Here is a 57,671-nt window from a genome sequence, read left to right on the forward strand (position 1 = left end):
AGCTGTGCGCGGCCGCTCATGCCCGTCACCGTATCGGGCCTCCGGCGCCCCGAACGAACGGGCATACACCAACGTCACCAACACCAGGGCCATCGGTACGAGCATCGCCCCCCGATAGCTCCAGGCATCGCCGAGCGCCCCCACCAGCGGAGAGCCGATCAAAAAGCCCACATAGTTGAAAATGTTCAGCCGCGCGACGGCCGCGTCCGAAGCCTCCGGCCCGTGCTTCTCGAAGGCGACCCGCCCGGCCGCGGCGAACGTCTGCGGCACGATCACACACAGCCCCAGCCCCAGCAGCGTGAAGCCGGCCATCCCCGCCCAAGGCCCGCTCGCCGCGGCCACCACCGCGAACCCGCCCGCCGCCACCACCGTCCCGCACCGCACCACCGCGACCGCCCCGAAGCGCCGCACCCCCAGGTCCCCCACCACCCGCCCGAGCAGCGTGGTGACCATATAGACGTTGTACGGAACCGTGGCCAGCTGCTCCGAGCTCCCCAGGACGTCGTGCAGATACTTGGCGCTCCAGTTGGAGACGGTCGAGTCCCCGATATACGTGATGGCCATCACCAGACACAGCGGCAACAGCAGCCGCATCGCCAGCGGCACGGCGACCGCCCCGCCCGTCCCGGCCCCCGCGGCCCCCGGCGCCGTCCGCTCCCGGTCCACGAACCACCGGCCCACTACCAGGGCCAGTGGCAACAGCACCGCCACCACCGGCCCGTACAGCAGCGCCAGCGACAGCTTCCAGTGCGCCCCGGCCCAGGCCAGCGAGGCCCCCACGATGCCGCCCAGGCTGAACGCCGCGTGGAACCCGAGCATGATGCTGCGCCCGTACGCCCGCTGCAGACTCACCCCGAGCATGTTCATCGAGGCGTCCAGGGCCCCCACCGACAGCCCGAAGACCGCCAGCGCCACCGCCACCTGAGCCGTCGTTCCGACCGACCCGACACCCACCAGCGCCAGGCACACCACGGGCTGCACACACCGCAGCACCCGGCCGGCCGGCACCCGCTTCACCAGCTGCTCGGTGACGACACTGCCGACGCCCGCCAGCACGGGCACCGCCGCCAGGAACGCCGGCAGCAGCGCGTCCGATATGCGGTACCGCTCCTGGATCGCGGGTATCCGGGTCACGAGGAGGGCGAAGACCGCGCCCTGGACGAAGAAGCTGAGGGCGAGCGAGAGCCGTCCGTGCCGCAGCTGCGCATCTGGTACCCGAGGGGCCGTCATGGCCGCTCAGCCTAGAACTCCCCCCTACCACTGGGTAGATGGATCACCACACCAATTCGGCGGGCGCCTGCCGGCCGGTTGCCGGCCGGTTGCCGGCCGGGGGCTACCGCAACAGCTCGGGCAGCTCCGCCATCCGGCCGAACAGCCCGCTGACCGCGCCGGCCTCGGTCAGCTTCTCCGCCGGCGTCATCGCGGTGAACCCATAGACGTCCATCCCCGCCGCGACCGCGGCCCGCACGCCCAGCGGGCTGTCCTCGACGACCGCACACCGCTCCGGCGCCACGCCCCTCTCCCGCGCCGCGTGCACAAAGAGGTCCGGGGCCGGCTTCCCCCGCCCCACGTCCTGGGCGCTGAAGACCCGCCCCGCCGGAAACCACCGGTCCAGCCCCGTCGTGCGGTGCCCCACCCGGATCCGCTCGTGACTGCCGGAGGAGGCGACACAGTACGGAACGCCGTCCGCGTCCAGCTTCTCCAGCACCTCGGTCACCCCGGTCACCGGCCGCAGCTCCCGCTCGAACGCCTCGAAGACCCGGCCGTGGAAGACCTCGTCGAAGTCCGCGGGCAGCCGCCGGCCCGTCCGCTCCAGGACCAGCTCGTGAATGCGGTGCATCGCCGACCCCATGAAGTCGCGTATCGACTCCTCGTACGACGTGGGATGCCCCAGCTCGGTCAGATAGCCGGCCAGGATGGTGTTGGAGAGGGGTTCGCTGTCGACGAGCACACCGTCGTTGTCGAAGATGACCAACTCGTATCGCATGCCCTGAGCTTAGGCACACCGCTGCCCCGGGACGGTTTCTGTTCCGGAACGCAGAAAAGCCCCGCACCATACGGTGCGGGGCTTTCCCACAATGATTGTTCGGCGGCGTCCTACTCTCCCACAGGGTCCCCCCTGCAGTACCATCGGCGCTGAAAGGCTTAGCTTCCGGGTTCGAAATGTAACCGGGCGTTTCCCTAACGCTATGACCACCGAAACACTATGAAGTTAACCAACCCGGCAATAAAACAGGTCGTTACTTCAGAACCTACACAGTGGACGCGAGCAACTGAGGACAAGCCCTCGGCCTATTAGTACCAGTCAACTCCACCCGTTGCCGGGCTTCCATATCTGGCCTATCAACCCAGTCGTCTACTGGGAGCCTTAACCCCTCAAAGGGGGTGGGAGTCCTCATCTCGAAGCAGGCTTCCCGCTTAGATGCTTTCAGCGGTTATCCTTTCCGAACGTAGCCAACCAGCCATGCCCTTGGCAGGACAACTGGCACACCAGAGGTTCGTCCGTCCCGGTCCTCTCGTACTAGGGACAGCCCTTCTCAAGACTCCTACGCGCACAGCGGATAGGGACCGAACTGTCTCACGACGTTCTAAACCCAGCTCGCGTACCGCTTTAATGGGCGAACAGCCCAACCCTTGGGACCGACTCCAGCCCCAGGATGCGACGAGCCGACATCGAGGTGCCAAACCATCCCGTCGATATGGACTCTTGGGGAAGATCAGCCTGTTATCCCCGGGGTACCTTTTATCCGTTGAGCGACGGCGCTTCCACAAGCCACCGCCGGATCACTAGTCCCTACTTTCGTACCTGCTCGACCCGTCAGTCTCACAGTCAAGCTCCCTTGTGCACTTACACTCAACACCTGATTACCAACCAGGCTGAGGGAACCTTTGGGCGCCTCCGTTACTCTTTAGGAGGCAACCGCCCCAGTTAAACTACCCACCAGACACTGTCCCTGATCCGGATCACGGACCCAGGTTAGACATCCAGCACGACCAGAGTGGTATTTCAACAATGACTCCACAACCACTGGCGTGGCCGCTTCAAAGTCTCCCACCTATCCTACACAAGCCGAACCGAACACCAATATCAAGCTATAGTAAAGGTCCCGGGGTCTTTCCGTCCTGCTGCGCGAAACGAGCATCTTTACTCGTAATGCAATTTCACCGGGCCTATGGTTGAGACAGTCGAGAAGTCGTTACGCCATTCGTGCAGGTCGGAACTTACCCGACAAGGAATTTCGCTACCTTAGGATGGTTATAGTTACCACCGCCGTTTACTGGCGCTTAAGTTCTCAGCTTCGCCAACCCGAAGGTTGACTAACCGGTCCCCTTAACGTTCCAGCACCGGGCAGGCGTCAGTCCGTATACATCGCCTTACGGCTTCGCACGGACCTGTGTTTTTAGTAAACAGTCGCTTCTCGCTGGTCTCTGCGGCCACCACCAGCTCACACTGCAAGAGTGATCACCAGCAATGGCCCCCCTTCTCCCGAAGTTACGGGGGCATTTTGCCGAGTTCCTTAACCATAGTTCACCCGAACGCCTCGGTATTCTCTACCTGACCACCTGAGTCGGTTTAGGGTACGGGCCGCCATGAAACTCGCTAGAGGCTTTTCTCGACAGCATAGGATCATCCACTTCACCACAATCGGCTCGGCATCAGGTCTCAGCCTTAACGTGTGACGGATTTACCTACCACACGGCCTACACCCTTACCCCGGGACAACCACCGCCCGGGCTGGACTACCTTCCTGCGTCACCCCATCGCTTACCTACTACCACCTTGGATCGGCGGCTCCACCACGTCCCTTTGTCCGAAGACTCCAGGCCGGCTTCACGGCCTTAGCATTAATGGATTCGATACTGGGCGTTTCAAAGCGGGTACCGGAATATCAACCGGTTGTCCATCGACTACGCCTGTCGGCCTCGCCTTAGGTCCCGACTTACCCTGGGCAGATCAGCTTGACCCAGGAACCCTTAGTCAATCGGCGCACACGTTTCCCACGTGTGTATCGCTACTCATGCCTGCATTCTCACTCGTGAACCGTCCACAACTCGTTTCCACGGCTGCTTCACCCGGCACACGACGCTCCCCTACCCATCACGATCCCCGTTGGGGGTAATATCGCAATGACACGACTTCGGCGGTGTGCTTGAGCCCCGCTACATTGTCGGCGCGGAATCACTTGACCAGTGAGCTATTACGCACTCTTTCAAGGGTGGCTGCTTCTAAGCCAACCTCCTGGTTGTCTCTGCGACTCCACATCCTTTCCCACTTAGCACACGCTTAGGGGCCTTAGTCGATGCTCTGGGCTGTTTCCCTCTCGACCATGGAGCTTATCCCCCACAGTCTCACTGCCGCGCTCTCACTTACCGGCATTCGGAGTTTGGCTAAGGTCAGTAACCCGGTAGGGCCCATCGCCTATCCAGTGCTCTACCTCCGGCAAGAAACACACGACGCTGCACCTAAATGCATTTCGGGGAGAACCAGCTATCACGGAGTTTGATTGGCCTTTCACCCCTAACCACAGGTCATCCCCCAGGTTTTCAACCCTGGTGGGTTCGGTCCTCCACGAAGTCTTACCTCCGCTTCAACCTGCCCATGGCTAGATCACTCCGCTTCGGGTCTTGGGCACGCTACTCAACGCCCTATTCGGACTCGCTTTCGCTACGGCTTCCCCACACGGGTTAACCTCGCAACATACCGCAAACTCGCAGGCTCATTCTTCAAAAGGCACGCAGTCACGACGCACCGAGCAAGCTCGATGCGCGACGCTCCCACGGCTTGTAGGCACACGGTTTCAGGTACTATTTCACTCCGCTCCCGCGGTACTTTTCACCATTCCCTCACGGTACTATCCGCTATCGGTCACCAGGGAATATTTAGGCTTAACGGGTGGTCCCGCCAGATTCACACGGGATTTCTCGGGCCCCGTGCTACTTGGGTGGTTCTCAAACGAGCCGCTAATGTTTCAGCTACGGGGGTCTTACCCTCTACGCCGGACCTTTCGCATGTCCTTCGCCTACATCAACGGTTTCTGACTCGTCTCACAGCCGGCAGACTGCAAAAGAGAACTCCCACAACCCCAACCACGCAACCCCTGCCGGGTATCACACGTGACTGGTTTGGCCTCATCCGGTTTCGCTCGCCACTACTCCCGGAATCACGGTTGTTTTCTCTTCCTGCGGGTACTGAGATGTTTCACTTCCCCGCGTTCCCTCCACACTGCCTATGTGTTCAGCAGCGGGTGACAGCCCATGACGACTGCCGGGTTTCCCCATTCGGACACCCCCGGATCAAAGCTCGGTTGACAGCTCCCCGGGGCCTATCGTGGCCTCCCACGTCCTTCATCGGTTCCTGGTGCCAAGGCATCCACCGTGCGCCCTTAAAAACTTGGCCACAGATGCTCGCGTCCACTGTGCAGTTCTCAAGCAACGACCAGCCACCCACCACCCCAACCCGAAGGCTGAGTTCACTGGGGCCGGCATCGCGAAGGTCCAGACCGTAGTCCGTACCCTCAGATACCCAACAGCGCGCCCGGCCCACTCAACCCCCAGATGCTTTCCACGCCGAAGCAGTACTAACTTCCAGAGAATCAAGTGTGCCGAATAGTCAACGTTCCACCCATGAGCAACCAGCATCAGACATTCGCCGATGTACTGGCCTCTGACCCGGACAAGTCCGAGTAAGAAGTGCTCCTTAGAAAGGAGGTGATCCAGCCGCACCTTCCGGTACGGCTACCTTGTTACGACTTCGTCCCAATCGCCAGTCCCACCTTCGACGATTCCCTCCCACAAGGGGTTGGGCCACCGGCTTCGGGTGTTACCGACTTTCGTGACGTGACGGGCGGTGTGTACAAGGCCCGGGAACGTATTCACCGCAGCAATGCTGATCTGCGATTACTAGCAACTCCGACTTCATGGGGTCGAGTTGCAGACCCCAATCCGAACTGAGACCGGCTTTTTGAGATTCGCTCCACCTCGCGGTATCGCAGCTCATTGTACCGGCCATTGTAGCACGTGTGCAGCCCAAGACATAAGGGGCATGATGACTTGACGTCGTCCCCACCTTCCTCCGAGTTGACCCCGGCAGTCTCCTGTGAGTCCCCATCACCCCGAAGGGCATGCTGGCAACACAGAACAAGGGTTGCGCTCGTTGCGGGACTTAACCCAACATCTCACGACACGAGCTGACGACAGCCATGCACCACCTGTACACCGACCACAAGGGGGCGCCTGTCTCCAGACGTTTCCGGTGTATGTCAAGCCTTGGTAAGGTTCTTCGCGTTGCGTCGAATTAAGCCACATGCTCCGCTGCTTGTGCGGGCCCCCGTCAATTCCTTTGAGTTTTAGCCTTGCGGCCGTACTCCCCAGGCGGGGAACTTAATGCGTTAGCTGCGGCACGGACGACGTGGAATGTCGCCCACACCTAGTTCCCAACGTTTACGGCGTGGACTACCAGGGTATCTAATCCTGTTCGCTCCCCACGCTTTCGCTCCTCAGCGTCAGTATCGGCCCAGAGATCCGCCTTCGCCACCGGTGTTCCTCCTGATATCTGCGCATTTCACCGCTACACCAGGAATTCCGATCTCCCCTACCGAACTCTAGCCTGCCCGTATCGAATGCAGACCCGGGGTTAAGCCCCGGGCTTTCACATCCGACGTGACAAGCCGCCTACGAGCTCTTTACGCCCAATAATTCCGGACAACGCTTGCGCCCTACGTATTACCGCGGCTGCTGGCACGTAGTTAGCCGGCGCTTCTTCTGCAGGTACCGTCACTCTCGCTTCTTCCCTGCTGAAAGAGGTTTACAACCCGAAGGCCGTCATCCCTCACGCGGCGTCGCTGCATCAGGCTTTCGCCCATTGTGCAATATTCCCCACTGCTGCCTCCCGTAGGAGTCTGGGCCGTGTCTCAGTCCCAGTGTGGCCGGTCGCCCTCTCAGGCCGGCTACCCGTCGTCGCCTTGGTAGGCCATCACCCCACCAACAAGCTGATAGGCCGCGGGCTCATCCTTCACCGCCGGAGCTTTCCACACGGAGGTCATGCGACCCCGTGTCGTATCCGGTATTAGACCCCGTTTCCAGGGCTTGTCCCAGAGTGAAGGGCAGATTGCCCACGTGTTACTCACCCGTTCGCCACTAATCCCCTCCCGAAGGAGGTTCATCGTTCGACTTGCATGTGTTAAGCACGCCGCCAGCGTTCGTCCTGAGCCAGGATCAAACTCTCCGTGAATGTTTACCCGTAATCGGGTCAACACACACGAGAGCGGAACGACCAGACGGAATAGGTCCGGTCGTTCACAGCGTCCTCGCTGTGTGTGCCATCCGCACCGCATGGTGCCGATGGACTTTCAAAGGAACCTCATCCACCGAGGTGGACGGGGTATCAACATATCTGGCGTTGACTTTTGGCACGCTGTTGAGTTCTCAAGGAACGGACGCTTCCTTTGTGCCTTATCGGTTCTGATTGACTCAGTACCGGGCTCTCCGAGCGCTTCCCTTCGGTCTTGCGTTTCCGACTCTATCAGATCCTTGCGGGCCCGATTTTCGCCGGTGCGTTTCCGCCTTTCGGCTTCTTCGCGTTTCCAACCTTACCAGATCCGTTTCCGTGTCCGGCGCCCTGTTGGAGCGGGCTCGGCCGTCCGGCTTTCGCTTTTCGACCTTTCCGACTCTACCAGACCCGATTTCGTTCCGTTTCCGGTCCGAATTCGTTTCCGATTCCCCGTCGGAGGGGTTGCCGTGGTGCGGCTATTTGAGCTGCCGCGCCTTTCGGCGTGATCACTACTTTAGCGGAATTCCTCGCTGACGCATAATCACGTCACGGTTCGAATTTCGGCATGCCGAAATAGGTCCCGTTGAGGGGCCGTGCAGTAGTGGTGTGCCGCGAAGCGGCGGGATGGCTGCCGCAGAAACCGTTCCGGCTCTGTGGCAACTCGGAGAACACTACGGATGGGCCAGGACCGTGTCAACTCGCGTCAGTCAAGGTCACTCAGACGTCCGTCGGCGTCCGGCTGGGCGTCCTCGACGCGGCGCAGCAGACGGGTCAACACCTGCCCGAGGATCTGACGCTCCCCGCCGTTGAGGTCCTGGAGGAGGTCCTCTTCGAAGACCGATGCCAGGCGCATCGCCTCGAGCCACTTCTCGCGACCCTCGTCGGTCAGCTCGACGATGACGCGGACGCGGTTGGCCTCGTCGCGCTCCCGGGTGACCAGACCCTCGTTCGCCATGCGGTCGATGCGGTGGGTCATGGCGGCCGGCGTGAGGCCTAGGCGCTTGGCCAGTTCGCCGGGGCCCAGTTGATAGGGGGCTCCGGAGACGACGAGGGCCTTGAGGACCTCCCACTCGGCATTGCTCAGGCCCAGGGTGGCGGTCTGCCGCCCGTAGGCGACGTTCATCCGCCGGTTGAGGCGCTGGAGTGCGGAGACGACCTGCTCCACCTGGGGGTCGAGGTCCTGGAACTCGCGCTGGTAGGCCGCGATCTGTTCCTCGAGGCTCGGCTCGGCAGCGTCGGCGGCCGCATCGGAGGGCTCAGACATGCGGCGCAGTATGACATGGAAGTCATTGGCGTTGAAGTTCTTCGGCGTGTACTCTTTAGCTTCGAACTTTAGAGTTGAAGTCTTCAGGGTGTGACTGTCTGGTCTCGCCCCGTCGCCTGTCGCAGCTCGCCGGTTCGTCCTTCTTATCCGTCTGATGACATGACCTAGGTAGGTGAGTGTGACCACCGCGATGGGCGCCGCGTTGCGCCGGATCCAGCTCGGGAACGCGCTGAGCGCGTTCGGCAACGGCTTCACCGTTCCGTATCTGTACGTCTATGTGGCGAAGGTGCGGGATCTCGGCGCGAGTACGGCCGGGGTGGTGCTGGCGATGCTGGCGGTGGCCGCTCTCGTCGTTCTGCCGCTGACCGGCCGGGCCATCGACCGGCGCGGGCCGCTGCCGGTGGCCGTCGTCGGGACGGTCTCGGCCGCCGCCGGTGCCCTGGGGCTGGGGCTGTCCGCCACCGAACCGCTGGTCGTCGCGTCGGCCATCGCGCTCGGTGCCGGCATCGCGGTCATCCAGCCGGCGCTCGCGACGATGATCGTGTGGTGCTCGACGACGCTGACCCGCTCGCGCGCGTTCGCCACCCAGTTCTTCCTGAACAACCTGGGCCTGGGCGTCGGCGGACTGGTCGGCGGGCTGCTGGTCGACGAGTCGCACCCCGAGAGCTTCGTGCGGCTGTTCGCGATAGAGGCCGTGATGTTCCTGGTGCTCGGCGCGGCGGTGGCGAGCGTGCGGCTGCCGCGCACGCCGAAGGTGGAGGACACCGTCCCCACCGAGGAGCGGGCGAAGGGCGCCTGGCGGGCGATGTTCGCCGACCGGCGGATGATGTGGCTGTGCGTGCTCGGCTTCGTGCTGTTCTTCGCCTGCTACGGGCAGTTCGAGTCGGGGCTCGCGGCCTATGCCACCGAGGTCACCCGGATCGCGCCGGCGAGCCTGGGTATCGCGCTGGCGGCCAATACGGCGGCGATCGTGGCGGCGCAGTTCGTGGTGCTCAAGCTCGTCGAGCGGCGGCGGCGCAGCCGGGTCATGGCGCTGGTCGGGATGGTCTGGACGGTGGCGTGGATAGCCGCCGGTCTGTCCGGGCTGGTGCACGGCTCACAGGTGGTGGCCACCGCGCTGCTGATCTCGACCTACGCGCTGTTCGGTATCGGTGAGTCGATGCTGTCGCCGACGCTGGCCCCGCTGGTCGCCGATCTGGCCCCGGCCTCCCTGATCGGCCAGTACAACTCGGCGTTCGCCCTGGTCAAGCAGCTGGCGCTGGCGCTGGGGCCGGCGGTGGGTGCCCTGATGGTGGGGCACGGAATGTATGCGTCGTACATCGTGATGCTGGTGGTGTGTGCGCTGGGGATCAGCGCGCTGTCGCTGTGGCTGGGCCGGATGCTGCGGCCGGGGCAGGACAATCCGCACCGTGCGGTGGCGGCCGTGCCGGCACCCCGTGCGGAGGTGCCGGGGGCGGCGGAGACCACCGGTTCGGTGCCCGCGGCCGTGTGAGACCGGCGAGGGGCGGGGCGGGGCGCCGAGGTGCCCGGCCCCGCCTTTCGCGTATCCGAGGTGCTGATCCCCGGTCCGGGGGCGGGGATCAGCCGGCCGCCGGGCGCTGCGGCCGGGCGTGCGCCTGCGCGTGTACCTGGCCGTGCGGCAGGGCGAATTCGCACCAGACGGCCTTGCCGCCGCCCGGGGTGCGGCGGGAGCCCCAGGACGAGGCGATGGTCGCGATGATGGAGATGCCCCGGCCGGCCTCGTCGACCGGCTCGGCGCGGCGGCGGCGTGGCAGGTGGTCGTCCCCGTCGGTGACCTCGACGATCAGCCGGCGATCCGTGCGCCGCAGACGCAGCCGCATGGGCGGGGTGCCGTGCTGGAGGGAGTTGGCGACGAGTTCGCTGGCGGCCAGTACGCCGAGGTCGTGCAGCTCGGGGGAGAAACGCCAGGAGGCGAGGACCCCGGAGGCGAAGGCGCGGGCCCGCGGGGCCGCTTCGACGCCGCCGTGCAGTTCGAGGGCGGCGTTGTGGAACAGCTCGGCGTCGTGGCCGGTCCGCTCCGGGTGCTGGAGGACGAGGATGGCGACGTCGTCGTCGTGCGCGGCCGTGATGCCCAGGGAGCGCAGCAGGCGGTCGCAGACGATGTCGGGGGCGCCGGCCGCACCGGCGAAGGCGCGCTCCAGGGCCTCCACCCCCTCGTCGATGTCCTTGTCCCGGCGCTCGACCAGGCCGTCGGTGTAGAGGACGGCGCTGCCGCCGGGACCGAGGGGGACGGAGCCCGAGGTGTGCAGCCAGCCGCCGGTGCCCAGCGGCGGGCCGGTGGGCTCGGCGGCGCGGCGGACCGTGCCGTCGGCGTCGCGGACGAGGATGGGCAGATGGCCGGCCGAGGAGTAGACGAGCCGGCCCTCGTTCGGGTCGTGGACGGCGTAGACGCAGGTGGCGATCTGGCTGGCGTCGATCTCGGCGGCCAGGCCGTCGAGCAGCTGGATGACCTCGTGCGGCGGGAGGTCGAGGCGGGCGTAGGCGCGGACCGCGGTGCGCAGCTGACCCATGACGGCCGCGGCGCGCACCCCGCGGCCCATGACGTCGCCGATGACCAGGGCGGTGCGGCCGGCGCCGAGGGTGATGACGTCGTACCAGTCGCCGCCGACCGCGGCCTCCGTGCCGCCGGGCTGGTAGGTGGCGGCCACCCGCAGGTCGTCGGGCTGCTCCAGTTCCTGGGGCAGGAGGGAGCGCTGGAGGGTGACCGCGGCCTCACGCTGGCGGGCCTCGCTGGCGCGCAGCCGCTCGGCGGACTCGATCTGGTCGGTGACCTCGGCCCCGAAGACCAGGACGCCGTTGCGCGGCGCGACACAGGCGACCTCGGGGTCGGGCGCCGGGCCGCTCGCCGCGACCTCGACCGGGGCGCAGGTGAAGGTGTAGTAGGCGTCGCGGGAGCGGTCGCCGCCCGTGCCGGCGGGGACCTTGCGGGACTTGACCGTCCGCGGCCGGCCGCTGCGCAGGACCTGGTCCATCAGGGGCAGCAGGCCCAGTTCGTCCAGCTCGGGGAGGGCCTCGCGGGCGGGGTGGCCGGCCGGGCGGGCGCCGAAGACGTGGGCGTAGGCGCCGTTGACGTAGGCGAGGCGGTGCTCGGGGCCGTAGAGGACGGCGACGAGCGCGGGGATGGTGCCGAGGATGTCGTGGACGGACAGCGCGTCGACGGTGGGCGGCAGGGCCTCGGGGGTGAGCTCCCGGGAGGGCGCCGGCTCGGCGTGCTCGGCGCGGGCCGCGGGGACCGAGCCGGTGGTGGCACCCGAGGGCGGGGCCGGCGTGTCGTCCGGGCCCGCGGGTCCGGCGGAGGGCGCCGGGGCGGACGCGGCGGCGGCCGGGCCGGAGGCGGGGCGGGGTGCGGCGCGGTCGGACCGTGCGGCGGCGCGCCGCTGTGTGCCGGGGAGTTTGGCGCTCCAGCGCGTGAAGATCACGGAGGGGTACCTCTTACTTCGCGTCGTCGCGCGGGGTCGGGCCGTCGGCAGGGCGGAACCTCCCGGCCGGGGGCCGGAAGAGGGTCGGCTGGGGGCACTCTCGGCGCCCTCTTGCGGAATGCAGCAAACGTCCAGAATCCTCGTGATTGTCACTCTTTGCAGATACGAGCCCACCCATGGTCACACGTCCAGTGTGGCCGACCGGACGGACATCCGTCAGGCGCCGGGGCGCCCTGTGGAGTTCCGCGCTCCGCCGCAACCGGTCGTTCCAGGGATGACGGCGGATCAACTCGTGTGGGCGTACGGCGCGTCAACTGGCCTCGTTGTGCCGACCCGTGCCGGCGGCGAGTTCGAATTCGGCGCGCGGGTTCTCCAGCGAGCCGAGCGAGACGATCTCACGTTTGAACAGGCCCGCGAGGGTCCATTCGGCGAGCACCCTGGCCTTGCGGTTGAAGGTCGGCACCCGGCTGAGGTGGTACGCACGGTGCATGAACCACGCCGGGTAGCCCTTCAGCTTGCGCCCGTAGAGGTGCGCGACGCCCTTGTGCAGGCCGAGGGACGCCACCGACCCGACGTACTTGTGCCGGTAGTCCACGACCGGCCCGCCGCGCACCGCCGAGGCGATGTTCTCGGCGAGCACCTTGGCCTGGCGCAGCGCGTGCTGGGCGTTGGGCGCGCACATCGGCCGCGGCCCCCCGGGCTCGGCCGGCTCGGCGGTCAGATCCGGGACGGCGGCCGCGTCCCCGGCGGACCAGGCGTGCTCGACGCCGTCCACCCGGAGCGCGGGGGTGCACTGCAGACGGCCGTGGGCGGCCAGCGGCAGCTTGGTCGCGGCCAGGACGGGGTGCGGCTTGACGCCCGCGGTCCACACCAGGGTCCGGGTCGGGAAGCGGGAGCCGTCGCTGAGGACGGCGACCCGCTTCTCACAGGACTCCAGCCGGGTCTCCATCCGCACGTCGATGTTGCGGGCGCGCAGCTCACGCACGGCGTAACGGCCCATCTCCGGCCCCACCTCGGGCAGGATGCGGTCGGTGGCCTCGACCAGGATCCACTTCATGTCCTCGGGCTTGATGTTGTGGTAGTAGCGGGCGGCGTAGCGGGCCATGTCCTCCAGTTCGGCCAGCGCCTCCACGCCCGCGTAGCCGCCGCCGACGAAGACGAAGGTCAGCGCGGCGTCGCGGACCGCGGGGTCACGGGTGGAGGAGGCGATGTCGAGCTGCCCGAGGACGTGGTTGCGCAGCCCGATGGCCTCTTCGACGGTCTTGAAGCCGATGCCGACCTCGGCCAGGCCCGGGACGGGCAGGGTGCGCGAGACCGAGCCGGGCGCGAGGACCAGCTCGTCGTAGGCGACCTCGACGGAGTCGCCGCCGGTCTCCTCCGCGGCCAGGGTGGTGAGGGTGGCCCGGCGCTCGCCGTGGTCGATGGCGGTGACCTCGCCGATGACAACCCGGCACTGCGGCAGCACCCGGCGCAGCGGGACGACGACATGGCGCGGGGAGATCGAGCCGGCCGCGGCCTCGGGCAGGAATGGCTGATAAGTCATGTAGGGATCCGGGTCGACCACCATCACCTCGACGGTGCCCTGCCGCAGCTCCTGCTTCAGCTTCCGCTGCAGCCGCAGGGCGGTGTACATCCCCACATAGCCACCGCCGACAACGAGAATGCGCGTCACGTTGTTCGAAGACACAGCCTTCACAGGGGTTCTCCTCGCGGTGTCGAACAGGCCCGGACGGCACCGACCGCGGAGGCCAGCCGGCGGCGCTCCACCATCGGGAACTGCGCCCCCGGAAAGGCACAGCACTGTTCCATGACGCATCGCCGGAGCGCCTTTGTCCACAGGCCCGTCGAAATGAGTGACCGGGCGCGGCCCCGGGGACGGAACGGCCCATTCCGCACGGGCGCGGAGAGGTGCGCTGGTCAGAGGGTGGGGGACGGCCGAGCGGCAGGGGTGAAATCCGGGCGGATCACGCCGCTTGGGCCGATCGGGGGTGCATTGTGCGGAACTCCCCCTTCATTCTTGACCCCAGCTCAACTATGTTCGTATCTCGTTGGGGTGCACCCTGTCATCGGTCCGCCCTGACTGTCAGGGCGGGGAGTCTCCGGGGGGAGACGTCATTACCGGGGGATATCTATGCACACGCAGGGCTCTCAATGGCCGACCACCGTCACGATGGCAGCTGCCTCGGACGGCGCCGGGAGCGGTGGCACACACAGCGGTGCCACACACAGCAGAACCAACGAGAACGGCAACGGCACCGGCATGACCCACCGGGCCGCTGCGGGACCGGGCGGCCGGAGCACGCCGCTGCGGGTGGACGCACAGCGCAATCTGGAACACGTGCTGCGCGCCGCGCGCGAGGTGTTCGGCGAGCTGGGATACGGCGCGCCCATGGAGGACGTGGCCCGGCGGGCCCGTGTGGGGGTCGGCACGGTCTACCGCCGCTTCCCCAGCAAGGACGTCCTCGTCCGCCGGATAGCGGAGGAGGAGACCGCACGGCTGACGGACCAGGCGCGTACGGCGCTGGGCCAGGAGGACGATCCGTGGTCGGCGCTCTCGCGCTTCCTGCGGACCTCGGTGGCCTCGGGGGCCGGGCGGCTGCTGCCGCCGGGCATCCTGCGGGCGGACGCGGACACCGGCCGGCCCACGCTGCCGTCGGTGCCCGGGGCGAACGAGCCGCGGCTGCCGGACGGTCTGAGCGAGGCGCGGGTGCCGCTGCAGCGGGTGGCGCCCGGAGGTGACGGGACGCCCGCCGCTCTGCGGCCGGCCGGTGAGCGTGCGGTCCCGCAGGACGAGCCGGCTCCGGTGGCCGAGACCACCGGCGCCGACGCGCTGCTGGAGGTCGTCGGGCGGCTGGTCGAGCGCGCCAAGGCGGCCGGGGAGCTGCGCACCGATGTGACGGTCTCCGACGTTCTCTTAGTCATCGCCACGGGTGCACCGGCGCTGCCCGACCCCGGCCACCAGCAGGCCGCCTCCGCGCGACTGCTGGAAATCCTGCTGGAGGGGCTGCGCTCACGTCGGGAGCGGTGAGTTCCGGCGGCCGCGGACCGTCCCGGTGGAACCCGTTCGCCGGGTCCCCCGGGCGGGCCCGGCCGCGGAACGGCCACCACGCCCTCCGGGGCTGCACGGGGCGCGCGCGGGGTCGTCCGTACGGGGTCCGCGCGCGGTGTGGTCCGTCTGGGCACGGTGGCTCGTACGGGTGAACGCCCGTGCGGTCGTCCGCCCTTGCTCCCCGGAGGAGTGGCGGGTGGCCGGAGTCCGCTGCCACCGGGGCGCGGTGTGGCACGCTGGCGCGGTATTCGGGTGGGACGGCGGCTTCGGGAGCCTCGGCAATGAGTGTTGACGGGCAGGACGAGCGGCGCGACGGCGGGTCCGGGGTGGGTGCCCACGACGAGACGCCGGCCGGGCATGTACCCGCTCCGGGTGGGCCGTTGGACGCGGCCGCCGCTGACCCGGGGCCGGCCGTACCGGCTCCGCGCGCCGGCGGCCCCACGGACGTGGCCCCTCTCGTACCGCGGCAACGCAGCCGCGACGGCCGGCCTGCCCCGGAAGCAGATCCCGGGGACGGCGAACTCCCGCCCTCCGACGCCCAGTTGCTCGCCGACCTGCGGGCCGGCGACGACGGCGCGTACGAGGAGATCTACCGCCGGCACGCCCCCGCGGTCCGCGGCTACGCCCGCGGCTGCTGCCGGGATGCGGACACCGCGGAGGATCTGACCGGCGAGGTCTTCGCCCGCACCCTGCAGGCGGTGCGCGGCGGCGCGGGCCCCGAGTCCGCGGTGCGGGCCTATCTGCTGACGACCCTGCGGCGGGTCGCGGCGTCCTGGGCGAAGACCGCCCGCCGGGAGCAACTCGTCGAGGACTTCGCGGTGTTCGCGCTCTCCGCGGCCGGCCCGCCGGGGGACGCGAAGACCCTCGAACCGGGCGCGGAGGTGCGCGCCATGCAGGAGGCCGAGCGCTCGCTGGCCGTAGAGGCCTTCCGCAGCCTTCCGGAGCGCTATCAGACGGTGCTGTGGCACACCGCCGTCGAGGACGAGTCGCCGAGCCAGGTCGCCCCGCTGCTCGGGCTGACCGCGAACGCCACGGCCGTCTTGGCGCACCGCGCCCGGGAGGGCCTCAAGCAGGCGTATCTGCAGGCGCACGTCAGCCGGTCGCTGACCGACGGCGGCGACTGCGCCCGCTACGCCGACCGGCTCGGCGCCTACGCGCGCGGCGGGCTGCGGATGCGGGCCGAGCGGGGACTGCGCAGACATCTGGACGACTGCGCCCGGTGCCGGCTGGCCGCGCTGGAGGTCGAGGACGTCAACCAGCGGATCGGTGCGCTGCTGCCGGTCGCGGTCATCGGCTGGCTGGCCGCCGGGTACGCCGTCAAGGCGGCGGCGGGTGCCGCGGCGGGAGCGGCGGCCGGGGCCGGAGCGGCCGGACTCACCGGGGGCGGCTCGGGAGGTGCCGGCGCCGCCGGCGGTGCCGCCGCGGGCAAGGGGCTGAGCGTCTCGCTGACGGTCGGTCTCGGGGTCGGGGCGGCGGCGGCGGTGGCCGGCACGGTCCTCGCGCTGTCGCTGACCGGCCACCCGCACCGGGCGCCGGAACCGCAGGCCCGCTCCGCCCGGCCGGCCCCGGCCGCGCCGCAGAAGCCGGCGCCCGTGCCGTCACAGCCGGGACTTCCGCCGGCGGCCGGCGCCGCGCCCACCCCCGAGTCGCCCTCTACACCGGCCCCCGCGCACCCCCGGGCACCGGCCCACAGGCAGCGGCCGGCCCCGCCCGCGGCCCCGTCCCCGCGGAAGCCGGCGCCCGCTCCGTCCCGGCCCGCGTCCCCGGCCGCCCCCGCCCCGACGCGCCCGGCCCCCGGCGCCACCCCGCCGAAGCCGGCCCCGAAACCACCGCTCCCTCCGCTGACGACATATCGACTCAACACACTCAACCGTGACTTCATGGGCGATGGCAGCAAGCCGGAGGTGCGCTCCCTCGGCAGCGGCTGGCTGTGGACGCGGCGGGCGCCGGCGATCGGCGGCACGCGGTATCCCCACGGGGTGAGCGTGCCCGCGCTGTCGTCGGTGACCATCGACCTCAACCGCCCGTGCACCGCCTATGACGCCGTCGTGGGCGTCGACGATCTGAGCAGGGGACCCGGGGCGCTGCGCTTCTCCGTCTACGCGGACGGGGTGCGGCTGTGGCGGTCGCCCGCGCTCCGCGGCGGGGAGGCCGGGATTCCGCTGCATCTCCCGCTGGCGGGCCACCGGACGCTGCGGCTGGTGACCGAACCGGCGGCCCACGGCGCACCGGCGCTCGGGGACTGGGCGCGGTCGACCCTCAGCTGTCGTTGACCGGCGGCCGCCCGGCGCCGGACACCGCCCCGGATCAGGTCAGCCGCGCCCGGGGCACGACCCCGCCCGCGACCGCCTTCTGACGCGGCGCCCCCGCCCCCGTCCAGCACGAGCCCCGCCGGGTCACCAGCCGCCGCAGCCACAGCTCCGTGGAGACCAGCTCGGCCAGCCCGTCCATGGGCAGCGCGGCGCCCTCCGCCGCGTCCCGCAGCGCCTTGCGGACCACCCGTGCCTCCACCAGCCCCGCATCGGCCAGCAGCGGTGCGTCGAAGAGCTGTTCCAGCCCGTCTATGGCGCCGCGCAGCCCGGCGCGTACCTCCGCCGCATGGGTGAGGTGCGAGGTGGCGCCCCAGCCGGTCGGCAGATCGCGTACGCCGGCCCCGGCCAGTACGGAGCGCAGCACGGTGGCCCGCGCCCCCGGCTGCACCCGCAGGGTGTCCGGCAGGGCCCGGCAGGCGAGCACCACCTGGTTGTCGAGGAAGGGCGCGTGCAGCCGCTGGCTGCGGACCTCGGCGGCCTGCTCGAAGACCCGGTGGTCGGCGGCCTGGCGGGTCAGCGCGGCACGGGCCCGGCGCTCCCCGGGGCGGCTCACGGCGGGCACCCGCTGCACCGCCTCGCTCAGCCGAACCGATACTTCCGCCAGCGCCTCCCCCGTGAGCCAGCGCGCCGCGGGCCCCGGACGGCACCAGGCGAGCGCGGCCAGCGAGGCGTCCACGGCCCCGGCGGCCACCGGCTCGTCGGCGAACTGCCGCTCCAGGAGGCGGCGTGCGGTGTCGGCCATCCCGGAGGCGTAGGGGGTACGGGCGAGCCTGCGGGCGGCGCGGTAGACGGTGAACGGGACGAGGACGGACTGCGCCGTGGAGCCGTCGGCCTTCGCCAGCGCGGTGACCGGACGCAGCAGATGGCGCCGGCGGCGGTCCAGGAGGAGGTCGGCGAGGCGGGCCGGGTGGGCGTCGAGGACCTGGCGGGCGCCGTGCCCGACGAAGTGGTCCGCGCTGCCGGCCAGCAGCCGTCGGCGGTGCCGGCTCGCGGTGATGAGGGAGGGGCCCGGCTCGTCCGTGAGCGGGCCGCTTTCGAGGTCCGCGTACGGGAGGGCCTCTTCGCCGGCCGCGACGACGACGTGGTGCAGCCGCGGGTTGTCCGCGAGGCTGCGGGCGCGCTCCAGTTCGGCTTCGCGGGAGGCCGCTCCGCCGTTGGTGGCACGGTCGTTGAAGGTGACGGCCAGGAGGCGTTCGCCCTGGCCGCCCAGCCGTCCGGGGCGGCCGGGGAGGCCGGCGGCCAGCAGGGCGAGGGTCCCCGACGCGCTGCCTCCGGAGAGGTCGGCGCCGATGCCCGGGGCCGGCGCGCCCCGTGCCGCGCGCCGCGCCGCGGGTCCCATGCCGGGCACCGGGCCGGGGTCGAGGCCGTCGCGGCCGTCCGGGTCGGGCACGTGCCGGGGCCCGGCCAGCCGCGCGCGGACGGCGTCGACCAGGGCGTCGCGGACGCCGTCCACGGCCTGCTCCGGGGCGAGCGGGGGCGCGGCGACGGCCAGCGAGGCGGTCGGCTCGAAGGAGGTGATGTCGCCGGCGCCGCCGCGCAGCACCAGGGCGTGGCCGGGCGGGATCCGGCGGACCCCTTCGTACGGCGTGCCATCGCCGAGCGCCTCGGGGACGTCCGGGCAGGCCAGCAGCGCGGCCAGGTGGCCGATGTCGAGCGTGGCCTCGACGAGGTCGGCGAGCGGCAGGGCGGCGGTGGCGTAGGCGGTGCCGCCGGCCCAGCGGGTGTGGAAGACGGGGCGGGCGCCCGCCAGATCGCCGGTGACGGTGAGCCGCCGCCCCGTCCGGACGACGGCGGTGTAGCTGCCCGGCCAGGCGGTCAGGTGGCGCAGCGCGCCCCCGCGCGCCGCGAACAGGCCCACCCGCAGCTGGTCGTCGGTGGCCCCGCAGGCGCCGAAGACCGCGAGCCGGGTCTCGGGGTCGGCCTGGACCACCCGGACCTCGTCCGGCCGCCAGTCGCCTACCGCCCAGAGGGGATCGGGGTCGCCCCACACCAGCTGTGCACCCACGGGAAGGACCGCGCGGCCCTCCTCACCGGGGGCCGGGCCCGAGGCCGCCGGCCCCGTGGTGGCACTGCTCCACCCCACCAACCAGCGCATCGCCGCCTCCACCCGATGTCCCCGTCCGCCGGGGCCAACGGCCACCCCGTACAGCGGATCGCCCGGCCGCCGCGGGCTGTTGTGGCGACCATGCTGCCATGACGGCGCCGCGGAGGAGGCGTTGAGGCGGTCCTGTATACGGGCGGTTCCCCTCGCACGGCCCCCGGGAGGGCCGCCGGCGGGAGCGGGGTGGGCGGCACCGGCCCGCCGCGGGCGAGCGGCGGGCGGTGGAGCGGCCGGGCGGACGGCGCCGGCAACGAGGCCGGGCGGGCCGGCCTCCGGACGCCCTCCCGCCGGGGTGGGGCGGCGGCGCCCGCCCCGGCCCCGGAGGCCCCCCGTGTGGCCCCCGGGGCGGCCCCCGAATATGCGGCGGCGCGAAATCACCACCCGTAGACTTTCGGCCAAAGTCCTTTCCACACAGCCCAGTTGACATTCTCGGGCTGGGTGTCAACCGGTACCCCGGCAGGCCGGCGAGCGGCCTGTGCGACGGTCCGGGAGGCGGGCTGCGCCCCCCGGACCGGACCGTCACCCGCGGGGAATGAGGTGACGGTATCCCCCAGCCCACTGGATCCAGTGCAGCGGGCCGACCCACGCAGAAGCCATGGAAGCGCTCCCCGCGGGGCCCGCCCAGCGCGCACGGACGGGCGCACGGGCACACGTACCCGGAGCACATGCCAATTCCCGCACCCCTGTTTGAACACGAATCTCGCCATCCGGCACACCGGCCCTTAACGGTCAGGATCCGGCGAACTACTCTGGGTGGACGCATGCCCCGGGGTACCGGGGCGGCCGTCGCTGTGTCGAGGGGTGCGCATGTCCAGGGATATACGCGGGCCGAACGAAAAGCTCGGCACCGTTCTCGCCCTCGCGGGGATCAGCAATGCCGGACTGGCGCGCCGGGTCAACGACCTCGGTGCGCAGCGCGGACTGACGCTTCGTTACGACAAGACGTCGGTGGCGCGGTGGGTCTCCAAGGGCATGGTGCCGCAGGGCGCCGCGCCCCACCTCATCGCGTCCGCGATCGGCAGCAAACTCGGCCGGCCCGTCCCGCTGCACGAGATCGGGCTGGCCGACGCGGACCCGGCGCCCGAGGTGGGCCTGGCGTTCCCCCGTGACGTGGGCGCCGCGGTGCGCTCCGCGACCGAGTTGTACCGCCTGGATCTGGCCGGACGGCGGGCCGGCGGGGGCGGCATCTGGCAGAGCCTGGCCGGATCCTTCGCCGTCAGCGCGTACGCCACCCCCGCCTCGCGCTGGCTGATATCCCCGGCGGACAGTTCGGTGGCCCGGGAGGCGGCCGAGGCGCGCGACAAGGACGCCGCGGCGGCCGGCGACGCCGGCATCCCCCAGCACGTCGGGCACAGCGACGTCAGCAAGCTGCGGGAGGCCGCCGAGGACGCGCGCCGCTGGGACTCCAAGTACGGCGGCGGGGACTGGCGTTCCTCCATGGTGCCGGAGTGCCTGCGGGTGGACGCGGCCCCGTTGCTGCTCGCCTCGTACAGCGACGAGGTCGGACGGGCGCTCTTCGGGGCGACCTCCGAACTCACCCGGCTCGCGGGATGGATGGCCTTCGACACGGGCCAGCAGGAGGCCGCGCAGCGCTACTACATCCAGGCGCTGCGGCTCGCCCGCGCGGCCGCCGATGTCCCCCTGGGCGGCTATGTCCTCGCCTCGATGTCCCTCCAGGCGACGTACCGCGGCTTCGCGGACGAGGGCGTCGACCTCGCCCAGGCCGCCCTGGAGCGCAACCGCGGTCTGGCCACGGCCCGCACCATGAGCTTCTTCCGCCTGGTGGAGGCGCGCGCGCAGGCCAAGGCCGGCGAGGCGCGCGCCTGTGAGGTGGCGCTGAAGGCCTCCGAGGGCTGGCTGGAGCGCTCCCGCAGCGGCGACCCCGACCCGTCGTGGCTGGACTTCTACTCGTACGAGCGCTTCGCCGCGGACGCCGCCGAGTGCTACCGCGATCTGCGGCTGCCCCGCCAGGTGCGCCGCTTCACGGAGCAGGCCCTGTCGCGCCCGACCGAGGAATTCGTCCGCTCCCACGGGCTGCGCCTGGTGGTGTCCGCGGTGGCCGAACTGGAGTCCGGCAACCTCGACGCGGCCTGCGCGGCGGGCACCCGCGCGGTCGAGGTGGCGGGCCGGATCTCCTCCGCCCGCACCACCGAGTACGTCCGCGATCTGCTGCACCGCCTGGAGCCGTACGGCGACGAGCCGCGCGTGGTGGAGCTGCGCGAACGGGCGCGACCGCTGCTGGCGGCGCCAGCTTAGGAGCGGGGCGCCCGCTCAGGCGCGGGTGCCGGACGGGCTACGGGCGCCGGGCGGGGAACGGGCGCCGGGCGGGGAACGGGCGCCGGGCGGGGAACGCGGGCGTCCGGCCCCTGCCGGCCGGGTGGCACGGGCGTCCGGCCGGGTGGCACGGGCGTCCGGCCGGGCCCGAAGGAAACCGGCCGGGGGACCGCCGGATCGGCATTGTCGGTGCCGGCCGTCATGATGGGATACGTCGTCGGTGAGGACGCGCGGGTCCGCGGCGACGGACGGGCCTGCGGTCATGCGGTTGGGGAGGTGCAGTGGCGGCGTACGACTGCGATGTGCTGGTGATCGGTGCCGGCATCATCGGGCTCTCTACGGCTTACGCGCTCACGCGTGCCGCCCCCGGCACACGCGTCGTGGTCCTGGAGAAGGAGTCCGGTCCGGCCCGCCATCAGACCGGGCGCAACAGCGGCGTCATCCACAGCGGCATCTACTATCCGCCCGGCTCGCTCAAGGCCCGCTACGCCCTCCAGGGCTCGGCGGAAATGGTGAAGTTCTGCACCGAGCACGACATTCCGCACGAGGTCACCGGCAAGCTGATCGTCGCCACCGACCGCAGCGAGCTGCCCCGGTTGCACGGCCTGATCCAGCGCGGCCGCGAGCACGGCCTGCCGGTGCGCGAGCTCGGCCCCGCCCAGATAGCCAGGTACGAACCCGAGGTCCGCGGCCTGGCCGCCATCCATGTCGGCACGACCGGCATCTGCGATTTCGGCGCGGTCGCCCGCCGGTTCGCCCGGCTCGCCGAGGACGCCGGCGCCCGGATCGTCCAGGGCACCGAGGTGACGGCCATCGGCCGCCGCCCCGGCCGGGTGGCGGTCCGCACGGCCGATGGCACGGTCCACCGCGCCCGCGCCCTGGTCAACTGCGCCGGTCTGCACTGCGACCGGATCGCCCGGCTGGCCGGCGACGCCCCGGGCATGCGGATCATCCCGTTCCGTGGTGAGTACTTCACCCTCGCCCCGGAGCGCGCCGCCCTCGTGAAGGGCCTGGTCTACCCGGTCCCCGATCCGGCCTTCCCGTTCCTCGGCGTCCATCTGACCCGCGGCGTCGACGGCGCCGTCCACCTCGGCCCGAACGCCGTCCCCGCCCTGGCCCGTGAGGGCTACGACTGGCGCACGGTGCACCCCGCCGAGCTGGCCGGCACCCTGGCCTACCCCGGCTCCTGGCGGATAGCCCGCCGCCACTGGCGCTACGGCGCCGGCGAGCTGCGCCGCTCGCTGTCCCGGCGTGCCTTCACCGACGCGGTCCGCCGCCTGCTCCCGGCCGTCCGCGAGGAGGACCTGCGCCCGTCCCCGGCCGGCGTCCGCGCCCAGGCCGTCCTCCCCGACGGCACCCTGGTCGACGACTTCCTCTTCGCCGAGTCCCCCGGCATGGTCCATGTCCTGAACGCCCCGTCCCCCGCCGCCACGGCCTCCCTCCCCATCGGCCGCGAGGTGGCCCGCCGGGTCCTGGAAGCGCTACCGACCTGACGGCGCGGGCGCGGACGCGGGGCGGTACGCACCCCGGCCCCACGGCCGACCGCGGCCCACACCCCTGTGCCCCCACACCCGGCCGCTCCCCGTCCCCACCCTCCGTAGAATCACCTCACTGTGTCCGAGAACTCCGCCACCCCCGAGCCCGCCGCCCCCGACGCGCACGCACCGGAGGCACACGCTCCGGAAGCCGCCGCCGACGAGACCCGCGGCCTCGGCTCCACCGCCGTCTCCGCCGCCACCCCGCGCCGCGGCGCGCCCATGTTCCCCGACGGGACGGGCCCCGCCGCCGACCCCGCGGGCTCGCACCACGAGCGGCGGATCCGTTCCTTCCAGCCCCGCCGCAGCCGCGTCTCGCCCAGCCAGGCCGACGCGCTGCGCCGGCGGTGGCCCACCTGGGGGCTGGACATCGACGGGCTGTCGCGCCTGGACCTCGACGCGTTCTTCGACGGGCGGCCGGTCGTCCTGGAGATCGGCTTCGGCATGGGCGAGGCCACGGCACAGATGGCCGCCGCCGACCCGGACACCGGCATCCTCGCCTGTGACGTCCACACCCCCGGCCAGGGCAACCTGCTCGCGCTCGCGGAGCGGATGGGCCTGTCCAACGTCCGGGTGGCCAACGGCGACGCGATCATCCTGCTGCGCGAGATGCTGGCCCCCGGCTCCCTCGCCGGTCTGCGCATCTACTTCCCCGACCCCTGGCCGAAGAAGCGCCACCACAAGCGCCGCCTCATCCAGCCGGAGTTCCTCGCCCTGGCGAGCACCCGGCTCGCGCCCGGCGCCCTCGTCCACTGCGCGACCGACTGGGAGCCGTACGCCGAGCAGATGCTGGAGGTCCTCTCGGCCGAGCCGGCGCTGGAGAACCTCCACCCCGGCTATGCGCCGCGGCCGGAGTTCCGCCCGCTCACCAAGTTCGAGGGCCAGGGCCTGGACAAGGGACATGTCGTGCACGACCTCCTGTTCCGCCGTCGTGCCACGTAGCGCGAAGGCCGCTCGTTAGGGTCGATGGGTGTACCCGTCCCAGCCGCCCCCGCCCCGCCCGCCCGTCCCTCCCCCGTACACACCCCCGGCCGGCCCACCCGGCCCGCACGAGCCCGCCGCCGCGCCCGCCCGGCGCCGGCCCGCCCCGTGGCGCAGCACGACGCTGCGGGCGATCGCCCTGGTCTCGATGCTCGCGCTCTCCGGCGTGATCATCATCGGCCTGGTCCGTCAGGAGACCGGCACCGAGGGCCTGCTGGTCGGCCTCGGCCTGGCCGTGTTCCCGGTACCGCTGCTGATCGCGGCGTTCTGCTGGCTCGACCGCATCGCCCCCGAGCCCTGGCGCAACCTCGCGTTCGCCTTCTCCTGGGGTGCCTGCGCCGCCGCCCTGGTCGCGCTCCTCGCCAACGGCTTCGCGACCGACTGGCTGGCCGCCAACATCGCCTCCGCCTCGCCCTCCGAGGCCGAGACCTGGGGCGCCACGATCATCGCCCCGATCGTCGAGGAGCTGGTCAAGGCCGTCGCCGTGGTGCTCGTCTACCGCTTCCGCCGCCAGGACTTCGACGGCATCACGGACGGCATCGTCATCGCCGGCATCACCGCCACCGGCTTCGCCTTCACCGAGAACATCCTCTACCTGGGCAACGCCTTCGGCGAGGACCAGTCGATGGGCCACTCCGGCCTGGACTCCCTCACCGCCGGCACCTTCTTCCTCCGCATCATCATCTCCCCCTTCGCCCACCCCCTCTTCACCATCCTCACCGGCCTCGCGTTCGGCATCGTCGCCACCCGCTACCCCCGCCGCCGCGGCGCCCGCATCGCGCTCGCCCTCCTCGGCCTGCTCACCGCCGTCCTCCTGCACGCCATCTGGAACGGCGCCTCCGCGCTCGGCGAGCCCGGCTTCCTCACCGTCTACGGCCTCTTCATGGTCCCCGTGCTCCTCGCCCTGACCTGGCTGGCCGTCTGGGCCCGCAACCAGGAGCTGCTCTCCCTGCGCGGCTACCTCGCCCCCTATGCCACCGCCGGCTGGCTCGACCCCACCGAACCCACCGCCCTCTCCTCCCCCAGAACCCGCGCCCTGGCCCGCACCATGACCCGCCGCACCCACGGCCCCGCCGCCGCCCGCGCCGTCACCGAATACACCGCCATCGCCACCACCCTCTCCTTCCACCGCCGCCGCGCCCACCTCCTGGGCCCCACCCCGGACTTCTTCAGCCGCGAACAACACCTCCTGGAACACCTCCGGCACTACCAGGGGTGGGGACGGGCGGCGCTGGTAGAGGCCTGGAGCGACGAGAGCCTGTAGCGGGGGGGAGGCTGGGGCCCGCTCCTCAGCCGGCACGCTAGGAAGCGCCGACCATCCCCCACTCCATCGCTGAGGTGGAACCGGCCCAGCCGTCCGACGTGCGCCAGATCGCCCCAATGCCGTGGTCCTCCAGGTAGTGGGCGTAGACCCCGATGTCCTCGGAGAAAAGCCCCAGAAGATGGGGCTTACGCGCGCCCTTCTGCACGTACCAGAAGTAGCTGTACTCCAACAGTTGCCCCACGGCCTCGCGCACGGCCTGGGTGGCGTTCCCCTTCTTCACCGCCTTGGCTTCGACCAGCCACTCGTCCTGCGCCGTCTGCAGCACCAGGTCCCGTGGATGCACCTGTGCGGTGATCGGCGTGAAGCCTCGCTGACAGATGTAGGGGCCAAAGCGTCGCACCAGTTCCTCATGGACCCGCTTCTTGCGCTGCTCACCGGCCGGGATACGGACGAAGTAGTCCTCACTCGTCTTCGGCCGAAAGCCCTCCAGCCCCTCGTAGGTGGCGTGCCCGTGGGTGGTGTACTCCACCACTGGGCCATCGGGCTCGCTCACCACATCGATCTGGCGCTCCACGACGAGGGCAGCCTGCAGAATCTTGGCCATGTTGCCGAGGTCCGCGCAGAGGTCGCCTTCGCTCGGGAGCCGATCGATCGAGTAGCAGCGCGCGGCCACGCTGCTGGCCTCGTATGCCCGCGCGCGCCAGCCGTGGTGCTGAAAGCGTGGCTGGTCCGTCCACCCTTCAACGAGATCGGAAGAAAGCTCGGCCAGCAACGACTGGCCTCTGACGCCCAAGTGCGTGCGGAGCTTGCTGCCGCAGGTCCCTAGGCGCTCACTGAGCGAGGTGACCCCCTGCTGAAGGGTCAGGGCGACGGACTGCAGATCGGCCGCAAAGATGTAGGCAAGGTAGAGCCCATCGGTGCCGCTGCCTCCCCTGGACGGCTCATACACCTGAATCCACGGGGTCGCCGCGGCACCGCCTTTCCCTCCGTGCCCCTTCGCCTTCATGTCGTAGGGCAAGGCCGCTGCGAGCCGGGTGCCCGCCGCCTTCAGCACCTCTTGTCCTGGGTTCCCCCTGACGGTGCGGAGCGTGGTGTCGAACGTCGTTGCCACATCCAGGAGGAGATCGCGTATACCCATGATCAAAAATTAGATGAAAGCGATCACAAGCGAAATCACGTTGAAGCAACGTGCCCGTGCCGGCAGCCATTGCTGGCCATATGGAATGACGCAATCCTCATGCGTTGTCAGTGGGCCCTGCTACAACTGTCCGCAGAAGCAGCAGACTTCACGTCGAGTGCACGGTCGTCGGCTGCATGCCTGCACGCCCGCCAGCTCCGGGCCCCCTGGCTCTGCTGGCGTGAAGGAAGCTTTCGCCCCAGCCGAGCGCGCGTATCCGCCGCGACCACCCACACCACCAGTCTGGAATCGAGTTGCACCCCTACCCTCACCAGCAGGACATGTTGGAACGGCTGCGCATCGAGCGCGAGATCCACCATCGCCATCGCAACCTGCTGGTAGCAGCCACCGGCACAGGCAAGACCGTGATGGCAGCGCTCGACTACCGGCACCTCATGCAACAGCGGGCCGATACGCCGCCCACGCTCCTCTTCATCGCGCACCGCCAGGAAATTCTGCAGCAGTCGCTCCAGACCTACCGACGGGTGCTCGGCAATACGCACTTCGGGGAGCTACTCGTCGGCGGTTTGGCCCCACGGGACGGGAATCAGGTGTTCGCCAGCGTGCAGTCGCTGCATCAGGGCGCCCTCGACCAACTCGCCCCCGATCGTTTCGACATCATCGTGATCGATGAGTTCCATCACGCAGTGTCGAAGACATATCGCCGCATCATCGAACACTTCCACCCCACCGAGCTACTGGGCCTGACGGCGACACCAGAGCGAATGGATGGCCGCACGGTCCAGGGTGAATTCTTTGAGGGGCGGATCGCTGCCGAGATGCGCCTATGGGAGGCCCTGGAAAACGACCTCCTCAGCCCCTTCCACTACTTCGGCATCGCCGACGACATCGACCTGGAAGCGGTTGCCTGGAAGCGTGGCGCCTACCTCCCACACGAACTGGACGCGCTCCTCAGCGGAAACCACGACCGGGCGAGCTTGGTCGTCAAGGCAGTACAGGACAAGGTGGCCGACCCGCAGACGATGAAGGCGTTGGGGTTCTGCGTCTCCGTAAACCATGCCCGCTTCATGGCCAGCTTCTTTAACCAAGCGGGCTTCCGCGCTCTCGCACTCGACGGGTCGACTCCCTCCGCCGATCGTGCCCTCGCCCTGGCCGCTCTGCGGGACGGCACGGTGCAAGTCCTCTTCTCGGTCGACCTCTTCAATGAGGGTCTGGACATTCCCGACGTTGACACCGTGCTGCTGTTGCGCCCGACCTCCAGCGCCACCATCTTTCTCCAGCAGCTAGGACGCGGACTGCGGCGTACCCCTGGCAAGCGCAGGCTCACCGTCTTGGACTTCATTGGGCAGCATCGCAAGGAGTTCCGCTTCGAGAACCAGTTCCGGGCGCTCACCAACCTCACCCGCAATCGGCTGGTGAACCACCTGGAACGGGACTTCCCCCAGCTGCCCGACGGGTGCCGCATCGTCCTGGATCGCAAGTCAAAGGAAAGGGTTCTGCACAACATCAGAAGCCAGGTGAGCGTCAATGTCACCGAGCTGACCCGCGAAGTCTCTACGTACGCAGAGCCCCAGCTCGCCCGTTACCTGGAGGAGAGCCAGCGCGAGCTCAAGGAGCTCTACAAGTCGAACAACTCATGGACGCGGTTGCTGAGGCGGTCACGCCTCCTGCCCGGGGTCGCACCCGCAGGCGAAGAGGAACTCCTTAAGCGCGTCTCCGCGTTCCTGCACGTAGCCGATCCGCAACGGGTAGCGGCATATACACGCATGCTGTCCGATGACGCGCCGGACTATGACGCACTCGACGCTATGGGCAAGGCGTACGCACGCATGCTGTTCTTCTCCCTCTGGCCGCTGGGCAACGCGTTCTCCAGCTATGCAGAAGGGTTCTCCACCCTTCGCCCTCACAAGGCGTTCCGAAACGAGCTCCGACAGGTGCTCGCGTACAACGTGGCGCACACGGACCATTACCCCCTCCCACTCACCGGGGAGCAACACAGCCTTCCGATGGCCGTGCACGCCTCCTACAGCCGAGAAGAAATTCTGCCCGCCCTCGGACAGGCGGCTGTGGATGGCTTCAAGCCTGGGCACTTCCGTGAAGGGGTGAAGTGGTGCGCGAGCATCAACACGGACGCCCTACTGATCACCTTGGAGAAGGACGAGAAGGACTTCTCACCACAGACCCGCTACCGCGACTACGCGATGAGCCCCACGCAGTTCCACTGGGAGTCGCAAAACCAGACCTCGGAGAACTCTGCGACCGGTCAGCGCTACCAGCAGCACACGGCACGCGGCTCACACGTCCTGCTCTTCGTCCGCCGATACAAGTCGACGGATATGGGTGGGCCGCAACCCTGGATGCTCCTTGGGCCAGCCGCATACATGTCCCACGAGTCCAGCAAGCCCATGGGGATCATCTGGAAGCTCGAGCATCCGCTGCCTGCCGATGTGTGGACCTATGCCGCTCACGCCGGAGGCTAAGCAAGGGCTCCGCGCCTCCTCTAGGGCCGCGACGGACCGCGCGTAAGGTCGGCGATGTTGTCCCCCTATGAGGAGGTTACTGAGATGGCTCAGGTCCCCACCGCACTAGTCGCCGCAACCGGCCTGCTGGGCGGATACGCCGTGGCTCGTTGGACGAAGAAGCGGCCTCTTGGGGGAGTGGCGTTGTTGGCGGCCGGGGCGGTGGCGGCCAAGGGGTGGCAGCAGAAGGCCGGGAACGCGACGGCGGCGGCGTTGGGTGGGGCGTATGTGGCGGCGTCTGCCGGGTCGCATCCGCTGGCGAAGAAGATCGGGGCGTGGCCCTCGGTGTGCGCGGTGGCGGCTGGCATGGCCGCGGCGTCGTGGGCAGTGGTGGACCGCCGACGGCAGGGCTGAGAGCCGGCGGAGTGCGGGCCGGGGCCGGCCCCGGCTTCCGGACCCGGCCCGTCCCACGGGTGGCCCCGGCTCAGGCCGAGGCCTCGTTCAGCAAGGTGAGTTCGGTGTCGCTGAGGGTCAGGTCCCCCACCGCCAGCAGGGCCGGGAGCTGTTCCACCGTGCGGGCGCTGGCGATCGGGGCCGCGACGGTGGGCCGGGCGGCGAGCCAGGCCAGGGCGACGGTGGCGACCTCGGCCTCGTGGGCGGCGGCGACGGTGTCGAGGGCCTCCAGGACCCGCAGGCCGCGGTCGGTGGCCAGATGCTGGGCGGCGGCACCGGAGCGGGCGCTGTCGGTGGTGGTGCCCGGGCGGTACTTGCCGGTCAGGAAGCCGGAGGCGAGGGCGTAGTACGGCACAGCGGCCACGTTGTTGCGGGCCGCCACGTCGGCGAGTTCGCCCTCGTAGGTGTCGCGGGAGACCAGGTTGTAGTGCGGCTGGAGGGCGACGTAGCGGGCCAGGCCCTCGCGGTCCGAGAAGGCGAGGGCCTCCGCCAGGCGCTGCGCCGAGATGTTGGAGGCGGCGATCTCACGGACCTTGCCGGCCCGGACAAGGTCGTCGAGGGCCGTGAGGAACTCCCCGACCTCGACCGATTCGTCGTCGTAGTGGGTGTAGTAGAGGTCGATGTAGTCGGTGCGCAGGCGGGTCAGGGACTCGTCGACCGCGGCCTTGATCGTCGCGGCGGACAGGCCCTTGCGGTCCGGGTGGGCGCCGACCTTGGTGGCGATGACGACGTCGGAGCGGTTGCCGCGCGAGGCCAGCCAGTTGCCGAGGACGGTCTCGGACTCGCCGCCCTTGTTGCCCGGGACCCACGCCGAGTAGACGTCGGCGGTGTCGATGAAGTTGCCGCCGCCGGCCACATACGCGTCGAGCACGGCGAAGGACTCGGCCTCGTCGGCCGTCCAGCCGAAGACGTTGCCGCCCAGGGAGAGCGGGGAGACCGAGAGCGAACCGAGGGACTTGGGGGCGTGGGCGGCGTGCGGGCCTTGAGACGTGGTCATGCGTGGTGTCAACGTCGCGGGGGCGGAGGCTATTCCTGGGGGCCGGGTGGCCCGCGACGGCCGGGAACCCGGGCTCCCGCACCACGTCCCCGCCACACGCCCGCGTGCTTCGGCCGCCGCGCCCCACACCGGCTGCCGTAGCGGCAGTTACACCTTGATCCCGTGGTCCCGCAGCCACGGCATCGGGTCGATCGGGTCGCCGCCGCCGGGGCGCACCTCCAGATGGAGATGGGGGCCGGTGACATTGCCGGTGGCGCCGACGCGGGCGATGACCTCGCCCGTGCGTACCTTGCCGGAGGTCCGCACCATCGAGGACAGATGGCAGAACCAGAGTTCGGTGCCGTCGTCGAGGGTGAGGACGATGCGATAGCCGTACGCACCGGCCCAGCCGGCCTGGGCGATGGTGCCGGAGTGGATCGCCTTGACGGGCGTGCCGGACGGTGCGGCGAAGTCCTGTCCGGTGTGGTCCGCGGCCCAGCGGTCGCCGGACTCGCCGAAGCCGGCGGTCAGGGTGAACGAGGCAACGGGGGCGGTAAAGCTCTGGGCCAGCTTGGCGAGGCGCGCGGCCTCCGCCTTCTGACGGGCCGCTTCTTCGGCCTGGCGCTTGGCCTCCATCTCCGCTGCCTTCTTGGCCGTGGCGGCCTTCTCGGCCGACTGCTGGTGGGCGGTGGCTTCCTTCTCGGCCTGCTGGAGGGCGGTGTGCTCGGCGGTGTCGCGGGCCTCCTGCTCGCCGGCGCCCTGCTGCACGTCGGCCTGCTGGAGGATCCGGCTGCGCAGCGCCTCACCGGGGCCCGCACCGCCGTCGTCCGCGCCCGAACCGGTGCCCTGGCCGAGGGGGCCGGAGACGGCCGCTACCGGGGAGCCGGAGGCCGGGGCGGCGGCCGCGGTGTTGGTGGCGTCCGCGGTGTGGGTGGCGTCCGCGTCCGCGTCGGATATGAGGCCGCCGACGCCCGGGAGGGACGCGGCGTCCGGGAGGGCGTCGGAGAGGCCGTCGGCCATTCCGCCGACGTCGGGCATCGAGATCGGGAGCGGCGGGCGGTCCTCGGCGGAGGCCATTCCGCTCGCGCCGACCGCGGCGATCACTCCGACACCCAGGACCGTGCCGCCACGGGTGAGACCGCCGGCGCGCTGCTTGGCCACCCGGTGCTTACCGCGGACGGAGGGGACGGATTCCTCGGTGGGATTCCATTCCTCCCACGGACCGTCGCCGTTCCCGTCCGGATCACCGGGGCCCGGTAAGGCACCTCGGTCATCGGGCCCGTAGGCGGACGGACCCTCGGGGGCAGGCCTGTTGGACGCCACGGAGGCGCACTCCTTTCCTTCCTTCTCGCCTACCGGGTTAGCTGACGGGTTCGGAGCAGGAAGGTCTCCTACGGCCGCCCGCTGGCGGAGGGCGTCCGATTCACCCCAAGGAAGTGGTTCCCCGGTTCCCTTGGTGCAGTTCGAGGTGCTGGGGGTGCGTGAAAAGCGCATGCGGGATTCGGCGTCAGCGCACGGTGCCGCCTCTTGCGGCGGCTGGGACGACCGCGCTGCGTTATCGGACAGTAATAGAGATCGCATCCGAATTCCAAGCCTTCCCGCGAACCGATACGGCCGGTGCACGAGCCCGGTCAGGGACTTTGCGGCGGATCGGGGTCACAAACGGGCGAGTCACCCACCCGGCTCTAAACGATCTCGTGGTGATTGTGCGTCAGTTGTTATGCGGAGGGGTGGGCCTCAGTTACGGAACGTGAGAGCAGTGGCGTCGGCTCATGGTCGTCAGCGCCGGGTACACGGGTCATGGCGAGGGCGCCGGTGGCGCGACTCGTCCGGTCGCCGCTCGACGGCCGGCCCGGCGGCGGGCACCGGATCTCGCACGAGCGGCCACCCCCGGAACCTGAGCCCCGGCAGGCACGCCCCCGCCCCCTACTCCCCCATCGGCCGCTGCACCGCCAGCAGGGCCAGATCGTCGGCCGGTTCGCCGCCCGTGTGCCGGGTGACGTCCTCGATGAGGGTGTCCAGGAGGACGTCCGGGCCCGGGAAGCGGCCGCCGCGCAGTCTGCCCGGCGGGTGGTAGCTGCGGCCGAACAGATCACGGGCCGCGCTCACCCCGTCGGTGAAGCAGAGCAGCAGGGCCCCGGCCGGGAAGAACGTCTCGTCCGGCCGGCCGGGCCGGCTGCCCACCGCGCTCATCCCCAGCGGCAGCCCCGGCTCCGCGGGGAGCAGCTCGCGCAGCCCGCCGTCCGGGGCGAGCAGCAGCGGGGCGGGGTGGCCGCGGTTGAGCACCCGCAGGACGGACGGCTCGCCGGCGGGCAGCTCGGCCAGGAGGGCGGTGGCGAAGTCCTCGGACCGGTCGGGGCCCTCGCCGCCCCGCTCGCGCTCCCGTTCCAGCGCCCGCTCCAGCCGCCCCGCCACCGCCTCCAGGCTCGCCTCCTGATCCGCCGCCTCACGGAACGCGCCGAGGACGGTCATCGCGGACGCCACCGCCGGCAGGCCCTTGCCCCGTACGTCGCCGACGATCAGCCGTACGCCGTGCGGGGTGTCCTGCACCGCGTAGAGGTCGCCGCCGGTTCCGGAAGCCGCCCGCGCACCCCGGTAGCGGGCGGCGACGGCGAACCCGGCGAGCCGGGCGGGCGGCGTGGGCAGGACGGCGCGCTGGGCGGCCGCGGCCTCCCGCACGGCTTCCGGGGGCCCGCCGGCCCGCACCACCCGGTGGATGGCCAGCGCGAGCAGGGAGACGGCGAGGACCAGGACGATCTCCGTCACCGCGGCCCCGCGCGACGGCGCGGCACCGCGGTGGACAACGGTCCAGATCTCGCCGAGCGTGGCCGCCAGGGCCGTCAGCGCGGTGGTCCGCAGCGAGGACAGCGGCGCGGCCGTCGGCGGGGCGGCGGCGAAGAAGGGGGCGGCGGTGCAGCCGGGCGGCGCCGCCACGCCGAAGGCCAGGCCGCCGATGATCAGCAGCGCCGGGACGCGGCCCACCAGGCGTCGCACGGCCGGGGACACCGGGGCCCGCCGCTCCCCGCCGCCCTCGGAGGGCGCCGCACCGTCGCGCATCCGCACCGGCCCCTTCGCCCGCCGCCCGTCCGCACGGGCACCCGGCTGTCCGTCCCGCCGTCCCAGGGTTGCCGCTACGGGACGGGGCGGCGAGTCACCGGGGGCCGGACGGGTCATCCGCGTCCGGACGCCCTCGCCCGAGCCGGCGCGCTCCAGGAGCGCTCGCGGCAGGGCCACTTGGGCCCTCACGACGGCGGGGGACGGCGAAGGGCCCGGACCGTCTCCGGTCCGGGCCCTTCGGGGTGCCGGTGGGCGCCGCGGACGGCTCTCCCGTCCGTTTCTGGTGGGCCATCAGGGGCTCGAACCCTGAACCAATGGATTAAAAGTCCACTGCTCTGCCAATTGAGCTAATGGCCCGCACCGAGCAGCATAGCCCGAGGAGGTCCCACAGCCCGAAGCCATAAGCCGCACGGGCTTCCGGGCGGGTGTCCCGGGGCCGTTTCCCGGGGTGTGCGGCCGCCCCAACGCGCAGGGCCCGTACGGCACTTGCGTGCGTACGGGCCCCTCGTCATGCGCGCCGGTCAGGCGTCAGCGATCAGCTGTTGCGCTTCCAGCGCGGCTTGTCCTCGCGACGGCCGAAGCCGCCGGTCGTGGCGCCACGGTGGTCGTCGCGGCGGCCGTAGGGGCGGTCGCCGCCGGAGCGGTGGCCACCGGTGGAGGGACGGCCGCCGGAGCGGTCGTCACGGTTGAAGGGACGGTCACCGCCACCGGAGCGGTAGCCGCCGGTGGCGGGACGGCCGCCGGAGCGGTCGTCACGGTTGAACGGGCGGCTGGGACGGTCACCGCGGTCGCGGTTGAAGCCGCCGCGGTCGTCACGGCGCTCGAAGGAACGGCCACCGGAACGGTCGTCACGACGGTCACGGTTGAACCCGCCACGGTCGCCACCGCGCTCGTCACGACGGTCGAAGGAACGCCCGCCCGAGCGGTCGTCACGACGGTCACGGTTGAACCCGCCACGGTCGCCACCGCGCTCGTCACGACGGTCGAAGGAACGCCCGCCCGAGCGGTCGTCACGACGGTCACGGTTGAACCCGCCACGGTCGCCACCGCGGTCACGGTTGAAGCCACCGCGGTCACCGCGGTCGAAGGAGCGGCCGCCGGAGCGGTCGTCGCGGCGGTCGCGGCGGTCGAAGTTGCCCCGCTCGTCGCGGCGCTCGTCCGGTGCGGTGCTCTGGGCCGGCACGGCGGCCGCGGCGGCGGCCTCCGCCTCGGCGGTCTGCGCGGCGGCGGCCAGCGCCTCCGCGGGGTCCTCGCCACGCTCACGGGCGGCGCGGGCGGTCAGCCGGTCGGCCTCCTCGCGCAGCTCGGTGGCGCGGCGCTGCAGACGCTCCAGCTCGCGGGTGACCTCGGCCACCTCGCGCTCGGCCTGCTTGGCGGAGTTGTTCGCACCGTCGGCCTGGACCTCGGTGAGCGAGCGCGCGCCGGTGATGCGGGCGACGTCCTCGTCGAAGGTACCGGAGCCGCCGACGATGTGGCGCGAGGCGTCCACGCCCGCGTCCTCCATCAGCCGGAAGATCTGGCGGCGCTGGTGCGGCAGCGACAGCGAGACGACCGTGCCGGACTGGCCGGCGCGGGCGGTACGGCCCGAGCGGTGCAGGTAGTCCTTGTGGTCACCGGCCGGGTCGACGTTCAGGACCAGGTCGATGCCGTCGACGTGGATACCGCGGGCGGCGACGTCGGTGGCGACCAGCGCGTTGACGTAGCCGTCCTTGAAGTCCGCGAGGACCCGGGTGCGGGCGCCCTGCGTCATGCCGCCGTGCAGCGCGTCGGCCTTCACGCCGGACTCGACGAGCTGCTCGGCGATGCGGTCGGCGCCCAGCTGGGTGCGGACGAAGATGATGGTGCGGCCCTTGCGGGCGGCGATGGCGGCGGTGACCGGCGCCTTGTCCTTCGGCTTCACGACCAGGACGTGGTGGGTCATGGTGGTGACGTTGCCCTGGGCGCTGTCGACCTCGTGGCTGACCGGGTTGGTCAGGTAGCGCTTGACCAGGGTGCCGATCTCGTTCTCCATCGTGGCGGAGAACAGCATCCGCTGACCGCCCGCGGGCACCTGGTCGAGCAGCTCGGTGACCTCGGGCAGGAAGCCCAGGTCGGACATCTGGTCGGCCTCGTCGAGGACGGCGACCTGGACGTTCTCCAGGGAGCAGGCGCCACGGTTGATGATGTCGCGCAGCCGGCCCGGGGTGGCGACGAGGACGTCGACGCCGCGCTCCAGGGCGTAGATCTGGTTGCCCATGGACGTACCGCCGCAGACGACCTTCATCTTGAGGCCGAGCACGTCGCCGTAGGGCTGGAGGGCGTCCGCGACCTGCATCGCGAGCTCACGGGTCGGGGTGAGGATGACCGCGCGGGGCTTCTTCTTCTCGGTGTGGCCGCCGGCCAGCGTGGCCAGGGTCGGCAGACCGAAGGAGAGCGTCTTGCCGGAGCCGGTGCGGCCACGGCCGAGGATGTCCTTGCCGGCCAGCGCGTCCGGGATGGTCGCGGCCTGGATCGGGAAGGGGGTGGTGACGCCGTTCTGCGCGAGCTTGCGGACGACGCCCTCGGGCAGTCCGAGGTCGGCGAAGGTGACGGTGTCGGTGGCGGCTTCGGCCGCGTCGGTCTCGGGCGCCTCGTCGGCCGCCGTCACCTCGGAAACCGTCTGCTCGTCGATTGCGGGCATGACGGACTGCTCAGTGGAAATGGACATGCGAAATGCGAAACCTTCCGGAGTCTCGGCACGCGCCCAAACTCCGTGTGTTTCACACGACCGCCTCTATGCGGTCAGCCACGGCAAGGGAGAGAACGCGCCACGCGGCGCGCTTCTGTTCTGGCGCCGGGCAAATGGGATCAAACGATCTACCACCATACGCACTCCGCCCCCCGAATGGCAAATGACCTTCCGGTCACGCCCTCCGCCCCACGCCCGGCGCCCTCACCCGCCCCCGCCGGGACCCGCTCAGGCCTCGTCGTCCTCGTACCCGTCCGGCTGCGAGGCCACCGGCGACACGGGCGACGGCCCCGACGCCTGGGAGCTCGGCGGCGGCGCGGGAGTGGTCGGCGGCGGGGACGGCTGCGCGGGCGGTGTGGCGGGGGAGGTCTGGGCCGGCGGCGTGGCCGGGTGGTCGGGGCGGGAGGGCGAGGGCCTGGGGTGGCCGGGGCGGCCGCCGTGCCCGCCGTGGCCCGCTCCCGCGCCGGGCTCGGGGCCCGACGGCTGCACCGGCTGGGACGGCGCACCGGGGTCGGACGGCGACGGCTCCGCGCTCTGCGACTCCTCGGCTTCCTTGTCGTCGCCGCCGGCCGGGTGCGCGGCGCCACCGCGCCCCATCCGCCGTGGACCGCCGCCGCGGCCGTCCACGGACACCCCGCCGGAGCCGGGCGCCCCGTCCTTCGCGCCGTGCCGGGACGTACTACCGGACTGTTTCGGCTGTTCGGGGTCGCTCACGTTCATGCAGGCGGCCAGTGAGAGGGCCAGCGCGGAGACGGTCACGGCCGCGGCGACGCGCGGGCGGAGCCGGGCCGCCGGGGGACGGGTGGCGGGGACGGGGGCGGGAACGCTCGACGACGACGGGGACGGTGTCGGCATCGGGGGCGAATGGCGGTAAGGGCGCGGGCGCACGGCGGGACCTCCGGATCCGGAGCGCAGGGACAGCGGCACGGACGCCCTGCCCAACTCCCGCCGCCCGCCCGAGGACACGCGCGACACCCCGCGGATCGCCCCCGGAGTGCCGCCGGGGCCCGGCCCGGCCCGCCGCCGTACTAGCCGTACCCGAGCGCGTGCAGCCGCTCGTCGTCGATCCCGAAGTGGTGCGCGATCTCGTGAACGACCGTCACCTCGGTCTCCGCGACCACGTCCTCGCGGGTGTCGCACATCCGCAGCGTCGGCCCCCGGTAGACGGTGATCCGGTCCGGCAGCACCCCCGCGTACCACTCCCCCCGGTCGGTCAGCGGCGTCCCCTCGTAGAGCCCGAGCAGCCCGGGGTCGCCGGCCGGCGGCTCGTCCTCGACGAAGACCGCCACGTTGTCCATCAGCCGGGTCAGCTCCGGCGGGATCCGGTCCAGGGCCTCGGCGACCAGTTCCTCGAACTCCTCGCGCGTCATTTCCAGCACACCCCCATTCTCCGCCACCCGGCCCCCGGACGACCCTCCTGGACCGCACGCCGCACCGCGGCCCAACCGGAAGTCCCCGCTCCCCGCTTAACGGCCGCACGGTGGGGCATACGGGACCAATGGCCCGCGCCGCGCGCTCCCGGACACCGCACCCCGACCGCCCGCCCCGCACCCCGCACCGGCTGCCGACCGCCCTGCCCGACGGCGTACGCGCACTGCCCGCAGCCGTCCGCCGCGCCTACCGCTCCCGTCGTAAGCCCCCCACCGCCACCGTGCCCGACGGCGCTCCGCACCACCCCCTGCGCGCCGCCCTCGGCCTGCTGGCGGTCACCGTCCTCGGGGCCTGGCTGGGCTTACTGCTGATCGGCAGCCTCCGCGTCCCGGTCGGCCCGATGGACACCAGCATGGCGCTGCGCCCCTCGCTGACCGGCGGCACCCGGATCACCGTCGCGCCCCTGGGCGATCTGGAACTGAGCAGCCACCACGCACCCGTCCGGCTCGATGTCGACGTCGACCGGCTCGACCCGGTCCGCTCGCAGGCACTGGTCGACCACCCCGAGCGGTTCGCCGGCCTCCAGGACGAGGTCACCCGTGACGTCACCCGCGGCGCCCGGCGGCTGGCCCTGCACTCCTGCGTCGCCGTGGCGTCCGGCGCCGCCGCGCTGAGCCTGGCCGTGCACCGCCGCCCGCGCCGCGCACTGGCCGCCGGCGGGCTGGCGCTCGCCCTGCTAGCCGCCTGCGCGGGCACCGCGTACGCCACCTGGAACCCCCGGTCCGTACTGGAGCCGAAGTTCTCCGGGCTGCTCTCCTCGGCCCCGTCCGTGGTCGGCAACGCCCGCAGCATCGTCAGCGAATTCCACGTCTACCAGAAGGAGTTGGCACGCCTGGTCACCAACGTCACCAAGCTCTACGACGCCACCTCCACGCTCCCGGCGTACCAGCCGGACCCCACCACGCTGCGCGTCCTGCACGTCTCGGACATCCACCTCAACCCCGCCGGCTGGGGGATCATCGCCTCCCTGGTGAAGCAGTACCGGATCAACGTGATCATCGACACCGGCGACACCATGGACCACGGCTCGGCCGCCGAGAACCACTTCCTGGACCCGGCCTCCTCCCTCGGCGCCCCGTACGTGTGGGTGCGCGGCAATCACGACTCGCGCACCACGCAGCGGTATCTGACCCACCGCAAGCACGTCACGGTCCTCGACCACGGCGCCGTCACCCGGATCGCCGGCGTGCGGATCGCGGGCGTCGGCGACCCGCAGTTCACCCCGGACCGCTCCGTGGTGGCGGCCGGCGACCCCGCCGAGCGCACCGCCGGCGGCCGGCTCGCCGACGCGCTGCGCACCCAGCGGCTGGCCGGCACCCCCGTCGACATCGCGCTGGCCCACAACCCCGCCGCCGCGACCGAGGCGGACGGCCTGGCGCCGCTCGCGCTGGCCGGCCACCTCCACCACCGGGAGATCACCACGCTCCCCCGGGGCACCCGGCTGATGGTCGAGGGCTCCACGGGCGGCGGCGGACTGCGCGCGGTGCAGAACAAGAAGCCCGCGCCGGTCCAGGCCTCGGTCCTCTATCTGGACCGGAGAACCAAACGGCTCCAGGCCTGGGACGAGATCACCCTGGGCGGCCTGGGACTGTCCCGGGCCGAGGTCAGCCGGCACCTCCCCCACGAGAACCGGCCCGGCGCCACGCCGTCGCCCTCCCTTCCAGTTCACTCCACCGGCCCGCCCTCCGGCCCCCCGGCGAGCGCCCCTTCACGCCCGGCCGGGGGCGCTTCGGAGCGCACCGGGTAAACCGTTTTGGCGAACGGTCCTCCCATCCCATATGCTTCTCACGTCCCCGACGGCGCCGGTAACGACGCCAAGGTGGCCACCAGCCCTCATCGTCTAGTGGCCCAGGACGCCGCCCTTTCAAGGCGGTAGCACGGGTTCGAATCCCGTTGGGGGCACGCATCACCGTGTGGGAGACTGGTGCACGCCGGTTTCGCACAATGCAAGGTCCTGTGGAGCAGTTTGGAGTGCTCGCCACCCTGTCAAGGTGGAGGCCGCGGGTTCAAATCCCGTCAGGACCGCTGCGGCTGGGTAGCTCAGTTGGTACGAGCGATCGCCTGAAAAGCGATAGGTCGCCGGTTCGACCCCGGCCCCAGCCACACCCTTTGGAAGAAGGCCCCGATTCCTCGGATCGGGGCCTTCTTCATTGCTGCCGCCCGGTCCTCCGCCCGGCCTTCGCCCCTGTCCGGTGCCCGGACCTCATCCCCGCCCGGTCCGGCCGCGCGCACGCCCGACGGCTCCCGGAACATCAGCCGGGCACCACCGGTGATCACCGCCGTCGACCCCGGGCCCAGCGCCATCCGCAGCAGCCGAGCCTCCCCCTCCTCATCCTGCGACGCGCCGAAGACGAGCCAGCAGGCCAGGGCGATACCGGCGGCCATCACGGCCGCGCCGACGAGACGCCGTAATCCGTTGTCCATGGCGTCATCCTCACGCACCCGCGAGGGCGCCGGAGAGTCGATTTCGCGACGGCCCCCGCGCCGGCGCCGGGCCCGGGCGGCGTCCGCACGGGCAAATGGTTCGCCAGTCGTTTACGCGAGGTGAGATCCTGGGGGACGTATGTCCAGTCAGCCTGCTTCCGCCCTGCCCGACGGCACCGCTCCCAGCCTGTCCGATCTGCACAAGCGTCTGCCCGAGCTGATGCTGCGCGATCAGCAGCGGCTGGGACGCCGGCTCGACGGCGCACGCCGGATCCGTAAGCCCGAAGCGCGGGCCGCCGTGCTCGCCGAGATCGCCGGCGGTGTCGACGAGGCGGAGCTGCGAGTGGCGCAGCGCCGCGCCGCCGTGCCCGGGATCACATATCCCGAAGAGCTTCCGGTCAGCCAGAAGAAGGACGAGATCCTCGCCGCGATCCGCGACCACCAGGTCGTGATCGTCGCCGGTGAGACCGGCTCCGGCAAGACGACGCAGATCCCCAAGATCTGTCTGGAGCTCGGCCGGGGCGTGCGGGGCCTGATCGGGCACACCCAGCCGCGCCGGATCGCGGCCCGTACGGTTGCCGAGCGGGTGGCCGAGGAACTGAGGACCCCGCTGGGCGAGGCGGTGGGCTGGAAGGTCCGCTTCACCGACCAGGTCGGCGGCGACACCCTGGTCAAGCTGATGACGGACGGCATTCTGCTCGCCGAGATCCAGACGGACCGCGAGCTGCGCCAGTACGACACGATCATCATCGACGAGGCCCACGAGCGCAGTCTCAACATCGACTTCATCCTCGGCTATCTGGCCCAGCTGCTGCCCCGGCGCCCGGACCTCAAGGTCGTGATCACCTCCGCGACCATCGACCCGGAGCGCTTCGCGCGGCACTTCGGTGCCTTCGCCGCCGTGGACGCCGCCGACCGCCGGGGCGCCGCCGGCCGTCCGGACGCGTCCGGCGACGAGGAGGCGAAGCCGACCGCCCCCGTCGTCGAGGTCTCCGGCCGTACGTATCCGGTCGAGGTGCGCTACCGCCCGCTGCTGGAGGAGGGCGGCCAGGAGGCCGACCGCGACCAGATCACCGCGATCTGCGACGCCGTGGACGAGCTGCAGGCCGAGGGCCCCGGCGACATCCTGGTGTTCCTCTCCGGCGAGCGGGAGATCCGGGACACCGCGGACGCGCTGAACAAGAAGGCCCTGCCCTTCACCGAGGTCCTCCCCCTGTACGCGCGGCTCTCGCACGCCGAGCAGCACCGCGTCTTCCAGCGGCACACGGGCCGGCGCATCGTGCTGGCCACCAACGTCGCGGAGACCTCGCTGACCGTCCCCGGCATCCGGTACGTCATCGACCCCGGCATGGCCCGGATCTCGCGCTACAGCTACCGCACCAAGGTCCAGCGGCTGCCCATCGAGCCCGTCTCGCAGGCCAGCGCCAACCAGCGCAAGGGCCGCTGCGGCCGCACCAGCGACGGCATCTGCATCCGCCTCTACTCCGAGGACGACTTCCTCTCCCGTCCCGAGTTCACGGACGCGGAGATCCTGCGGACCAATCTCGCCTCCGTCATCCTCCAGATGACCGCGGCCGGCCTCGGTGAGATCGAGAAGTTCCCCTTCATCGACCCGCCGGACCGCCGCAACATCAAGGACGGCATCGATCTGCTCAGCGAGCTGGGCGCGCTGGAGACCGGCAAGAAGTCCGACCGGTCGGGGCAGCAGGGGCAGCGGCTGACCCCGATGGGCCGCAAGCTCTCCCAGCTGCCGGTCGACCCGCGGCTGGCGCGGATGGTGCTGGAGGCGGACCGCAACGGCTGCGTCCGGGAGGTCATGGTCATCGCGGCGGCGCTGTCCATCCAGGACCCGCGCGAGCGGCCCGCCGACAAGCAGCAGCAAGCCGACCAGCAGCACGCCCGCTTCAAGGACGAGAGCTCCGACTTCCTCGCGTTCCTGCACCTGTGGCGCTACGTCCGCGAACAGCAGAAGGAGCTGTCCTCCTCGGCCTTCCGCCGGATGTGCCGCAGCGAGTTCCTGAACTACCTGCGGATACGCGAGTGGCAGGACATCTACTCCCAGCTGCGGTCGGTCGCCAAGACCATGGGCATCCACCTCAGCGAGGAGGACGCGGCGCCGGACCACATCCACACCTCCCTGCTCGCCGGTTTGCTTTCGCACATCGGGCTCAAGGACACCGACGCCAAGAACGAGTATCTGGGCGCCCGCAGCGCCAAGTTCGCGGTGTTCCCCGGCTCCGCGCTCTTCAAGAAGGCACCGCGCTGGGTGATGTCGGCCGAGCTGGTCGAGACGTCCCGGCTGTGGGCGCGGGTGAACGCCAGGATCGAGCCGGAATGGATCGAACCGCTCGCCCAGCACCTGGTCAAATGCACCTACAGCGAGCCGCACTGGGAACAGAAGATGGCCGCGGTGATGGCCTACGAGCGGGTGACGCTGTACGGCGTCCCGATCGTCGCCCAGCGCAAGATCGCCTACGGCCGGATCGATCCGGAGACCTCGCGCGATCTGTTCATCCGCAACGCCCTGGTCGAGGGCGACTGGCGCACCCAGCACCAGTTCTTCCATGACAACCGCAAACTCCTCGGCGAGGTCGAGGAGTTGGAACACCGCGCCCGGCGCCGCGACATCCTCGTCGACGACGAGACGCTCTTCGACTTCTACGACCGGCGCCTGCCCGACGACGTGGTCTCCGGAGCGCACTTCGACGCCTGGTGGAAGCAGAAGCGCCGGGACGAGCCGGAGCTGCTGAACTTCGAGCACTCGATGCTCATCAACGAGTCCGCCGAGGCCGTCACCAAGGACGACTATCCGGACTCCTGGCGGCAGGGAAAGCTGAAGTTCAAGGTCACCTACCAGTTCGAGCCGGGCGCGGACGCCGACGGCGTGACCGTCCACATCCCCCTCCAGGTCCTCAACCAGGTCTCCGCCGAGGGCTTCGACTGGCAGATCCCGGGCCTGCGCGAGCAGCTGGTGACGGAGCTGATCCGCTCGCTGCCCAAGCCGATCCGGCGCAACTACGTCCCCGCGCCGAACTTCGCGGCCCGCTTCCTGGACACCACCGTCCCCCTCCAGGGCGCCCTGACGACCTCTCTGGCGGCCGGTCTGCAGCGCATGGTGGGCGTCCCCGTCGACGCCGCGGACTTCGACCCGGACCGGATCCCCGACCACCTCAAGATCACCTTCCGGGTGGTCGACGAGCGGCGCCGCAAGCTCGCCGAGGCCAAGGATCTGGAGGCGCTGCGGCTGCAGCTCAAGCCGAAGACCCGGGCGGCCCTCTCCAAGGCCTTCGAGCAGGGCGCCGAGCGGTCCGCCGGGGACCGCGCCGGCGGCGGCGCGGACGGCACATCCGACAAGCGGACGACGCCCGGCCCCGAGCAGCGCACCGGCCTGACCTCCTGGACCCTCGGCACGCTGCCGCGCACCTTCGAGACCCGGCGCGCGGGCCAGCCGCTGAAGGCCTACCCGGCGCTGGTCGACGAGGGCAGCAGCGTCGCCGTCCGCCTCTTCGACACCGAGGCCGAGCAGCTCACCGCGATGTGGGCCGGCACCCGCCGCCTCATCCTGCTCAACATCCCCACCAACCCCGCCAAGTTCGCCCAGGACAAGCTGAGCAATCAGCAGAAGCTGGCGCTGTCCCGCAATCCGCACGGCTCCATCCCGGCGCTCTTCGAGGACTGTGTGACGGCCGCCGCCGACCGCCTGATCGCGGCCCGGGGCGGCCCGGCCTGGGACGAGGAGTCCTTCCGGAAGCTCTTCGACGCGGTCCGTACCGACCTGGTGGACGTCACCCTCAAGACCATCCAGCAGGTGCAGGAGGTGCTGGCGGCCTGGCAGGCCTGCGAGCGCCGGCTGAAGGAGACGACCTTCGCCTCCCTGCTGCCGTCGCTGACGGACATCAAGGAGCAGCTGGCGGCGCTGATCGGGCCGGGCTTCGTGACGGCGCACGGCGCCAAGCGGTTGCCGGACCTGATGCGCTATCTGGTGGCCGCCGACCGCCGTCTGCAGCAGCTGCCCACCCACGCCGAGCGGGACCGCACCCGCATGGCGAAGGTGAAGGAGATGCAGGACGAATACGCCTGGCTGCTGGAGCAGTTCCCGCAGGGCCGCCCGGTGCCGGCCGCGGCCCGGGAGATCCGCTGGATGATCGAGGAGCTGCGGGTGAGCTACTTCGCCCATGCCCTGGGGACCGCGTACCCGGTCTCCGACAAGCGCATCGTGAAGGCCGTGGACGCCGCCGCGCCGTAGGAATCAGGGCTACCGGTATCGAGTTCGACCGCACCCCCTGACCTGCTGTACAGTCTTGTTTCGCAGCCCGCCGCAAGCGGAAAGCACGCAAGGTCCTGTGGAGCAGTTTGGAGTGCTCGCCACCCTGTCAAGGTGGAGGCCGCGGGTTCAAATCCCGTCAGGACCGCATTTCTACGGCCCGCACCTCTCCGGTGCGGGCCGTACTGCTGTGTCCGAGCCCGCCCTGGGCGGGCGCCCCCCACACTCCGTCAGGAACTCCCCTCCGCGGCCCGCCTCACCACCCGGCCCGGGGCGCCCCGCCGCCACCCGGCCCGCACCGCCGCCACGGCCCCCCACGCCCTACGGACCCGGCCCCGTACCGCCGTCCACCTCCCCCGGGACACCCGTCGTAGCGCCGCTCCTCTCCCCCGCCCCCGCCCGGTGCGGTCCGCAGCCGGATTGCGGCCCGCCGTATTGACGGCGGCACGTACCCCCGGTACCCACGGAGGAAGGGAGCGGGGCGGGGAGGGGTGCGTGATGACCACTGCGGTACGGCACGAGACCAGGGCGCTGTTGCGGGCCCATCTGTCCGCCGCCACGGGCTACCGGCATCTGACGCGGCACTGCCCCATCTGCCACCAGCTGCTGCGGCTCGCCATGGAGCCGCACACGGCCCGCTCCGGGGCTCCTGCGCCCCGGTCCGCCCCCGCACCCTCCCCGGCCCGCTGCGCGCCACCGGCCGCCGAGGACGAAAGTCCTGCGGCCCGGTGACCAATTGCCGCATGCGTCACCGACCGCGCGCTGACAGGCTGGATGTCGTGGTGGGTGCGGCGCGCGGTGGGCGCCGTTCTCTATCGCAGCGGACGGACCGGCTTCAAGCGCCGCGCGGTGTGACGGGTGTCACTGAACAAGTTTGGCGAGATGTGGAACTTACCGCCGCCCTACAACCGGTCAATTTAATATGTGCAATTGCACCACCCGTGAGCGGCTCCGGAACGAGGGCGCCACGTCCGCGCACAGAGACCCTCACAGGCCCCGTGAAGGCACCCTGACCGGCATCCGGGAGCACGCCGGCGCCAGGCCGGCCCGAGCGCCACGGCGGGCCCGGAAGCGGGCGCACACAAAAAAATCGCGCTGGACCCGGCGGAGTCCAGCGCGATCGATGACGTACCCAGGTGGAGCGGGTGTGGAGCCCGTTGGGGCAGGCGCCGCGTCATATGGAGCTATGTGAAGCATGGTGGTGCAAAGCAGGCATTTTCGGGTTGGGGGCCCCGAAAACAGCCTGGTTATGCGGTTATTCAGGCCTCGCTGCGCTGCTGCGGAATGCCCGCGAGCAGTGCGCGGACCTCAGCCTCGCGGTAACGCCGGTGTCCTCCGAGCGTACGGATGGACGTGAGCTTGCCTGCCTTGGCCCAGCGGGTCACCGTCTTCGGGTCCACGCGGAACATCGTGGCAACCTCGGCGGGGGTAAGCAGCGGCTCGGCGTCAGGGGTGCGAGCGGTCATGAGCGGCCTCCTCGGGAGAACCGAACCATCACGGTTCTTTCCTCTAAATTCTGCACCTTGACCCACGTTGCCCGAAATGGCGGACGCGGGCCGAGTCGGTTATAGGACGAACGGCTTGTCCTCGGCACTACAACTACACCATCTGTCCAGCCACGTCGGCCAAACCGATGGAATTGCCCTCTCAGGTGTTCAACCTCGGCGGATGCCGATGGACCGTGCCATAGCGGACAGTCACACGGCCGTGACGATCAGTCACAGCATGCTCAGCCGCCACGAGACCCCTCAAGGAACGCAATACCGATCTATCCGCCCTTAGTTGGACGGAAGGAGCCCAGGTCGGGCTCCTTGTCCTATTTTGACACGAGGGTATGGCTTGGGAGCAAGACCCGAAGTCAGTGCTTTAGGTCACGCTTGAGGCAATCGCCCGGATCAGGACCTACGTCCTTTACCGCCTCGGCAGGGAAAGCGTACGCAGCGCTTCCGCTTCGCGGGCCGTGGGACGCCCGCCGGCGCTCAGCTGGAGAACTGGCGCTCGCGGACCGCCCGCCACCGCTGGGACAGCTTCTCGTACGCGACACCGGCCCGCTCGCCGTCCCCGTCGCGCAGCGCCGCCAGCCCCTCCGCCACCTCGGCGGCGGAACGGTCCTCGGCGAGCTGCCCCTCGGGCACCGCGTGCACCAGCCCTCCGTAGTCCAGCTCCACGAGCGAACGCGGATGGAACTCCTCGAGCCAGCGCCCCACATCTACCAGGCCGTCGATCAGCGGCCCCTCCTCCAGGGCGTCCCGCAGCGTCCGCAGCCCCCGGGCGACCCGGCGTCTGGCCTCCACCATCGGCGTCCGGTAACGCAGCACGGGCGCCCGGTCACTCTGCGCGTACTCCCGCTCCCCGTCGTCGAAGAGCACGAACCAGCGGACCGGGACGTGCCAGGTCGCCCCGCGGATCCAGGGCCGGGCGTCCGGATTGCGCTCGCGCCACCGCTCGTAGTCGGTGGCCGCCTGCAGCCGCACCACCGGGGGCAGCGCCGCGTCCAGCACCGACGCCGGCAGCAGCTCGGACAGCTCCTCCAAGGCCTGCCAGCCGCGCAGCCGGGTGCGCCACGGGCACACGCAGGTCACCTCGTCCACGACGGCGACGAAGGCGTCCGCGCTCTCGTGGACCGGCACCGGCACCGGGGGCGTCGGCAGCAGATCGGCCAGCGCCCGGCGCTGCTCGTCCTGGGCGGTGGGGGTGTCCTCCCGTTTGGCATAGCGCGCCCAGTGGGAGCGTTCCGGCTCGGGGAATGCAGCCAGCGGCTCATAGACCCGTAGATATGCCATGTACGGGACCTTCACCGACGACGCCAGGGCCACGCCCGCTCCTTCAAAGGGGGAGTCCGCCGCCAGGAGATCCGAAGGCCCCCGCCGGCCTGCGATACGACCAGATCGTCCCATGCCCGTCCCCCGGGAGAGGGTGATCCCGGGCACCTGCCGGATCAACCCGCCCGGCAGGTCTTACGCTCTTGTCAACCGGCCCTCCCCACCCACAGGAGGGCGTCCCCTCGCGACCTATGGGAGTCACCACCGTGACTGACGTACGTCCGGCCCCCGCCGGCACCGACGGCGGCGTTCTGCACACCCTGTTCCGCTCGGAGCAGGGGGGCCATGAGCAGGTCGTTCTCTGCCAGGACCGCGCCAGCGGCCTCAAGGCCGTGATCGCCATCCACAGCACCGCCCTGGGCCCCGCCCTCGGCGGTACCCGCTTCCACGCCTACGCCTCCGAGGAGGAGGCCGTGCTGGACGCCCTGAACCTCTCGCGCGGCATGTCCTACAAGAACGCCCTGGCCGGGCTGGACCACGGCGGCGGCAAGGCCGTCATCATCGGCGACCCCGACCTGGTCAAGACCGAGGAACTCCTGCTCGCCTACGGCAGGTTCGTGGCCTCCCTCGGGGGCCGCTACGTCACCGCCTGCGACGTCGGCACGTACGTCGCCGACATGGACGTGGTGGCCCGGACGAACGAGTGGACCACCGGCCGCTCCCCCGCCAACGGCGGCGCCGGCGACTCCTCCGTGCTGACCGCCTACGGCGTCTTCCAGGGCATGCGCGCCTCGGCCCAGCACGCCTGGGGCGACCCGACGCTGCGCGGCCGCAAGGTCGGCATCGCGGGCGTCGGCAAGGTCGGCCACCTCCTGGTGGAACACCTCCTCCAGGACGGCGCCGAGGTCGTGATCACGGACGTGCGCAGCGACTGCGTCGACCGGGTGCGCACCGTGCACCCGCAGGTCACCGTCGCCGCGGACACCGAGGAACTGATCCGCACCGAGGGCCTGGACGTCTACGCGCCGTGCGCGCTGGGCGGTGCGCTGAGCGACGAGTCACTGCCGGTGCTGACCGCGAAGGTGGTGTGCGGCGCGGCCAACAACCAGCTCGCGCACCCCGGCGTCGAGAAGGACCTGTCCGACCGCGGCATCCTCTACGCCCCCGATTACGTGGTGAACGCCGGCGGCGTCATCCAGGTGGCCGACGAGCTGCACGGCTTCGACTTCGACCGCTGCAAGACCAAGGCGGCGAGGATCTTCGACACCACGCTCGCGATATTCGCGCGTGCGAAGGCCGACGGCATCCCGCCCGCCGCGGCCGCGGACCGGCTGGCCGAGCAGCGCATGGCGGAGGCGCGGCGCGCCTGAGCCCCGGCGACCGCCCCGGGCGGAGGAACGGCCGGGGGCGGTGGGGAACGACCGGAAACGGCCGGGAACGACCGGAAACACAGCCTTGTGCGGCCCGTCGCGGGCGGTCGGGGGAGACTTCCCTCACCACCCGTCGGCGGGTCGCTGTGCAGGACAGGTTAAAATCGCAGTTGACCAGCGGGGACGGGGCACCTCGCAGGTCGTGCCGAGCGGCGGGTGATGCGGGCGACGTACCGTATGGCCGCGGAAGCAGGTACCGTTAAAGCCCTACGGGCCGGTCTCTCTGTCGAGAGCCCGCTCTGATCCATGAACGCGTGTCAAGACTCTGGGGCCATCGAGCCCCGTCATTGAGGGGGTCGACCCATGGGGCGCGGCCGGGCCAAGGCCAAGCAGACAAAGGTCGCCCGCCAGCTGAAGTACAGCAGCGGTGGGACGGATCTCTCACGACTGGCCGACGAGCTGGGTGCAGCACCGTCGAACCAGCAGCCTCCGAACGCAGAGCCGTTCGAGGAGGACGAGGACGACGACCCGTACGCACGGTACGCAGAGCTGTACAACGACGACGATGAGGACGACGGCGACTCGTCCCAGCAACGTCGTCGCGCTTGACGTTCTGCGCTCGCGGCACCCGCAAGAGCATCGCGGACCCGGTCCTGGGCTTTGCCCGGACCGGGTTCTGTGCTGCCCGGGTGACGGTGGGCACGGCGGCCGCCGCGCACCGTCCGACGACGGCCGCGGGCGCCGCACCGGTGGCTGCCGGTGCGGGCGCCGGCCCGGTCGGGCTGCTCAGCTCGCGTAGTCACCGGTCAGGGTCACTGCCTCTGCGTGGTCACCGCGGTCGACGACCTCACCGCTGACCCAGGCGTCCACACCGCGGTCGGCGAGCGTGGTCAGGGCGGCCTGCACGGAGTCCTGCGGGACGACGGCGATCATGCCGACGCCCATGTTCAGGGTCTTCTCCAGCTCCCCGCGCTCGACCGCGCCGGCCGAGCCGACCAGGTCGAAGACCGCGCCCGGCGTCCAGGTGCCGCGGTCGACGGTGGCGTGCAGACCGTCCGGGATCACCCGGGCGAGGTTGTTGGCCAGGCCGCCGCCGGTGATGTGCGAGAAGGCGTGCACATCGGTGGTGCGGGTCAGCGCGAGGCAGTCCAGCGAGTAGATCTTGGTGGGCTCCAGGAGCTCCTCGCCGAGCGTGCGGCCGAACTCCGGGACCTCGCGGTCCAGGGCCATTCCCGCGCGGTCGAACAGGACATGGCGGACCAGCGAGTACCCGTTCGAGTGAAGCCCGGAGGACGCCATGGCGATCACCGCGTCGCCCGTACGGATACGGTCCGCGCCCAGGACGCGGTCCGCCTCGACGACGCCCGTGCCGGCGCCGGCGACGTCGAACTCGTCCGCGCCCAGCAGCCCCGGGTGCTCCGCGGTCTCGCCGCCGACCAGCGCGCAGCCGGCCAGCACACAGCCCTCGGCGATGCCCTTGACGATGGCGGCGACCCGCTCGGGGTAGACCTTGCCGACGCAGATGTAGTCGGTCATGAACAGCGGTTCGGCGCCGCAGACGACCAGGTCGTCGACGACCATGCCGACGAGGTCGTGGCCGATGCTGTCGTAGACGCCCATCTTGCGGGCGATGTCGACCTTGGTGCCGACGCCGTCGGTCGCCGAGGCGAGCAGCGGGCGCTCGTAGCGCTTGAGGGCGGAGGCGTCGAAGAGGCCGGCGAAGCCGCCCAGGCCGCCGACGACCTCGGGGCGGGTGGCCTTCTTGACCCACTCCTTCATGAGGTCCACGGCGCGGTCGCCGGCTTCGATGTCGACGCCCGCGGCTGCGTAGCTGGCACCGGAGGATTCAGCGGACATGGCTGAGAACTTTCCTGTCGTGTGTGTACGAGCTCTACGGGCGACGCAGCGCGTCGGCGCCGCCGACCCCGGCGGTGAGCGTCTGGACGCCGTCCACATCGGACTTGGTCCGGCTCGCGGTCTCCGATTCCAGGAGGTGCTTGCCCAGCAGCTCCGGGTCGGGCAGATCCATCGGGTATTCGCCGTCGAAGCAGGCGCGGCACAGATTCGGCTTGGCGATCGTGGTCGCCTCGATCATGCCGTCGATGGAGATGTACGCGAGCGAGTCGGCGCCCAGCGACTTGCCGATCTCCTCCACGCTCAGCCCGTTGGCGATCAGCTCCGCGCGGGTGGCGAAGTCGATGCCGAAGAAGCACGGCCACTTGATCGGCGGGGAGGAGATCCGGATGTGGACCTCGGCCGCGCCGGCCTCGCGGAGCATCCGGACCAGGGCGCGCTGGGTGTTGCCGCGGACGATCGAGTCGTCGACGACCACCAGGCGCTTGCCGCGGATGACTTCCTTGAGCGGGTTGAGCTTGAGGCGGATGCCGAGCTGGCGGATGGTCTGCGAGGGCTGGATGAAGGTCCGGCCGACGTAGGAGTTCTTGACCAGGCCCGAGCCGTAGGGGATGCCACTGGCCTCGGCGTACCCGACGGCGGCCGGGGTGCCCGACTCCGGAGTCGCTATCACCAGGTCGGCGTCGGCGGGCGCCTCGGCGGCCAGCTTGCGGCCCATCTCCACCCGGGAGAGGTACACGTTGCGGCCGGCGATGTCGGTGTCCGGGCGGGCGAGATACACGTACTCGAAGACGCAGCCCTTGGGGCGGGCCTCGGCGAAACGGCTGCTGCGCAGGCCGTTCTCGTCGATGGCGACCATCTCGCCGGGCTCGATCTCGCGGATGAAGCTGGCGCCGCAGATGTCCAGGGCGGCGGTCTCGGAGGCCACCACCCAGCCGCGCTCCAGACGGCCCAGGACCAGCGGGCGGATGCCCTGCGGGTCGCGGGCTGCGTAGAGCGTGTGCTCGTCCATGAAGCAGAGCGAGAAGGCGCCCATGACCTTCGGCAGGACGCGCGGGGCGGCCTCCTCGACGGTCAGCGGCTTGCCCTCTTCGTCGACCTGGCCGGCCAGCAGGGCCGTCACCAGGTCGGTGTCGTTGGTGGCCGCGACCTGGGTCGCCCGGCCGCCTTCACGGGGCAGCGCGGCGACCAGATCCGCCAGCTCGGCGGTGTTCACCAGGTTGCCGTTGTGGCCGAGCGCGATGGAGCCGTGCGCGGTGGCACGGAACGTCGGCTGGGCGTTCTCCCACACCGAGGCACCGGTGGTGGAGTAGCGGGCATGGCCCACGGCGATGTGGCCCTGGAGAGAGCCGAGCGAAGTCTCGTCGAAGACCTGGGAAACCAGGCCCATGTCCTTGAAGACGAGGATCTGGGAGCCGTTGCTCACCGCGATGCCCGCGGACTCCTGTCCACGGTGCTGCAGCGCATACAGCCCGAAATAGGTGAGTTTGGCGACCTCTTCACCCGGAGCCCAGACACCGAAGACGCCGCAAGCGTCCTGGGGGCCCTTCTCACCGGGGAGCAGGTCGTGGCTGAGTCGTCCGTCACCACGTGGCACGGCACCGAGTCTAGGGCAGGTCGCGGATTCATCCGAACCGGGGATGGCCCCGGACCTGGATGAGTGCATGAATGAGCGGCCGCCGGGCTTGGCGTGCCCACGCCCACACGGGGGCGGCCGGCCGCCCCGGCGCGGCCCGGAACCCTTGGCTCACCTGCTGCGCCGCCGGGCGGGGGCCGCACGGCGCCGGCCGTGTGGATCTTGGGCCTCGGGGGTGCGTTCCGCTCCGTGTGAGATGCGCGACGCCTTCGCCGGCCGCCGCCGGTACGGGGCGCACGGCCCCGCCCGGCCCCGCCCGGCCCGCGGCCGTCAGCTCAGCACGGGCAGATATCCACCGATGTCGGACCGCTCGCCGCTGGCGCTGACGGCCGCGGCCTCCCGCGCCAGGGCCCAGCTGGTCCGGCCCGTGGCAAGCCGGATCCAGGTCAGCGGGTCGGTCTCGACGACGTTCGGCGGGGTGCCGCGGGTGTGCTTGGGGCCGGCCACGCACTGCACCACGGCGAACGGCGGAACCCGCAGCTCCACCGACCCGCCGGGGGCCCGGTCCGCCAGGACGTCGGCCAGCAGGCGGGTGGTGGCGGCCAGGGCCTGGCGGTCGAAGGGGATCTCCCGGCCGGTCGCCGCCGCGAGGTCGTCGGTGTGCACGACGAGTTCGACACAGCGGGTGACCAGGAGGTCGGCCAGGGTCATCGCGCCGGGGCGGGAGGCCAGCAGCCGGTCGTCCGGCAGCGGCAGGACAACCTCGGCGAACTCCGCCGCGGTGCGCTCCAGCAGCGCCGCGGGGTCGTGTGCGGCGGCCAGGACGCGGGTGCGTGCGTCGATGCCGGAGGCGAGCCCGGCGGCCGCGGACGGCCACTGCAGCAGGGTGGCCTCCGCCCGCGCCGGGGCCGGGTGCTCCAGCGCGCGGGCCAGGCTGCCGAGCGTCAGGGACAGATGCGCCACCAGCTCGCGCACCGTCCAGTCGCCGAGCCGGGTCGGCAGCGCCAACTGGCCGGGTGCGAGCGCGCGTACGGCCTCCTGGACATGGGCGAGCTGGGCCGTGACGGCCGCACGGGTCTTCTGCGGGTCGTACCGGCGCGGGCGCGGTTTCCGGGCGGCAGGGGGCATGTACGTCACCCTACGAGGCACCACCGACAGTCGCCCGCGGATCGCGGCGGCCCGGCGCCCGCCGCTCCCGCAGGGTCGTCAACTCCCGCTGCTCTCGGGGCAGTTCGAGGCCGTCCGGCGGACCCGGGACGGGACACGCGGTCGGCACGGGCGGGCGCTCAGCTCCCCGGTGTCGCCGCCGGCGCCCCGGCCTCGAATATCTCGCCGGTGCGCGGGACGCCGGTGCCGTGCCAGGTGAAGGGAGTGCCGTGGGCGGTGCGCGGGTCGGCGGCGTCCATGAGCTGGAAGTGGACATGCGGCTCGCTGCTGTTGCCGGAGTTGCCGCACTCGCCGACGGGCTCCCCCACCCGCACCCGGTCGCCCGCGCGGACCGTGAGCGAACCGCGGCGCACGTGCGCGTACAGCGCGTGGATGCCGCCGCCCAGGTCGAGGATCACATGGTTGCCGAGCATCCAGCGGGCGCCGCCGAGCGTACGGACCGGGCCCTCGACGGCGAGCAGATAGGCGGCCGCGGGCCAGGACGTGCGGCTGAGATGGTCGCGCCGGCCGTCCTCGGCCCGGACGACGGTGGCGTCGGCGACGGCGAGCAGGGGCGCGCCGAAGGCCGGGAAGGCCTCGTTGCGGCGGGCCGGCGGCCACCAGACGAAGCCGGGCCTGGCACCCGGCTCCGGTTCCGCCACCACGTCGATGGCGTAGGCCTGCCCGAAGGACAAGGTGTCATGGCTGGGGACCTTGTCGGCGGGGCTGTTCAGGGCCCGCCAGCGGCCGCCGACCGGCGCGGCGACCGCCACCGGGGCGGGGGCCGCGGCCCGCAGCGCGTCCGCCTCCCCACGGGCCGCGCGCCGGTTCACCCCGCATTCGATCAGCACCCACAGGCCGAGCGGAAACCAGATCCACCAGCGGGGGAAGTCGGCGAAGAAGCTCGCCACGAACACGGCGAAAACAGCGAACAGGCAGGCGCGGGCGGCGAGCACGGAGAGCCTCCGCACCGTGGTGGACTTCATTCCGATTCCCCCTGGAGTGATGGTGGCCGGGCGGGGCCGCCGGGCGCCGGCCGGCCCGGCAGCGGTACGACGTGGTCGGTGCGGAAAAACGGCGACGGCCCGTCCCCATGATGGGGCGGGCCGTCGGACCGTCGGCGGGGGCGGTGCGCCCCCGGGCGGTCTCAGGCGAGGAGACCCGGGATCGTCGCCTCGTGGGCCTCCGTCAGCTCCCCGAGCGGGATGCTGAACTGGCCCTGGACGTCGATCTCCGCGCCGTCGACCACACCGATCCGGGTGGCCGGCAGCCCCCGCGCACCGCACATGTCGGTGAAGCGGAGTTCCTCGCTGCGCGGGACGGCGACGACCGCGCGGCCCGCCGACTCAGAGAACAGCAGCACGAACGGGTCCTGGCCGTCCGGCACCACCACGCGGGCGCCGTTGCCGCCGCGCAGGCACGACTCCACCAGGGCCTGGATCAGACCGCCGTCGGAGAGGTCGTGCGCGGCGTCGATCATGCCGTCACGGGAGGCCGAGATCAGCACCTCGGCCAGCAGCCGCTCGCGCTCCAGGTCGACCCGCGGCGGCAGACCGCCGAGGTGCTCGTGCACCACCTGGGACCAGGCCGAACCGCCCAGCTCCTCACGGGTGTCACCGAGGAGGTAGAGCAGCTGGCCCTCCTCCGCGAAGCCGATCGGCGTCCGGCGGTTCACATCGTCGATCACGCCCAGCACCGCGACGACCGGGGTCGGGTGGATCGCCACCTCGCCGGTCTGGTTGTAGAGCGAGACGTTGCCGCCGGTGACCGGCGTGCCCAGGGTCTGGCAGGCGTCCGCGAGACCACGGGTGGCCTCGGCGAACTGCCACATGACGGCCGGGTCCTCGGGCGAGCCGAAGTTCAGGCAGTCGGAGACCGCGAGCGGCTTGGCCCCGGACGCGGCGACGTTGCGGTAGGCCTCGGCCAGCGCCAGCTGCGCGCCCGCGTACGGGTCGAGCTTGGCGTAGCGGCCGTTGCCGTCCGTGGCGAGCGCGACACCGAGGTTGGTGTCCTCGTCGATCCGGACCATGCCGGAGTCCTCCGGCATCGCCAGGACGGTGTTGCCCTGCACGAACCGGTCGTACTGATCGGTGATCCACGCCTTCGAGGCCTGGTTGGGCGACGCCACCAGCGCCAGGACCTGCGCGCGCAGCTCCTCGGCGTTCGCCGGACGGGCCAGCTTCGCGGCGTCGTCGGCCTGGAGGGCGTCCTGCCAGTCGGGCCGCGCGTAGGGCCGCTGGTAGACCGGGCCCTCGTGCGCGACGGTGCGCGGCGGGACGTCGACGATCTGCTCGCCGTGCCAGAAGATCTCCAGCTGCGAGCCCTCGGTCACCTCACCGATGACGGTGGCGATGACGTCCCACTTCTCGCAGATCTCCAGGAAGCGGTCGACCTTGCCGGGCTCGACGATCGCGCACATGCGCTCCTGCGACTCGCTCATGAGGATTTCCTCGGGCGAGAGGGAGGAGTCGCGCAGCGGGACGGTGTCCAGCTCGACGCGCATACCGCCGGAGCCGGCCGAGGCCAGCTCGCTGGTGGCACAGGACAGCCCGGCGCCGCCGAGGTCCTGGATGCCGGCGACCAGGTCGGCCTTGAAGATCTCCAGGGTGCACTCGATGAGCAGCTTCTCCTGGAAGGGGTCACCGACCTGGACGGCGGGCCGCTTGGCCGGCTTGGTGTCGTCGAAGGTCTCGGACGCCAGGACCGAGACGCCGCCGATGCCGTCGCCGCCGGTGCGGGCGCCGTAGAGGATGACCTTGTTGCCGGCGCCGGACGCCTTGGCGAGGTGGATGTCCTCGTGCTTCATCACGCCGATGCAGCCGGCGTTGACCAGCGGGTTGCCCTGGTAGCAGGCGTCGAAGACGACCTCGCCGCCGATGTTGGGCAGGCCCAGGCAGTTGCCGTAGCCGCCGATGCCCGCGACCACGCCCGGCAGGACGCGCTTGGTGTCGGGGTGGTCGGCGGCGCCGAACCGCAGCGGGTCGACGACGGCGACCGGGCGGGCGCCCATGGCGAGGATGTCGCGGACGATGCCGCCGACGCCGGTGGCCGCGCCCTGGTAGGGCTCGATGTACGAGGGGTGGTTGTGGGACTCCACCTTGAACGTGACGGCGTAGCCCTGGCCGACGTCGACGACACCGGCGTTCTCGCCGATGCCGACGAGCATCGCGTCGTTCTCCGGGGCCTTCTCACCGAACTGCTTGAGATGGACCTTGCTGCTCTTGTAGGAGCAGTGCTCGGACCACATGACCGAGTACATGGCGAGTTCGGCGCCGGTGGGACGGCGGCCGAGGATCTCGCGGATGCGCTGGTACTCGTCCTGCTTCAGGCCCAGCTCGGCCCACGGCTGGTCGGCGTCCGGCGTCTCGGCGGCGTGCTTGACGGTGTCGAGGCTGTGCTTAATGGTGCCCTCGCTTCGCTCGGCCATCATGCGTTGACCAGCTTCTTCAGGATCGAGGTGAAGAATCCGAGGCCGTCGGTACGGCCCGTACCGATCAGCGGCTCCACGGCGTGCTCGGGGTGCGGCATGAGGCCGACGACATTGCCCGCCTCATTGGTGATGCCGGCGATGTCGCGGAGCGAGCCGTTGGGGTTGCCGTCCAGGTAGCGGAAGGCGACCCGGCCCTCGGCCTCCAGCATGTCGAGCGTGCGCGCGTCGGCGACATAGCGGCCGTCGATGTTCTTCAGCGGAATGCTGATCTCCTGCCCGGACGTGTAGTCCGCGGTCCAGGAGGTCTCCGCGTTCTCCACCCGCAGCTTCTGATCGCGGCAGATGAAGTGCAGATGGTTGTTGCGCAGCATGGCGCCGGGCAGCAGGTGGGTCTCGGTGAGCACCTGGAAGCCGTTGCAGATACCGAGGACCGGCATACCGGCCTTCGCCTGCGCGATGACGGTCTCCATCACCGGCGAGAAACGGGAGATCGCTCCGGCCCGCAGATAGTCGCCGTAGGAGAAACCGCCGGGCAGTACCACGGCGTCGACCTGCTTGAGGTCCTTGTCGCGGTGCCACAGCGGCACCGCCTCGGCTCCGGCGACCCGGACCGCGCGCTGGGTGTCGCGGTCGTCGAGCGTGCCGGGGAAGGTGATGACTCCGATGCGCGAGGTCATGAGTCGACCCGCACGGTGAAGTCTTCGATGACGGTGTTGGCGAGGAAGGTCTCGGCCATCTCATGGATGCGAGCGAGGGCGGCGTCGTCGACCGGACCCTCCACCTCAAGTTCGAAACGCTTGCCCTGACGGACGTCGGCGATCCCCTCGAAGCCCAGGCGTGGCAGTGCGCGCTGCACCGCCTGCCCCTGCGGGTCGAGGATCTCCGGCTTGAGCATGACGTCGACTACGACGCGTGCCACTGGCACTCCCGGTGGTGTGGTGCGTAAGGCGGTGTCCTCACAGTACCGTGTTCGAAAATCTACGCGCATAGATATACGCTGCCCCCCATCACGGTCCGGTATCGGTGAGAGTGCAGCTCAGGAAAAATTCTCGAAAAGATCCGGGGTCCGGATTGCGGGAAGACACGCTGACAAAATTAACTGGGCTTCACAATGCAATGCCCATCGCTGTACAA

36 protein-coding genes, 5 tRNA genes, 3 rRNA genes, 1 pseudogene and 1 riboswitch (2 of these 46 cut by a window edge) are annotated in these 57,671 nt (G+C 70.9%); of the genes and pseudogenes, 18 read left to right on the forward strand and 27 right to left on the reverse strand.

Annotated elements, in window-relative coordinates:
• A protein-coding gene (locus tag ACQP17_RS17120) for an acetoin utilization protein AcuC (RefSeq protein WP_433857062.1) crosses the window boundary here: on the reverse strand, positions 1 to 20 show its 5' portion. The gene continues 1,156 nt to the left of window position 1, outside the view; only the first 20 of its 1,176 coding nucleotides appear in the window; it begins with the start codon at positions 18 to 20; its stop codon lies off the left edge, out of view.
• Positions 1 to 1,230, reverse strand: partial view of an MFS transporter gene (locus ACQP17_RS17125; RefSeq protein WP_433857063.1) — the 5' portion only. The gene continues 12 nt to the left of window position 1, outside the view; the window shows 1,230 of its 1,242 coding nt (coding positions 1-1,230); the start codon lies at positions 1,228 to 1,230; its stop codon lies beyond the left edge, outside the window. The genes ACQP17_RS17120 and ACQP17_RS17125 overlap by 32 nt, the downstream gene beginning before the upstream one ends.
• Before the next feature lie 103 nt (positions 1,231 to 1,333).
• Positions 1,334 to 1,987 carry an HAD family hydrolase gene (locus ACQP17_RS17130; RefSeq protein ID WP_433857064.1) on the reverse strand — a complete coding sequence of 218 codons (654 nt, stop codon included), beginning with the start codon at positions 1,985 to 1,987 and terminating at the stop codon, positions 1,334 to 1,336.
• Positions 1,988 to 2,084: 97 nt separating this feature from the next.
• Positions 2,085 to 2,201: ribosomal RNA gene (rrf, locus tag ACQP17_RS17135) — 5S ribosomal RNA — on the reverse strand.
• Between the two features lie 74 nt (positions 2,202 to 2,275).
• A 23S ribosomal RNA gene (locus tag ACQP17_RS17140) occupies positions 2,276 to 5,398 on the reverse strand.
• Between the two features lie 304 nt (positions 5,399 to 5,702).
• Positions 5,703 to 7,231 (reverse strand): 16S ribosomal RNA (locus ACQP17_RS17145).
• The 16S, 23S and 5S rRNA genes sit together here, the layout of an rRNA operon.
• Before the next feature lie 742 nt (positions 7,232 to 7,973).
• Complete coding sequence (locus ACQP17_RS17150) at positions 7,974 to 8,534, reverse strand: MarR family winged helix-turn-helix transcriptional regulator (protein ID WP_433857065.1); 561 nt, start codon at positions 8,532 to 8,534, stop codon at positions 7,974 to 7,976.
• 178 nt (positions 8,535 to 8,712) lie between these two features.
• Here ACQP17_RS17150 and ACQP17_RS17155 point away from each other — a divergent pair, with 178 nt between their 5' ends.
• A complete protein-coding gene (locus tag ACQP17_RS17155; RefSeq protein WP_433859925.1) occupies positions 8,713 to 10,026 on the forward strand; it encodes an MFS transporter in 1,314 nt (437 codons plus the stop codon).
• Between the two features lie 88 nt (positions 10,027 to 10,114).
• On the opposite strand, the gene ACQP17_RS17160 is transcribed toward ACQP17_RS17155, so the two are convergent.
• Both ACQP17_RS17160 and ACQP17_RS17165 read right to left on the reverse strand, forming a co-directional pair.
• Positions 10,115 to 11,974: an ATP-binding SpoIIE family protein phosphatase gene (locus ACQP17_RS17160; RefSeq protein WP_433857066.1), complete on the reverse strand. Its 1,860-nt coding sequence runs from the start codon at positions 11,972 to 11,974 to the stop codon at positions 10,115 to 10,117.
• Positions 11,975 to 12,284: 310 nt separating this feature from the next.
• Entirely contained in the window at positions 12,285 to 13,607 is a 1,323-nt protein-coding gene (locus tag ACQP17_RS17165) for an NAD(P)/FAD-dependent oxidoreductase (protein WP_433859926.1), read from the reverse strand.
• Positions 13,608 to 14,144: 537 nt separating this feature from the next.
• Between ACQP17_RS17165 and ACQP17_RS17170 the strand changes: the two genes are divergently transcribed.
• Entirely contained in the window at positions 14,145 to 15,002 is an 858-nt protein-coding gene (locus tag ACQP17_RS17170) for a TetR/AcrR family transcriptional regulator (protein ID WP_433857067.1), read from the forward strand.
• A 302-nt stretch (positions 15,003 to 15,304) separates the two neighbouring features.
• Complete coding sequence (locus ACQP17_RS17175; RefSeq protein ID WP_433857068.1) at positions 15,305 to 17,296, forward strand: sigma-70 family RNA polymerase sigma factor; 1,992 nt, start codon at positions 15,305 to 15,307, stop codon at positions 17,294 to 17,296.
• Positions 17,297 to 17,330: 34 nt separating this feature from the next.
• Here ACQP17_RS17175 and ACQP17_RS17180 read toward each other — a convergent pair whose 3' ends face one another.
• Positions 17,331 to 19,430, reverse strand: a complete 2,100-nt coding sequence (locus ACQP17_RS17180) for an asparagine synthase-related protein (protein ID WP_433857069.1) — start codon at positions 19,428 to 19,430, stop codon at positions 17,331 to 17,333.
• An 813-nt stretch (positions 19,431 to 20,243) separates the two neighbouring features.
• On the opposite strand from ACQP17_RS17180, the gene ACQP17_RS17185 reads away from it, so the two are divergent.
• The 4 genes from ACQP17_RS17185 to ACQP17_RS17200 all read left to right on the forward strand — a co-directional run bounded on the left by ACQP17_RS17185 (position 20,244) and on the right by ACQP17_RS17200 (position 25,490).
• Positions 20,244 to 21,692 carry a hypothetical protein gene (locus ACQP17_RS17185; protein ID WP_006604728.1) on the forward strand — a complete coding sequence of 483 codons (1,449 nt, stop codon included), beginning with the start codon at positions 20,244 to 20,246 and terminating at the stop codon, positions 21,690 to 21,692.
• A gap of 299 nt (positions 21,693 to 21,991) precedes the next feature.
• Entirely contained in the window at positions 21,992 to 23,203 is a 1,212-nt protein-coding gene (lhgO, locus tag ACQP17_RS17190; RefSeq protein WP_433857070.1) for an L-2-hydroxyglutarate oxidase, read from the forward strand.
• Between the two features lie 120 nt (positions 23,204 to 23,323).
• Positions 23,324 to 24,187, forward strand: coding sequence for a tRNA (guanosine(46)-N7)-methyltransferase TrmB (gene trmB / locus ACQP17_RS17195; protein ID WP_433857071.1), 864 nt, complete (start codon positions 23,324 to 23,326; stop codon positions 24,185 to 24,187).
• 28 nt (positions 24,188 to 24,215) lie between these two features.
• Positions 24,216 to 25,490: a PrsW family intramembrane metalloprotease gene (locus ACQP17_RS17200; protein WP_433857072.1), complete on the forward strand. Its 1,275-nt coding sequence runs from the start codon at positions 24,216 to 24,218 to the stop codon at positions 25,488 to 25,490.
• 37 nt (positions 25,491 to 25,527) lie between these two features.
• Here the strand turns inward: ACQP17_RS17200 and ACQP17_RS17205 are convergent, their stop codons facing one another.
• On the reverse strand, positions 25,528 to 26,628 hold the full coding sequence (locus ACQP17_RS17205; protein ID WP_433857073.1) for an MrcB family domain-containing protein: 1,101 nt from the start codon (positions 26,626 to 26,628) through the stop codon (positions 25,528 to 25,530).
• A gap of 281 nt (positions 26,629 to 26,909) precedes the next feature.
• Here ACQP17_RS17205 and ACQP17_RS17210 point away from each other — a divergent pair.
• Positions 26,910 to 29,108: pseudogene (locus tag ACQP17_RS17210) on the forward strand (DUF3427 domain-containing protein); the annotation flags it as partial.
• Between the two features lie 84 nt (positions 29,109 to 29,192).
• Positions 29,193 to 29,501, forward strand: coding sequence for a hypothetical protein (locus ACQP17_RS17215; RefSeq protein WP_433857074.1), 309 nt, complete (start codon positions 29,193 to 29,195; stop codon positions 29,499 to 29,501).
• Between the two features lie 70 nt (positions 29,502 to 29,571).
• On the opposite strand, the gene ACQP17_RS17220 is transcribed toward ACQP17_RS17215, so the two are convergent.
• From ACQP17_RS17220 to ACQP17_RS17250, 7 genes are all read right to left on the reverse strand, one after another.
• Positions 29,572 to 30,537 (reverse strand): aldo/keto reductase, encoded by a 966-nt coding sequence (locus ACQP17_RS17220; RefSeq protein ID WP_433857075.1) that lies wholly within the window; start codon positions 30,535 to 30,537, stop codon positions 29,572 to 29,574.
• A gap of 147 nt (positions 30,538 to 30,684) precedes the next feature.
• Entirely contained in the window at positions 30,685 to 31,839 is a 1,155-nt protein-coding gene (locus tag ACQP17_RS17225; RefSeq protein ID WP_433857076.1) for a M23 family metallopeptidase, read from the reverse strand.
• Positions 31,840 to 31,850: 11 nt separating this feature from the next.
• Positions 31,851 to 31,997: riboswitch (cyclic di-AMP (ydaO/yuaA leader) on the reverse strand.
• Positions 31,998 to 32,442: 445 nt separating this feature from the next.
• Positions 32,443 to 33,573, reverse strand: coding sequence for a PP2C family protein-serine/threonine phosphatase (locus ACQP17_RS17230; protein ID WP_433857077.1), 1,131 nt, complete (start codon positions 33,571 to 33,573; stop codon positions 32,443 to 32,445).
• 281 nt (positions 33,574 to 33,854) lie between these two features.
• A tRNA-Lys gene (locus ACQP17_RS17235) sits at positions 33,855 to 33,930 on the reverse strand.
• A 178-nt stretch (positions 33,931 to 34,108) separates the two neighbouring features.
• Positions 34,109 to 36,259: a DEAD/DEAH box helicase gene (locus tag ACQP17_RS17240; RefSeq protein ID WP_433857078.1), complete on the reverse strand. Its 2,151-nt coding sequence runs from the start codon at positions 36,257 to 36,259 to the stop codon at positions 34,109 to 34,111.
• A 249-nt stretch (positions 36,260 to 36,508) separates the two neighbouring features.
• Positions 36,509 to 37,135, reverse strand: coding sequence for a hypothetical protein (locus ACQP17_RS17245; protein WP_433857079.1), 627 nt, complete (start codon positions 37,133 to 37,135; stop codon positions 36,509 to 36,511).
• A gap of 173 nt (positions 37,136 to 37,308) precedes the next feature.
• The gene (locus ACQP17_RS17250; RefSeq protein WP_329149645.1) at positions 37,309 to 37,659 is read right to left on the reverse strand and encodes a metallopeptidase family protein; all 351 of its coding nucleotides are present in this window, start codon (positions 37,657 to 37,659) and stop codon (positions 37,309 to 37,311) included.
• A 119-nt stretch (positions 37,660 to 37,778) separates the two neighbouring features.
• On the opposite strand from ACQP17_RS17250, the gene ACQP17_RS17255 reads away from it, so the two are divergent.
• The 7 genes from ACQP17_RS17255 (at position 37,779) to ACQP17_RS17285 (ending at position 45,131) form a co-directional block, all read left to right on the forward strand.
• Complete coding sequence (locus ACQP17_RS17255) at positions 37,779 to 39,458, forward strand: metallophosphoesterase family protein (RefSeq protein WP_433857080.1); 1,680 nt, start codon at positions 37,779 to 37,781, stop codon at positions 39,456 to 39,458.
• A gap of 82 nt (positions 39,459 to 39,540) precedes the next feature.
• Positions 39,541 to 39,613: transfer RNA gene (locus tag ACQP17_RS17260), tRNA-Glu, on the forward strand.
• A 48-nt stretch (positions 39,614 to 39,661) separates the two neighbouring features.
• Positions 39,662 to 39,736, forward strand: a tRNA-Asp gene (locus tag ACQP17_RS17265).
• A gap of 4 nt (positions 39,737 to 39,740) precedes the next feature.
• Positions 39,741 to 39,814: transfer RNA gene (locus tag ACQP17_RS17270), tRNA-Phe, on the forward strand.
• A 460-nt stretch (positions 39,815 to 40,274) separates the two neighbouring features.
• Complete coding sequence (hrpA, locus tag ACQP17_RS17275; RefSeq protein ID WP_433857081.1) at positions 40,275 to 44,381, forward strand: ATP-dependent RNA helicase HrpA; 4,107 nt, start codon at positions 40,275 to 40,277, stop codon at positions 44,379 to 44,381.
• Positions 44,382 to 44,472: 91 nt separating this feature from the next.
• Positions 44,473 to 44,547: transfer RNA gene (locus tag ACQP17_RS17280), tRNA-Asp, on the forward strand.
• A 350-nt stretch (positions 44,548 to 44,897) separates the two neighbouring features.
• On the forward strand, positions 44,898 to 45,131 hold the full coding sequence (locus tag ACQP17_RS17285) for a DUF6274 family protein (protein ID WP_433857082.1): 234 nt from the start codon (positions 44,898 to 44,900) through the stop codon (positions 45,129 to 45,131).
• A gap of 527 nt (positions 45,132 to 45,658) precedes the next feature.
• Here ACQP17_RS17285 and bldC read toward each other — a convergent pair.
• Positions 45,659 to 45,865, reverse strand: coding sequence for a developmental transcriptional regulator BldC (gene bldC / locus ACQP17_RS17290; RefSeq protein WP_003949541.1), 207 nt, complete (start codon positions 45,863 to 45,865; stop codon positions 45,659 to 45,661).
• A gap of 513 nt (positions 45,866 to 46,378) precedes the next feature.
• Positions 46,379 to 47,215 carry a hypothetical protein gene (locus tag ACQP17_RS17295; RefSeq protein ID WP_433857083.1) on the reverse strand — a complete coding sequence of 279 codons (837 nt, stop codon included), beginning with the start codon at positions 47,213 to 47,215 and terminating at the stop codon, positions 46,379 to 46,381.
• Between the two features lie 197 nt (positions 47,216 to 47,412).
• Here ACQP17_RS17295 and ACQP17_RS17300 point away from each other — a divergent pair, with 197 nt between their 5' ends.
• Both ACQP17_RS17300 and ACQP17_RS17305 read left to right on the forward strand, forming a co-directional pair.
• Positions 47,413 to 48,531: a Leu/Phe/Val dehydrogenase gene (locus ACQP17_RS17300; protein WP_433857084.1), complete on the forward strand. Its 1,119-nt coding sequence runs from the start codon at positions 47,413 to 47,415 to the stop codon at positions 48,529 to 48,531.
• Positions 48,532 to 48,894: 363 nt separating this feature from the next.
• Entirely contained in the window at positions 48,895 to 49,140 is a 246-nt protein-coding gene (locus ACQP17_RS17305) for a DUF3073 domain-containing protein (RefSeq protein WP_329149631.1), read from the forward strand.
• Positions 49,141 to 49,317: 177 nt separating this feature from the next.
• Here the strand turns inward: ACQP17_RS17305 and purM are convergent, their stop codons facing one another.
• The 7 genes from purM to purS form a co-directional block, all read right to left on the reverse strand.
• The gene (gene purM, locus ACQP17_RS17310; protein ID WP_433857085.1) at positions 49,318 to 50,388 is read right to left on the reverse strand and encodes a phosphoribosylformylglycinamidine cyclo-ligase; all 1,071 of its coding nucleotides are present in this window, start codon (positions 50,386 to 50,388) and stop codon (positions 49,318 to 49,320) included.
• Positions 50,389 to 50,422: 34 nt separating this feature from the next.
• Positions 50,423 to 51,982, reverse strand: coding sequence for an amidophosphoribosyltransferase (purF, locus tag ACQP17_RS17315; protein ID WP_433857086.1), 1,560 nt, complete (start codon positions 51,980 to 51,982; stop codon positions 50,423 to 50,425).
• Between the two features lie 309 nt (positions 51,983 to 52,291).
• Entirely contained in the window at positions 52,292 to 53,089 is a 798-nt protein-coding gene (locus ACQP17_RS17320; RefSeq protein ID WP_433857087.1) for a sterol carrier family protein, read from the reverse strand.
• 158 nt (positions 53,090 to 53,247) lie between these two features.
• The gene (locus tag ACQP17_RS17325) at positions 53,248 to 54,093 is read right to left on the reverse strand and encodes a peptidoglycan DD-metalloendopeptidase family protein (RefSeq protein ID WP_433857088.1); all 846 of its coding nucleotides are present in this window, start codon (positions 54,091 to 54,093) and stop codon (positions 53,248 to 53,250) included.
• Between the two features lie 161 nt (positions 54,094 to 54,254).
• Positions 54,255 to 56,534 (reverse strand): phosphoribosylformylglycinamidine synthase subunit PurL, encoded by a 2,280-nt coding sequence (gene purL / locus ACQP17_RS17330; protein WP_433859927.1) that lies wholly within the window; start codon positions 56,532 to 56,534, stop codon positions 54,255 to 54,257.
• Positions 56,534 to 57,214, reverse strand: a complete 681-nt coding sequence (gene purQ / locus ACQP17_RS17335) for a phosphoribosylformylglycinamidine synthase subunit PurQ (protein WP_433857089.1) — start codon at positions 57,212 to 57,214, stop codon at positions 56,534 to 56,536. Before purQ ends, purL begins: the two co-directional genes overlap by 1 nt.
• The gene (gene purS / locus ACQP17_RS17340; RefSeq protein WP_006604673.1) at positions 57,211 to 57,456 is read right to left on the reverse strand and encodes a phosphoribosylformylglycinamidine synthase subunit PurS; all 246 of its coding nucleotides are present in this window, start codon (positions 57,454 to 57,456) and stop codon (positions 57,211 to 57,213) included. The genes purQ and purS overlap by 4 nt, the downstream gene beginning before the upstream one ends.
• Positions 57,457 to 57,671: the final 215 nt, after the last annotated feature.

The organism is Streptomyces kronopolitis, assembly GCF_050953795.1.
GTDB classification, from domain to species: Bacteria; Actinomycetota; Actinomycetes; order Streptomycetales; family Streptomycetaceae; genus Streptomyces; species Streptomyces kronopolitis_A.

Excerpts from the sequence above, each read along its gene's own strand:
- ACQP17_RS17215 (WP_433857074.1), top strand. The coding sequence starts at position 29,193 with ATGGCTCAGGTCCCCACCGCACTAGTCGCCGCAACCGGCCTGCTGGGC.
- ACQP17_RS17300 (WP_433857084.1), top strand. The coding sequence starts at position 47,413 with ATGGGAGTCACCACCGTGACTGACGTACGTCCGGCCCCCGCCGGCACC.
- ACQP17_RS17305 (WP_329149631.1), top strand. The coding sequence starts at position 48,895 with ATGGGGCGCGGCCGGGCCAAGGCCAAGCAGACAAAGGTCGCCCGCCAG.
- ACQP17_RS17150 (WP_433857065.1), bottom strand. The coding sequence starts at position 8,534 with ATGTCTGAGCCCTCCGATGCGGCCGCCGACGCTGCCGAGCCGAGCCTC.
- purQ (WP_433857089.1), bottom strand. The coding sequence starts at position 57,214 with ATGACCTCGCGCATCGGAGTCATCACCTTCCCCGGCACGCTCGACGAC.
- bldC (WP_003949541.1), bottom strand. The coding sequence starts at position 45,865 with ATGACCGCTCGCACCCCTGACGCCGAGCCGCTGCTTACCCCCGCCGAG.
- ACQP17_RS17245 (WP_433857079.1), bottom strand. The coding sequence starts at position 37,135 with ATGCCGACACCGTCCCCGTCGTCGTCGAGCGTTCCCGCCCCCGTCCCC.
- hrpA (WP_433857081.1), top strand. The coding sequence starts at position 40,275 with ATGTCCAGTCAGCCTGCTTCCGCCCTGCCCGACGGCACCGCTCCCAGC.
- ACQP17_RS17255 (WP_433857080.1), top strand. The coding sequence starts at position 37,779 with ATGGCCCGCGCCGCGCGCTCCCGGACACCGCACCCCGACCGCCCGCCC.
- ACQP17_RS17230 (WP_433857077.1), bottom strand. The coding sequence starts at position 33,573 with ATGCGCGACGGTGCGGCGCCCTCCGAGGGCGGCGGGGAGCGGCGGGCC.
- ACQP17_RS17175 (WP_433857068.1), top strand. The coding sequence starts at position 15,305 with ATGAGTGTTGACGGGCAGGACGAGCGGCGCGACGGCGGGTCCGGGGTG.
- ACQP17_RS17205 (WP_433857073.1), bottom strand. The coding sequence starts at position 26,628 with ATGGGTATACGCGATCTCCTCCTGGATGTGGCAACGACGTTCGACACC.
- ACQP17_RS17220 (WP_433857075.1), bottom strand. The coding sequence starts at position 30,537 with ATGACCACGTCTCAAGGCCCGCACGCCGCCCACGCCCCCAAGTCCCTC.
- ACQP17_RS17130 (WP_433857064.1), bottom strand. The coding sequence starts at position 1,987 with ATGCGATACGAGTTGGTCATCTTCGACAACGACGGTGTGCTCGTCGAC.
- ACQP17_RS17240 (WP_433857078.1), bottom strand. The coding sequence starts at position 36,259 with ATGTCCATTTCCACTGAGCAGTCCGTCATGCCCGCAATCGACGAGCAG.
- ACQP17_RS17170 (WP_433857067.1), top strand. The coding sequence starts at position 14,145 with ATGGCAGCTGCCTCGGACGGCGCCGGGAGCGGTGGCACACACAGCGGT.
- ACQP17_RS17325 (WP_433857088.1), bottom strand. The coding sequence starts at position 54,093 with ATGAAGTCCACCACGGTGCGGAGGCTCTCCGTGCTCGCCGCCCGCGCC.
- ACQP17_RS17185 (WP_006604728.1), top strand. The coding sequence starts at position 20,244 with ATGTCCAGGGATATACGCGGGCCGAACGAAAAGCTCGGCACCGTTCTC.
- ACQP17_RS17180 (WP_433857069.1), bottom strand. The coding sequence starts at position 19,430 with ATGCGCTGGTTGGTGGGGTGGAGCAGTGCCACCACGGGGCCGGCGGCC.
- ACQP17_RS17285 (WP_433857082.1), top strand. The coding sequence starts at position 44,898 with ATGACCACTGCGGTACGGCACGAGACCAGGGCGCTGTTGCGGGCCCAT.
- purL (WP_433859927.1), bottom strand. The coding sequence starts at position 56,534 with ATGGCCGAGCGAAGCGAGGGCACCATTAAGCACAGCCTCGACACCGTC.
- purM (WP_433857085.1), bottom strand. The coding sequence starts at position 50,388 with ATGTCCGCTGAATCCTCCGGTGCCAGCTACGCAGCCGCGGGCGTCGAC.
- ACQP17_RS17320 (WP_433857087.1), bottom strand. The coding sequence starts at position 53,089 with ATGCCCCCTGCCGCCCGGAAACCGCGCCCGCGCCGGTACGACCCGCAG.
- ACQP17_RS17165 (WP_433859926.1), bottom strand. The coding sequence starts at position 13,607 with ATGTACACCGCCCTGCGGCTGCAGCGGAAGCTGAAGCAGGAGCTGCGG.